This is a genomic window from Pseudomonas sp. A-1, from assembly GCF_004801855.1.
In the GTDB taxonomy this organism is placed as follows: domain Bacteria; phylum Pseudomonadota; class Gammaproteobacteria; order Pseudomonadales; family Pseudomonadaceae; genus Geopseudomonas.
Genome location: NZ_SSTC01000017.1, coordinates 1 through 57,671, shown reverse-complemented (window position 1 = coordinate 57,671; position 57,671 = coordinate 1). Strand labels below are relative to the sequence as shown.

Here is a 57,671-nt window from a genome sequence, read left to right as displayed (position 1 = left end):
CGGGCGGGACATGTCGAGATCGAGCAGCAGCAGATCCCAGGTGTTTTCCAGCAGCCAGGCCAGACCGTTCGCGGGATCGGCCAATACCCGCGTGTTCTTCAGGCCGGCCGCCTCGAGGGCATCCTGCAGCAGGCTCAAGCTGCCGGCGCTACTCTCCAGCAAAGCGATGCTGGCCTGGCGCAGGTGTTCGGGAATGTTCGGCATGAGCTTCCGTCCTTTGAAATCGACCGCCTGAGCCCCGAAGATCCCGGATCTGACGGGATGGGGTCAAGCTGCGAAGTCCCTGGCGCCGAGGCGCTCGAAAGGATGTCCGGACAGCGGCGCTGTTCCAGCCGCCGTCTGCAGCCAGTATGGCACATGGCTGTGCCCGCGAGGCGGCGGGGCCGGCGGCGCGCGTCACCCTCCCCGACCGCCAAGCTGACAAAAGCGTAATCTTCGTCTCAGCTTCCCGACAGCTTGCGCCGGCTATGGTGTGGCCATATCGAGGGAATTCCGCCGCGGGCGGATCAGCCCGGGAGCGCCGCTGCGCGCCCCCGGAAAGACGGGACAGGAACAGCATGCCATCTCTGACTTCACGACGAACCTTCCTCAAGGGCCTGGCTGCCGGCGGCGTGCTCGCCGGCCTCGGCCTGTGGCGCCAGCCGGTGTGGGCGCTGGACCGGCCCGGCCAGCCGGGCGTGCTGGCCGGCACCCAGTTCGACCTGACCATCGACGAGCTGCCGGTCGACCTCACCGGCAAGGCGCGCACCGCCGTGGCGGTCAACGGCAGCCTGCCGGCGCCGCTGCTGCGCTGGCGCGAGGGCGACACCGTGACCATCCGCGTGCGCAACCGCCTCAGGGAGGACACCTCAATCCACTGGCACGGCATCCTGCTGCCGGCCAACATGGACGGCGTGCCGGGCTTCAGCTTCGCCGGCATCGCCCCGGACGGCCTGTACGAATACAAGTTCAAGGTCAGGCAGAGCGGCACCTACTGGTACCACAGCCACTCCGGCTTCCAGGAGCAGCGCGGCCTCTACGGCCCGCTGGTGATCGACCCGCGCGAGCCCGAGCCGTTCCAGTACGAGCGCGACTACGTGGTGATGCTCTCCGACTGGACCGACGAGGATCCGGCGCGGGTGCTGGCCAAACTGAAGAAACAGTCCGACTACTACAACCAGCACCGCCGCACCGTCGGCGACTTCATCACAGATGTCGCCGACCACGGCTGGAGCGACACCCTGAGCGAGCGCTGGGCCTGGGCGCGGATGAACATGAGCCCCACGGATCTCGCCGACGTCAGCGGCGCCACCTACACCTACCTGCTCAACGGCCAGGCGCCGGACGGCAACTGGACCGGGCTGTTCCGCCCCGGCGAGCGCATCCGCCTGCGCCTGATCAACGCCGCGGCGATGACCTACTTCGACTTCCGCATCCCCGGCCTCAAGCTCACCGTGGTCGCCGCCGACGGCCAGAACATCGCGCCGGTGGAGGTGGACGAGATCCGCCTGGGCGTGGCGGAAACCTACGACGTGATCGTCACCCCCGACGCCAGCCGCGAGGCCTGGACCCTGTTCGCCCAGTCGATGGACCGCAGCGGCTACGCGCGCGGCACCCTGGCGGTGCGCGAGGGGCTGAGCGCGCCGGTGCCGGCGCCCGATCCGCGCCCCGAACTGAGCATGGCCGACATGGGCCACGGCGAGCATGGCGGCCATGGCGGCCATGGCGACGCGGCGGCGCCCATCGCCATGCAGGGCCACCCGGCCAGCGAGGACGACAACTCCCTGGGCGGCAATCCGCTGCTCGACATGCAGACTATGGCGCCCACCGCCAAGCTCGACGATCCGGGCATCGGCCTGCGCGACAACGGCCGCCGCGTGCTGACCTACGCCGACCTGCGCAGCCGCTTCGCCGACCCGGACGGCCGCGCACCGAGCCGCACGATCGAGCTGCACCTGACCGGCCACATGGAGCGCTTTTCCTGGTCGATCGACGGCGTGCCCTTCGCCCACGCCGAGCCGATCCGCCTTAAATACGGCGAGCGCATCCGCATCGTGCTGGTCAACGACACCATGATGCACCACCCCATCCACCTGCACGGCCTGTGGAGCGACCTGGAGGACGAGCAGGGCAACTTCAAGGTGCGCAAGCACACCATCGACATGCCGCCCGGCTCGATCCGCAGCTACCGCGTCACCGCCGACGCCCTCGGCCGCTGGGCCTACCACTGCCACATGCTGATGCACATGGACCTCGGCATGTTCCGCGAAGTCCGCGTCGAGGAATAAGGAGATCGCCGGAATGCCCCGCCCCCTCTACCCCCTGACCCTGGCGCTCGGCCTCGGCCTGGCCGCCACAGCCCAGGCCGCCGAGCCCGGGGCACACCTGCACGGGAGCCACGGCGACCATCACGCGCCGGCCGCGCCCCAGGCGGAGTCGGGACACGACCTGCCGGCGCCGTACCACGGCGGCATGGGCCATGCGCACATGCCGCCGATGCAGGACCAGCCGCAGGCGGCTCCCGGTGCCGGCGGGCACGCCGGCCACCACCCCGCCGGCTACCCGGGTGCTCCGGTCCCTGCCGTGACCGACGCGGACCGCGCCGCCGCCTTCCCCGACCTGCCGCCGCACGCCATGCACCAGGGCGGGATCAACTACCTGTTCGTCGCCGACCGACTGGAATGGCAGGACGCCGACGCGGGCAGCGCCCTGAGCTGGGATATCAACGGCTGGATCGGCAGCGACATCGACCGCCTGGCCTTCCGCTCCGAGGGCGAGCGGCTCAATGGCCACACCGAGGAAGCCGAACTGCAGCTGCTGTGGAGCCACGCCATCGGTCCCTGGTGGGAAACCGTGGCCGGCGTGCGCCAGGACTTCAAGCCGGGCTCGCCGCAGACCTGGGCCGCCTTCGGCGTGCAGGGCATGCCGCTGTACGGCCTGGAGACCGAGGCCACCGCCTTCCTCGGCGAGGCCGGCCAGAGCGCCCTGCGCCTCTCCACCGAGTACGACATCCTGCTGACCAACCGGCTGATCCTGCAGCCCGCCGCCGAAGCCAACCTGTACGGCCGCAACGACGCCGAGCGTGGCGTCGGCTCGGGCTTCAGAGATCTCGAACTGGGCCTGCGCCTGCGCTACGAGATCCGCCGCGAGTTCGCCCCCTACATCGGCGTGAACTGGACGCGCGCCTACGGCAACACCGCCGACCTGCTGCGCGAAGACAACGAGGATGTCAGCGAGGCGCGCCTGGTCGCCGGTGTGCGCTTCTGGTTCTGAGGCCGGCGCGGCGAAGAAGCCCGCGTGCCTGTCGACGGCAAGGCGCCTGTCCCTGACGCCCAGTGCCGGGCACCGGCCTAATGGTGCCGATCCGGCCGCTCCAGCCCCAGCTTCTCGATGCGATAGCGCAGCATGTCGCGGCTCAGGCCCAGCAGGCGAGCCGACTTGGTGACGTTCCAGTCGGTGCGCTCCAGCGTGCGCAGCACCAGCTGGCGCTCCACCTCCGGCAGGCTGGGCGGGTCATCATCGACCGGGGCGGCGAGCGGCGGCGGGCAATCCTCGACATGGACGGGACTGCCGTCGTGATACCCCGCCAGGCTCAGCTGGTCGGGGGTGATCCGCGTGCCGCGGGCGAGCAGCACGGTCTGCTCGAGCATGTTGCGCAGCTCGCGCACGTTGCCCGGCCAGTCGTAGCTTCTCAGCAGGGCCTCGGCCTCGACGGTGAACTGCAGGTCGGACTTGCCGTAGCGGCGGCCGTGCAGGGCGAGGAAATGGCGGGCCAGGGTGAGAACGTCGCCACCGCGCTCGCGCAGCGGCGGCACCTGGATGGCGATGATGCGCAGGCGGTAGAACAGGTCGCGGCGGAACCGCCCGTCCCTGACCATCTGCTCCAGGTCGCAGTTGGTGGCGCTGATGATGCGCAGGTCGACCTTGCGCTCCTTGACCGAGCCCAGGCGGCGGATGGTGCGGTCCTCCAGCAGCTTGAGCAGCTTGGCCTGCAGCGCCAGGTCGATCTCGCCCACCTCGTCGAGGAACAGGGTGCCGCCGTCGGCGGCCTCGACCAGGCCGGCACGGCGCTCCTTGGCGTCGGTGTAGGCGCCCTTCTCGTGACCGAACAGCTCGGCCTCCAGCAGGTGCGAGGGGATCGAGGCGCAGTTGACCTCGACGAACGGCCCGTCGCGACGCACGCCGTCGTAGTGCAGGGCGCGGGCGATCAGCTCCTTGCCGGTGCCGGTCTCGCCGTTGATCAGCACCACCGGCAGGTCGCTGTCGGTCATGTGGCTTTCCGCATCCAGCACCTGGTGCACCATCGCCTTGAGCGCCCGCATCGGCGCCGACTCGCCGATCAGCGCGTCCAGCCCGGCGCCGCGGGCGTCGCGATGCTGGTAGAAGGACAGACGATGCTCGAGCTGGCGGGTCTCGATGGCCCGCTCGATCAGCAGCTTGAGCTCGGCCAGCACCACCGGCTTGGTGAGGAAGTCGTAGGCGCCGGCCTTCATGGCCTCGACGGCGCACTCGATGTTGCCGTGGGCGGTCATCATCACCGTCTTCACCTGGGCGTCCAGGCTGCGCACCTGGCGGATCAGCTCGATGCCGGTCATCCCCGGCAGGCAGTGATCGGTGAGCAGCACGTCGGGATGCTGGCAGGCCAGGCAATCCAGCGCCTGTTCGGCACTGGAGCAGACCTGCGCCTCGTAGCCCTTGCGCTCGAGGTAGGTGCGGATGTTGTCCGCCAGGGTTTCGTCGTCCTCGACGATCAGTACGCTGTGCTCCACGACGTCAGCCTCCCTCGGCCACCCTGAAGCTCAGGCACACATGGGTGCCTACCTGCTCGCGGCTGGTCAGGCTGACCGCGCCGCCGAATCGCTCCATGATCCGCTTGACCAGCGACAGGCCGACCCCCAGCCCGCCGCGCTTGGTCGAATAGAACGGCTTGAACGCCAGCACCTGCTGCTGCTCGCTCATTCCGATACCGGTGTCGCTGACGCTCAGGATCAGCCGCTTGCGGCGCTGGTCGCGGGTCAGCTCCAGGCGCAGGCGTCCGCCCTTGGGCATCGCCTCGAGGGCGTTGGCCAGCACGCTGTTGAGCGCCTGGTTGAGCAGCACCGGATGGCTGAGCACCTTGGGCGCCGCCGCCGGCGACCACTCCAGCTGGATGCCGGCCTTGGCGATCTGCGGCTCGAAGGTGTTCAGCACCTCGTTGACCGCGCCGACCAGGTCCACCGCCTCGTGCTCGTCGTTGAGCTGACTGGAGCACAGCAGCAGCTCGCGCACCCATTTCGACAGGCGGTCGACCTGCAGGACGATGTCGTGGATGTTCTTGCGCGCCGGCGAGCAGTCCAGGTCCAGCGCCAGTTCGGCACTGGTGCGGATGGCCGCCAGCGGATTGCGCAGGCCGTGGGCTACTGCCGAGGACATCTCGCCGAGGGCCACCAGGGTCTCGTTCTCGATCAGTTGGTGCTGCTGCGCGGCCAGCAGCCGCGAGGCGCGCCGCACGATCCAGAACAGGCCGAGATAGATCAGCCCGCCGCCCAGCCCCGCCGCCAGCCACAGCAGCAGGTAGGCTCGCTCCATGCGCGCGATCAGGTCGGCCGGCTCCTTGTAGATCTCCACCACCGACACCACGTTGCCGGCATTGTCCGTCAGCGGGATGTAGTTCTCGAAATAGAGGCCCTGGGGACTGCGGATGAACTGCTGCTCGGTGCGGCCGCCTTCCACCCGCCAATGGGCGTGGGCGACATGGGTCTTGACCTCGAATGCCTGCTCGAGCTCCTCGCGGTCGAGCAGGCGACGGCCGACCAGCTCCGGATTGGTCGACCAGACGATGGTGCGATCGGGAGCGAAGATGTTGGTCTGCAGGGCATCGGGCAGGCTGGAGACATGGTCGAAGAACTCGCGGCGCACCCGCTCCAGATGCAGGCGGTCGATACCGTCCGCCGAGCCATCCTCGCGGGAATCGAGGAACTCGCCCATGGTCACGCCCGGCCCGAAGTTGGCATGGCGGATCTCGCCCTCGGTGAGGGCGCGGATGAACTGGGCGGTAAGCAGAGCGTCGCGCTCGATGCTCTCGACGACGGCGTAGCGCGTTGCGCTGATCGCCAGCGACACGGCGACCGCGGCGATCAGGCCGAAGCTGACCAGCGAGAACCATCTGAGCAGATTGAATGGTTGCGGACCCGACACCATCACCATCCCCTTGTTTTTTATTATGGCGGGAGGACAGCCCCCTCCACTTGCCCCCGGCTGTCTTCCCGCACGGTTCCCTGTGTGCTCTGTCACAAACATAGTCCAGCGCGGACGCTGCCAAGTGGCCATCAGTGCCCGGCCGGGGAAAAACACCCGTTTGCCGACGGGCGGCAGTGCGGGGAATGCCGCCGGCAAAGCTGGTAGACTGTCGCGGTTTTTTCCAGCCCGTGAGTGTCGCCGTGGAACTGTTCAAGGAATTCACCTTCGAAGCCGCCCATCTCCTGCCCCACGTTCCCGAGGGTCACAAGTGCGGGCGCCTGCACGGCCATTCGTTCCGCGTGGCGATCTACATCGAGGGCGAAGTCGATCCCTACACCGGCTGGATCCGTGATTTCTCCGAGATCAAGGCGATCTTCAAGCCGATCTACGACCGCCTCGACCACTACTATCTGAACGACATCCCCGGCCTCGAGAACCCCACCAGCGAGAACCTCTCGAAGTGGATCTGGCAGCAGCTCAAGCCGCTGCTGCCGGAACTGTCGCGGGTGCGCGTGCACGAGACCTGCACCAGCGGCTGCGAATACCGCGGCGACTGATCCGCAGGCTGCGCCGTGGCGGTCGCTGCCGATGCCCATGCGCCGAGTTCGCCGTCGCTGCCGCAGGCGCGCGAGCGCGGCCTCGACCTGGTCAAGTGGCTGGCGCTGGCCAGCATGGCCGTCGACCACCTGCGCTTCCTGATTCCCGGCCACGCCCTGCTCGGCTGGAGCTTCGTCCCCGGCCGGCTGGCCTTCCCGCTGTTCTGCCTGGCACTGGCCGCCAACCTGGCGCGCCGCCCGGCCGGCGCGTTCGGCGCCAGCGAGCGCCGGCATCTCGGCGCCCTGCTGCTGTTCGCCGTGCTCAGCGAGCCGGCCCACGACCTGATGCTGGGCAACACCCACAAGTTCAATATCCTGGTCAGCCTGGCCATCGGCTGGGGCATCGCCTGGGGCTGCAACGCCCTGCAGCGCGGACCGCTGCTGCTCGCCGGCCTGCTCGCCGCCGGCGCCGCCTGGCTGCACGCCAGCCTGACCTACGGGATGCTCGGCGTGCTGCTGCCGACCCTGTGCCTGCTCGCCCTGCAGCGCGGCGGCCCGTGGCCGGCGCTGGCGACCCTGACGGTGCTGCTGGCCAACCTGACCCCGCGGCTGTCCGCCGCCCTGCAGGCCGGAGAGCCGCGCGACTGGCTGATCGCCGGTGCCTGCCTCGCGGCCCTGCCGCTCGGCCTGTGGCTGCTGCGCACGGCGCTGCCGGTGACCCTGCGCGTCCCGGCGGTCGGCCGCTGGGCCTACTTCTTCTATCCGCTGCACATGCTGGCGATCGCCGCAGCCGCCTGGCTGCTGCGCATGCCTTGAGGGAGCGAACCATGCGCCTGATCCACACCTCCGACTGGCACCTGGGGCAGACCCTGCACGGCCAGGACCGCGACTGCGAACACGCCGCCTTCCTCGCCTGGCTGCTCGATACCCTGGTGGACCAGCGGGCCGACGCCCTGCTGATCGCCGGCGACCTCTTCGACACCGTCAACCCGCCGCTCAGGGCCCAGGAGCGCCTGTACGACTTCGTGGTCGAGGCGCACCGCCGCCTGCCGCGCCTGGACATCGTGATGATCGCCGGCAACCACGACTCGGGCGGGCGCATCGAGCTGCCGGCGCCGCTGATGCGCCGCCTCAACGCCCACGCCCTCGGCCGCGTCGAGTGGCTGGACGAGGACGCGCTGGACAGCGACCGCCTGCTGCTGCCGCTGCACCGCGAGGACGGCGAGATCGGTGCCTGGTGCCTGGCGCTGCCGTTCCTGCGCCCGGCCGAAGTGACCGGCGGTGCGGTGGGCGACGACTACCTGGCCGGCATCGAGCGGGTGCACCGCGAGCTGATCGCCGCCGCCGAGGCGCGCCGCACGTCGCAGCAGGCACTGGTGGCGGTCAGCCACGCGCACATGGCCGGGGCGGCGGTGTCCGAGGACTCCGAGCGCAACATCGTGATCGGCAACGCCGAGGCGCTGCCGGCCAGCCTGTTCCCCGAAGCCATCGCCTACGTCGCCCTCGGCCACCTGCACAAGCCGCAGCAGGTCTCAGGTCAACCACGCATCCGCTACAGCGGCGCGCCGCTGCCGCTGTCGTTCGCCGAGGTCAACTATCCGCATCAGGTGCTGCTGGTCGAGCTGGACGGCGCCGCGCTGCACGGCGTCGAGGCGATCCGCGTGCCGCGCGCGGTGGACATGCTGCGCATCGGCCCAGCGCCCCTTGCCGAGGTGCTGGAACAGCTCGCCGCCCTGCCCGCCAGCGCGCTTGAGCGCGAACGCCAGCCCTGGCTGGAGGTGCGCGTGCAGCTGGAGCAGCCGCAGCCCGACCTGCGCCAGCAGATCGAGGCGGCGCTGGACGGCAAGGGCTGCCGCCTGGTGCGCATCGCCAGCGAATACCGCGGACGCGGCGAGGAAGCCGCCCCGCTGGTCGGCCTCGACCAGCTCGACCCGCAGGAGCTGTTCCGCCGCAGCTGGCAGGCCGAATACGGCAGCGAGGCCGACGCCCAGGTGCTGGAGGACTTCCTGACCCTGCTGCAGACCGTGGAACTCGAAGGAGAGCCGGCATGAAGATCCTCGCCATCCGCCTGAAGAACCTCGCCTCGCTGGCCGGCGAGCAGGAAGTCGACTTCACCGCCGAGCCGCTGGCCAGCGCCGGGCTGTTCGCCATCACCGGGCCGACCGGCGCCGGCAAGAGCACCCTGCTCGACGCCCTGTGCCTGGCGCTGTTCGGCGAGACGCCGCGCCTGCAGCACGCCAGGGCTGCCCTCAAGGTGCCGGACGGCAGCGACAACGAGGCCCTCGGCAGCGACGACGGCCGCAACCTGCTGCGCCGCGGCGCCAGCGGCGGCTTTGCCGAGGTGGACTTCGTCGGCGTCGACGGCAAGCGTTACCGGGCCCGCTGGGAAGTGCGCCGCGCCCGCGACAAGGCCAGCGGCAAGCTGCAGAACAGCCAGCAGAGCCTGCGCGACCTGGACGGCGACCAGCTGCTGGCCACCGCCAAGCGCGAGTTCGCCGAGCAGATGGAGCAGCGCCTGGGCCTTAACCTGCAGCAGTTCACCCGCGCCGTGCTGCTGGCGCAGAGCGAGTTCAGCGCCTTCCTCAAGGCCGACGACAACCAGCGCGGCGAACTGCTGGAGAAGCTCACCGACACCGGCGTGTACAGCCGCATCGGCAAGGCCGCCTACGCCGCCGCCAAGCGCGCCCGCGAAGCGCTGGAGGAGCTGGAGCGCCAGGCCGGCGGCATCCGCCCGCTGGCCGACGAGGAGCGCCAGGCACTGGAGCAGCAGCACGCCGATGCCGCCGCCCGGCTCAAGGCCGAGCAGGCCGCCCTGCAGAATCTGCAGCAGCAGCGCCAGTGGCTGGCCGAGCGTGATCGCCTGCAGGCCGAGCAGCAGGCGGCGCAGGGCCAGCTGGACGCCGCCCTCGCCCATCAGGCGAGCCTGGCCGGCGAACGCCAGACCCTCGCGCTGCTCGAACAGCTCGCCCCCGAGCGCCACCGCTTTGCCCGCCAGGGCGAGCTGGGGCCGCTGCTGGCCGGACTGGAATCCGACCTGCAGCGCCATGGCGAGCAGCAGCAGGCGCTGCAGCAGCGCCTGGGCGAGCGGGAAGCGGCTGCCCGACAGACTGCAGCCGCACAGGAAACCGCCGAGCAGGCCCGCCAGCAGGCCGAGGCGCCGCTGCGCCAGGCCTACGGCGAGGAGCAGCGCCTGACCGAACTGCAGCAGGAGCTGACCCGGGCGCAGCAGACCGAGCAGCAGGCGCGCGACGCCTGGAGCGCCGGGGAAACCGCGCTGGCGCAACTGCAGGAACGGCAGACCCGCCTGAGCGGCCAGCAGGCCGCACTGGCCGAGGGCCTGCAGCGCAGCAGCGCCCTGCACGCGCTGGGCGCCGCCTGGGACGGCCACCGTCCGCGCCTGCAACAGGCCGTGCAACTGGCCAACCAGCTGAGCAAGGGCCGCGAGGAACTGCCGGCGCTGGAGTCTGCCGCCACGGCGGCAGAGCAGCAGCTGCGCCACGCCCGCCAGCAGCTCGACGCCCTGCAACAGCAACTGGGCGGCGACAGCCCCGCCGAGCAGCTCGACCGCCTGCAGCAACAGCTCGACGGCTGGCGCCCGCGACTGCACAGCCTCGACCAGACGCAACGCCACTGGCTGCGCCGCGAGGAGCTGGCCGTCAGCCTGGCCACCGTGCAGACGCGCAGCTCCGAACTCCAGGCCGAGCGCGAGCAGTGCGTGGCCAGCGGCAAGGCGGTCGGCGCCGAGCTGCAGAACGCGGAGCAGGCGCTCAAGGTCACCCTCGAGCTGCTGGAACGCCAGCGCCTGGCGCGCAGCGCCAGCGTCGAGGCGCTGCGCGCGCAATTGCAGGACGGCGAGCCCTGCCCGGTATGCGGCAGCGCCGAGCACCCGTATCACCACGGCGATGCGCTGCTCGCCGCCCTCGCCAGCCAGGACGAGGCCGAAGCCAGCCGCGCCCGGCAGCAGGTCGACCGGCTCCGCGAACAGCGCGCCGGGCTGGCCGCCGAATACAAGGGACTGGAGCGCCAACTGGCCGACGCCGCTCAGGAACAGCAACGCATCGGCAGCGAACTCGCGGCGCTGGACGCCACGCTCGCCAGTCACGACGCACTGCTCGCCCAGCCGGCCGCGCAGCGCAGCGCCTGGCTGGCCGGACAACTGGCCGAACTGCGCCAGTCCATCCAGCAGGCCGAGCAGCGCCAGGGCGAGCTGCTGGCCCAGCAGCGGCGCAGCGAACAGCTGCAGGACCAGCTGCGGGCGGCCGACAAGGCCAGCGAGACCGCCCGCCAGCAGCTGGAGCACCAGCGCCAGCGGCTTACCGCCGACCAGCAGCGCCTGACCGCCGAGCTGCAGACCTTCGCCGACCTGCTGCCCGGCGACTGGCTGCAACGCTGGCAGGCCGAGCCGGCGCGCAGCTTCATGGAACTGGACCGCCAGGTGGCGGAACGCCTGCAGCAGCTGGACGAGCAGCGCGAGCTGGACGCGGAATACCGCGAGCGGCAGACCGTTCTGGACAAGGAACGCAACGACCAGTCCCATCGCCAACGGGCGCTGCAGGCCTGCAGCGCCCGCTTGGGCGAACTGGAGCAACTGCGCCAAACGGCCGAATCCAGCCTGCGCCAGTGCCTGGGCGAACAGCCCAGCGCGGCCGCCTGGCAACGCCAGCTGGAGCAGGCGGAAAGCCAGGCCCGCGCTGCCGCCAACGCCGCCGGCGAGGCGCTGCAGCAGGCCCGCCAGCAGCAGATCAAACTCGCCGGCGAGGGACACAACCTGCGCCAGCGCCAACAGGCGCTGCACACCGAGCAGGCCGACCTGCAGCGTGAACTGAGCGCCTGGCGCGCCGGCCACCCGCAGCTGGACGACGCCACCCTCGCCGCCCTGCTGGCCCGCCCGGCCGGCGATCTCGCCTTGCTGCGCGAGCAGCTGAAGGCCGCCGAGGATGCCGTGACCCAGGGCCGGGTGCGCCTGGACGAGCGCAGCCAGCAACTGACCGCGCATCTGGCCAGGGTCGACGCAGCCCCCGAGCCGGCCGCCCTGGAGCTGGCGCTGGACGAGCAGCGCCTGCGCTGCGAGCAGGCCGAACAGCAGGCCACCGACCTGCGCGCCTCGCTGGTCGAGGACGACCGCCGCCGCCAGCAGAGCCGCGAGCTGCTCGAACGCATCGCCGCCGCACAGGCCGAACACCTGCGCTGGGGGCGGATCAGCGCGCTGATCGGCTCGGCCGACGGCGCCACCTTCCGCAAGATCGCCCAGGGCTACAACCTCGACCTGCTGGTGCAGCACGCCAACCTGCAGCTGCGCCAGCTGGCCCGGCGCTACCGCCTGCAGCGCGGCGGCAGCGCGCTGGGCCTGCTGGTGCTGGATACCGAGATGGGCGACGAGCTGCGCTCGGTGCATTCGCTGTCCGGCGGCGAGACCTTCCTGGTCTCGCTGGCCCTGGCGCTGGGCCTGGCGTCGATGGCGTCGAGCAAGCTGCGCATCGAGTCGCTGTTCATCGACGAGGGCTTCGGCAGCCTCGACCCCGAGTCGCTGCAACTGGCCATGGACGCGCTGGACAACCTGCAGGCCCAGGGCCGCAAGGTGGCGGTGATCTCCCACGTGCAGGAGATGCACGAGCGCATCCCGGTGCAGATCCGCGTGCAGCGCCAGGGCAACGGGGCGAGCGCGTTGCGCGTGGTCGGCTGAAAACGGTGCGCACGGCGCACCCTACGGCGTGTGCCGGGTAGGGTGCGCCGTGCGCACCAGAAGGCAGGGTGGGAAACAGCCACCGGCATTTCCTACCGGCGGAGCCGCTCAAGGTGGAAAATCGCTACGCGAGTTTTCCACCCTACGCAGGTGTCGAGCAGCGTAGGGTGGACAACGGAGCAGCCTTGTCCACCAGCGTGGCCAACGGTGGGCAATCGCTGCGCGAGTTGCCCACCCTACGCCGTTACACCGACGCCTTGACGCTCGCCCGCTGCCGCTCCAGCAGCCTGCGCAGCTGCTGGTCGAGCTTGTCGAGGCTACCGGCGGGGTCGAGCCAGTAGTCGGTGGACCACAGCCGCAGGATCTCCCAGCCGAGGCCGCGCAGCACGCTCTCGCGGATCTTGTCGCGGTCGCGGGCGGTGGCCGAGCGGTGGTAGGTGGCGCCGTCGCACTCGATGCCGGCGAGATAGCGCCCCGGCGCGTCAGGATCGACCACGCCAAGGTCGATGCGAAAGCGCGATACGCCGACCTGCGGGTGCAGCACCCAGCCCTTCTCGGCCAGGGCGCGCGCCACCGCCTCCTCGAACGGCGAGTCGAAGCCGCCGACCGAACCGTGCACCGCCTCGTCCAGCGCCCGTGCGCCGCGCTCGGCGAATTCGAGGAAGTGCCGCAGATCCTTCACTCCCTCGGCGGCGGTGCGCGACAGGTCGATCTGCTCCGGGCGCAGACTGGTGAACACCTTGAGTTCGCTGCGCGCACGGGTGATCGCCACGTTGAGGCGGCGCTCGCCGCCGCTCTTGTTCAGCGGGCCGAAGTTCATGCTGACCAGGCCGAGGCTGTCCGGGCCGAAGGTGGTGCTGAACAGGATCAGGTCGCGCTCGTCGCCCTGCACCGATTCGAGGTTTTTGACGAACACCGGCTCGATCAGCGCCTCGTCGAAGTGGCGATCCAGCGCCGGGTTGGCCCGCCGCGCGGCGTCCAGCAGGTCGAGGATCAGGGTCTGCTGCTTCTGGTTGAAGGTGACCACGCCGAGGGTCAGCTTGCCCGGCTCGACGTTCTCCAGCCGTTGCTCGATCTCGGCGACCACGGCGTCGGCCTCGGCGCGGTTGGTCTGGCTGCCGCCGCGGTCGTAGCTGCCGGCGACGTACTGCAGGTTGACCGCGCGGTCCTCGGTGGCCGGCGACGGGAAGGTGATCAGCCCGCCCTTGTAGTAGCGGTGGTTGGAGAAGGCGATCAGGCTCTCGTGGCGCGAGCGGTAGTGCCAGGACAGGCCCACGGTCGGCAGGTTGGCGCCGAGCAGTTCGTCGAGGATGCTCTCCAGATCCTCGTCGTCGCTGCCCTCCTCCTCGCCGGCCTGCGCCGCGGCGAAGAAGCTGGTCGGCGGCAGCTGCTTGGGATCGCCGACCACCACGGTCTGCCGACCGCGGGCGATGGCGCCGATGGCGTCCCACACGGTGATCTGCGAGGCCTCGTCGAAGATCACCAGGTCGAAGGCCTGGCCGGCCGGCAGGTACTGGGCGATCGACAGCGGCGACATCAGCAGGCAGGGCGTCAGCGCGCCGATGGCGCTGGGCGCCTCGGCGAGCAGCTGGCGCAGCGGCTTGTGGCGGGTCTTCTTCTCCAGTTCGCGGCGGACGATGCCGAATTCGCTGGATTTCTGCGCGTCCTCGCGGTCGACCAGGCCCTGGCGGATGCGCATGCGGATGCACTGCGCGGTGATCTCGCGCACGCGGTCGTCGAGGGCGCGGAAGCTGGCGATCTTGCGCTCGTGCTCGACCGAGACGAAGTTGCGCAGCGCCGGGGTGGCGTCGATCTTCTGCACCAGCCACCAGCGCGCGTAGTTGACCTCCAGGGCGCGCTGCGCCTGGCCGGCCGGCACGCGGCCCTGCTCGAGGGCCTCGACCAGCGGCAGCAGGCCGAGCGCCAGCGCCTCGCCGCGCACGCGCAGCCAGGCGCACCAGGCGTGCAGGCGGCCGTGGCCGGCCTGCAGGCGGGCGGTCAGTTCCAGCAGGCTTTCCAGGCCGGCGAGGCCGGGACTGTACAGCTCGTCGACGCTGCGCCCGGCCAGGCCGGCGAACTCCTCCAGCGCCTCGGCGAAATCGCCCTGCAGCTGCAGGTAGCGGCCGCACAGGCGGCCGACCGGGGCATCGGCGGCGAGCAGTTCGTTGGCGTCGACCACCAGCAGGCGCAGGCCGCTGCGCAGCGCGGCGAGCTGCTCGGGATCGGTGGCCAGCGCGGCGAGCAGCTGGCGCAGGCGCCAGGCGGTGTCGGCCAGCGCACGCAGCTGCTGCGCATCGGAGTCCAGGCCGCGCCAGCCGGGCAGGCCGTCGAGGCGGGCGAGCAGCGGCCGCAGCTCGCCGTTGACCACCTGCAACTCGCACAGCGCCGGCAGATCGGCGTCGATCCGCGCGGCCTCGCCGACGCCGGCCTGTTCGTGCAGCCAGGCGTGGAACTGGCGCAGCTTGAGGATCTTCAGCGGCCACCAGCACTCGCTGGCCTCGCGCCAGCGCCGCTCCATGGCAGCGAGATCGAGGGCCAGCAGGCGCTCGCGCGGCCAGGGCACCGACAATCCGGCCTCGGCGACGGCGAAGCGCTCGAGCAGGCCGACCGCCCGGTTGAGGGCGTCGAGGCGCTCCAGCACGTCGGCCTGGAAGGCGAAGCCCAGCTCCTTGCCGATGGTCTGCGGCAGCAGGTCGAGCAGCTGCTCCAGCGCGGCGAGCTGGCCGCGGCCGTTGAGCGGGCGGATCAGGCCGAGGCGCTGGCTCAGCTCGATGAGCGCACCCTGCAGGGTGCGCGCCCGTGCCGCCAGGGTCTCGGCCTGCTGCAGCAGCGCCTGCTGCCAGGCCAGGCTCCACTCCTCCATCTGCACGAAGGCCAGCGGATGGCCGGCGAGGTCGCCCAACTCGGCGGCGTTGAGATCGATGCGCTCGGCCACCGCCAGCAGCAGCTCGCGCGCCGCGGCATCGTGCTGGTCGGCGCTGGCCCAGCGCAGGCGCACCTCGGGCACCTGCGCGCCGGCCACCGCGCTGGCCAGCGCCTGGCGGATGCTCAGGCCGTTGCGGCGGGTTTCGTGCAGGGCCTTGACCAGCTGGTTGAGCTCGTCGCGCAGCAGGCGCAGGCGCTGGGTCTCGCGCTCCCACTCGCCGGGGCCCAGCTCGGCGCCGGCCTGCCAGGCCGCGCCGAGCTGGCGGATCACGTCCTGCTTGCGCGCCTTGTTGGAGTGCAGCTCCAGGCAGAATTCGCCGAGGCCGTGCTCGCGCAGGCGGCGATAGACCACCTCCAGCGCCGCGGCCTTCTCGGCGACGAACAGCACGCTGCGGCCGAGGGCCAGGTTGTGGGCGATCATGTTGGCGATGGTCTGCGACTTGCCGGTGCCCGGCGGGCCGATCATCACGAAGTTGCGCCCCTCGGCGGCGGCCACCACCGCGGCGAGCTGCGAGGAGTCGGCGGACAGCGGAGTGAACAGCTGCTCGGGGCTCAGCCGGCGGTCCAGCTCGCGCGGCTCGACGAACTCGCCGCTCTGCGCGAACGGCTCGCGCGGGGTGTCGAGCAGGTGGCGCACCACCGGGTTGTCCTTGAGCTGCTCGACGCGGTCGACCAGGTCCTTCCACATCAGGTACTTGGCGAAGGAGAAGGTGCTCAGCAGCACCTCGTCGACCACCTCGAAGCCGTCCAGCTCGAGCACCTCGCGGCGCAGGCGGGTGAGGATGCCGGCGATGTCCAGGCCGCGCTCGTCGGTCGGCAGCAGGGCATCGAAGCCCTGGATGTCGAGGGCGAAGTCCTGGCGCAGCATCTCCAGGAGGGTGGTGTTGAAGCGCGGCTCGTCGTCGCCGAGGCAGAGGCGGATGCCGGCGTTGATCGACTTGCGGGTCAGGCTCACCGGCACCAGGATCAGCGGCGCGCGGTAGCTGCGCTCCGGCTCGCCGGGACGCCGCCAGCGCAGCATGCCGATGGCGAGGAACAGGGTGTTGGCGCCGCCCTCCTCCAGGTCGGTGCGCGCCTTGCGGTACAGCTCGACCAGGGTGGCATCGAGCTTGTCGGCCTCCAGCGGTGCGAACAGGCGGCCCTTGGCCAGCGCGGCGAGCGCCGCCTGCGCCTGGCCGGCGGCCTCCTCGGGCGTGGCGGGGCTTTCAGCGCTGGCGGGACGCTTGGGCAGCGCATCGACGGCGAAGCTCCTGCCGTCGGCCAGCAGATCCTCCAGCGCGGCAGGATCGGGCGCCAGCAGCGGGATGGCGACCTTGCTGTCGCGCAGGTTGAGCAGCGGATTGCGCAGGGACAGGTCGAGCAGGCGGCGCTGCCACTGCGCCAGGCGCCCGCCCGGACCGGCGGGCAGCTCGTCGTCCGCCGCGGCCGGCACGGCCAGCTCCGGCGCCTCAAGCACGCGCGGGTCGGCGGCCGGCATCGCGGGCGCATCCAGCGGGCGGATCTGCGCGGCGCGCGCCTGGGCGAGATCGAGCACCAGCACGAAGCGCTCGTCGTCATTCAGCCGCTGCTGGGCGGCGCGGATCGCCTCCTTGAACGGCACGCCCTGGCCGAGCAGGCCCGTGTCGAACAGCAGCACCTCCTTCAGTTGCACGCGCTTGCGCAGGGCCAGCACGTCGCTGGTGCAGATGCGCGGAAAGCCGCCCTCGCCGTTCAGCCATAGGCCGGCGTAGGCGTGCTGCTCCTCCAGCACGATCAGCGGATGCAGGCCGAGGCGCTCGAGCAGCGCGGCGCACAGCAATGCCGTGTCGAGGACGCTGGCGCTGCGGCCCTGGATGACCTGCGCCGGGCTGCGTAGGCGCTGCGCCTCGGTCAGCGGCGCGGGCAGTGGCAGGCCGTCGAGACGCAGACCGAGCAGCACGTTCCACAGCGCCGCCGTCTGCAGGCCGAGGCGCGCGGCATCGGCGGCCGCGTAGCCGTGCAGGCTGGCGTCGTGGCCGTTGCGCCTGAGCAGTTCGCCGGCCAGCGCCAGCAGCTTGTCCAACACGCCCTGGCCGGGCAGGCAGAAGGCCGCCAGCCGTTCGGGGGCTTCGCGATAGCCGGGCCACGGGTGACGCTCGGAACCGGCGATGTCCGTCGCCCCGGGCGGGGCGTTCTCCGCGCTGCGGCTCTGCTCCGGGGCAAGGGCGTGTTCGGACATCCGGGGGTCTCCAGCGGCGGGCCGCGCTACGACGGCCCGGTGCCGACGCGCTGGCGTCGGCAGCAGTGTTCATGGGGGAAAAGGCGCCAGGCACCTGTACGGGCGAACAGTATCCGCGGCTGCCGTGCAGGTAAAGGTTTTTTCCAGCAAAGTCAGGCAGTTGGACCGCACAGTTGAGGAGAAATTGCAGGAAAGGCGATGGGCGGGCAGGTTCGCCCGGATTGCGGCACAATCGAGGGCACCGCCGCCGCCGAAACCGACCATGCAGATCGACGAAGAACTGACCTTCAAGAAGCTGGAAATCTTCCTGGCCTTCATGCGCAGCGGCAACCTGTCGCGCGCCGCCGCCGAGCTGGACACCAGCACGGTCAGCGTGCACCGCGCCATCCATTCGCTGGAGAGCGCCCTGCGCTGCCCGCTGTTCAAGCGCGAGGGACGCAAGCTCACCCCGCTGGAGAGCGCCCACGTGCTGGAGGACCGCGCGCAGAAGCTGGTCGCCGACATGCTCGACACCGTGCGCCTGACCCGCGAGGCGGCCGGCTTCTCCGCCGAGCGCTTCAAGCTCGGCGCGCTCTACTCGCTGACGGTGAAGACCGTGCCGCAGCTGATCATGGGCCTCAAGCTGCGGCGCAGCGAGCTGAACATCGACCTGATCCTCGGCTCCAACGTCGACCTGCTGTACAGGCTGAAGAACCTCGAACTGGACGCCATCCTGGTGTCGCTCAACGACAGCGTGGCCGACCCGGACTGCGAGTCGCTGCCGCTGTTCAGCGACGACATATTCCTCGCCGTGCCCACCGACTCGCCGTTCGCCAGACAGGCCGAGGTGGACCTGGCCGACCTCAGCGAGGCCACCTTCATCACCCTGACCCAGGGCTTCGCCACCCACCAGGACGCCCAGCGCGTGTTCCAGCAGGCCGGTTTCGCGCCCAGGGTGGCGATGCAGGTCAACGACATCTTCACCCTGCTCAGCATGGTCAGCTCCGGGGTCGGCTACGCCCTGCTGCCCGGGCGCATCGCTGCGGTGTACGAGAACCGCGTGCGGCTGATTCCCCTGCAGGCGCGCTACCGCCTGCAGCAGCAGATCGGCGTGGTGTTCCTCAAGAGCCGCGAGCGCGACCCCAACCTGCTGGCGCTGCTGGCCGAGTGCCGGATGTATGCCAAGCGGCACGCGGGCTGAATACGCCAGGCACCGATTGCAGGCGAAGCGGAAATTGACTACCGTCCGCGCCCGAAATCGAACCACCCTGCGGTGAAGCAAGCATGCGCGCACTCCGAGACGAAGACGACTACGACGACTATCCACGCCGTGCCCCGGCGCCGCGCCGCGAGCGGCGCCTGGCCTGGGAGATCGCCCTGGGCATCTGGCTGGGCGGCATGGCCCTCGCCGTCACCTCCGGACTCGGCTGGCTGCTGGTCGGAGCCCTCGCCATCACCACCCTCAGGTTCGGCATCTGAACCCGGTCCTGTCGCGGCGGGCGCCAGGTAGATCGTCGACTGGGAGCTGAAGTCCATGGCACCCCGCCGGTGAGCAGGTATTTGCCCCACAGCACCAGCGCCGTCAGCATGAAGAACAGGGTGATGCCATTCTTGCCGCCGGCAATCCGCGCGGTCACCGTGCAATAGGCCGCCCAGAGATGGCACCGGCAAAGGCCAACCCGTAGCTGAGCGGGTTGTCCCGGATGTTGGCGGCCATCCCGGAGAAATCCAGCCCCTGCTCGCCGCCCCGCCCCCAGCGCAGCAGCAGGCCATGCACGCTCATGCCCTACTCCTCCGCGTCTGCGCCACTGCGCCGGCGGAACAGCGGGCGCGGCTCGAGCACCGAGCGGCCGTACAGCACGCTGATGCCGCTCAGGCCCTTGAGCGCGTCGGCGGCCGACTTGTCCTCGCGCACGGCGAAGGCGTCGAAGCCGCACTGGCGCATGTGGCTGAGCTGGTCGCGCAGCACGTCGCCGACGGCGCGCAGCTCGCCCTGCCAGCCCAGCCGCGTACGCAGCAGGTAGGCCTGGCTGTAGGCGCGGCCGTCGCGGAAGCTGGGGAACTCCAGGGCGATCAGCGGCAGACCGGCCAGCCAGGGCGCCAGCTCCTCCGGCTCGTCGTCGGGTGCCAGCCAGATACCGTCGTGGGTATCGGCGCGCCCGGCCAGCACGTCCGCGCTCTGCCGCTCCCTCCACAGCGCCAGCGGCAGCAGCAGCGGGCCGTCCGGCAGCGGTTCTAGCGGTTCGCGCACCCAGCTCCAGGGGTCGTCGGCGACCAGGCGTGCGCCCTCCGCGCCCAGCTTGATCAGGTTGTTCATGCCGAAGCCTCCGTCTGGCGGTACACGCGCTCCTTGAACGGCTCCAGGCCGATGCGCTGCACGGTGTCGACGAAGGGCTCATCGCCCTCGCGGTAGGCGACGAAGGTGTCGACCAGCCGCTCGATCACCTCGGGAATCTGCTCGGCGCCGAACGCCGGGCCGATCACCTTGCCCAGTGCGCTGGCCTTGCCCTGGGCGCCGCCGATGGTGACCTGGTACCACTCGCTGCCGTTCTTGTCGACGCCGAGGATGCCGATGTTGCCGATGTGGTGGTGGGCGCAGGCGTTCATGCAGCCGGAGATGTTCAGGCTCAGCTCGCCCAGATCGTGCAGGTGGTCGAGGTCGGCGAAACGCTCCTGGATGGCCTGGGCGATGGGGATCGACTTGGCGTTGGCCAGCGAGCAGTAGTCGCCGCCGGGGCAGGCAATGATGTCGGTGAGCAGGCCGATGTTGGCCGTGGCCAGACCCAGCTCGCCGGCGCGCTGCCAAACGGCGTACAGGTCGGCCTTGCGCACGTCGGGCAGCACCAGGTTCTGCTCGTGGGCGATGCGGATCTCGCCGAAGCCGTAGCGCTCGGCCAGCTCGGCGACGCCCTCCATCTGCTCGGCAGTGACGTCGCCCGGCGGCATGGCCGGCCCGGGCTTGGTGGACAGCACCACCGCGGCGTAGCCCGCCACCTTGTGCGCCTGCAGGTTGTGTTCGGCCCAGCGGGCGAACGCGGCATCGCCGGCCAGCGCGCTGCCGTAGCCGAGGTCGGCATCATCCAATACGGCATAGGCCGGCGGCGCGAAGTGGGCGGCGACGCGGCGGTACTCGGCCTCGGTCAGCTCGGCCGGGCCGTCCTTGATGTGCTGCCACTCCTCCTCCACCTCACGGGCGAAGGCCTCGACGCCGAGCGCCTTGACCAGGATCTTGATCCGCGCCTTGTACTTGTTGTCGCGCCGGCCGTGGCGGTTGAACACCCGCAGGATGGCCTCGACGTAGGACAGCAGGTGGCGCCAGGGCAGCGCCTCGCGCACCTGCTGGGCGAGGATCGGCGTGCGCCCGAGGCCGCCGCCGACCATCACCCGCAGCAGCAGCTCGCCGGCCTGGTCGCGGTAAAGGTACAGGCCGATGTCGTGCATCATGATCGCCGCGCGGTCCTGCTCGGCCGAGCAGATGGCGATCTTGAACTTGCGCGGCAGGTAGAGGAACTCCGGGTTGACCGTCGACCACTGGCGGAGGATCTCGGCCAGCGGGCGCGGGTCGAGCAGTTCGTCGGCGGCGACCCCGGCGAAGGCCTCGGTGGTGATGTTACGCACGCAGTTGCCCGAGGTCTGGATGGCGTGCATCTCCACCTCGGCCAGACGTTCGAGGATGTCGCCGACCTGCTCCAGCTCGATCCAGTTGAACTGGATGTTCTGCCGGGTGGTGAAGTGGCCGTAGCCGCGATCATGGTGGCGGGCGATGTACGCCAGGGTGCGCAGCTGATCCGCCGACAGCGTGCCGTAGGGGATGGCCACGCGCAGCATGTAGGCGTGCTTCTGCAGGTACAGGCCGTTCTGCAGGCGCAGCGGCAGGAACTCCTCCTCGCTCAGCTCGCCGCTCAGGCGCCGGGCGATCTGGTCGCGGAACTGCGCGACGCGCTCGAGCACCAGGGCGCGGTCATATTCGTCGTATTGGTACATGGGCTACCTCGTCCGGCCGGCCCGCGCCGTCGCGGCAACGGGCACTCAGGGCGGCGACTATGCCCAGCGGGAGCGCGCAAAAACAGCGTCAGATCCCGCCAAAAAAACCGTATCAGACCATGTGTGCGGCAGCTGTTGCCGGTCGCCCAATCTCATCTGATCCGCTTTTTATCGATGGATCTGAGCCTGTTTCCCCGGCAGTCGATCTCCGATCATGGCCCCATCTTTTGCAGGCCCTTTGGAGCCATCCCATGAGCGAACGCATTCCCGCCCGGATCGTCGAGACAGTCGAGCCGCGCGCCACGCGCCTGACACCCGCCCAGGCCGGCGGTCCGATCCACACCCGCAGCTTCACCGGCCTGTACCGCAACCTGCGCCTGGCTGGCGCTGGCGCGCTGTTCCTGCTGTTCTTCGGCACCGCCTGGCTGAACTGGAACGGGCGCCAGGCGGTGCTCTGGGATCTGGCCGGGCGCAAGTTCTACATCTTCGGCGCCACCTTCTGGCCGCAGGATTTCATCCTGCTCTCGGCGCTACTGATCATCTGCGCCTTCGGCCTGTTCGCCATCACCGTGGCCGCCGGGCGGGTGTGGTGCGGCTACGCCTGCCCGCAGAGCGTGTGGACCTGGATCTTCATGTGGGCGGAGAAGGTCACCGAGGGCGACCGCCAGCAGCGCGTCAAGCTGGACGCCGCGCCCTGGTCGGCCGAGAAACTGCTGCGCCGCGGCGCCAAGCATGGCCTGTGGCTGGCGGTCAGCCTGGTCACCGCGCTGGCCTTCGTCGGCTACTTCACGCCGATCCGCGCGCTGGTGCACGACCTGTTCACCCTGCAGCTCGATGCCACCGCCGCCTTCTGGGTGTTCTGCTTCGCCGCCGCTACCTACCTCAACGCCGGCTGGCTGCGCGAGAAGGTGTGCCGCGACATGTGCCCCTACTCGCGCTTCCAGAGCGTGATGTTCGACGCCGACACCCTGGTGGTCTCCTACGACGCCGCACGCGGCGAAAGCCGTGGCGCACGCAAGAAGGAAGCCGATCCCAGGGCCCTCGGCCTCGGCGACTGCATCGACTGCACCCTGTGCGTGCAGGTCTGCCCGACCGGCATCGACATCCGCGACGGTCTGCAGCTGGAATGCATCGGCTGCGGCGCCTGCGTCGACGCCTGCGACAGCATCATGGACAAGATGGGCTACGCCCGCGGCCTGGTGCGCTACAGCTCCGAGCGCGAGCTGACCGGCGGCCGGACCCGCTGGCTGCGCCCGCGCCTGGTCGGCTACGCCGCGGCGCTGCTGCTGATGTTCGGCGCCTTCGGCTGGGCCCTCGACGCACGGCCGCTGGTGTCTCTGGACGTGACCAAGGACCGCGGCCTGTACCGCGAGAACAGCGCCGGGCAGATCGAGAACATCTACCGCCTCAAGGTGATCAACAAGACCCAGCAGGCGCACCGCTATGCGATCTCGCTGGTCGAGCCCGGGGCCTTCGTGCTGCAGGGCGCCGAGGAGCTGCAGCTGGCGCCCGGGGAGATAGTCGACGTGGCGCTGAGCGTGGCGCTGACCGAAGGGCGCGCCGAGGCGAGCACCACGCCACTGCGCTTCACGGTGGCGGATCTGGACGATCCCGCGGTGCGCGTCGTCGCCAACAGCACCTTCGTGTCGCCGCGCCATCGCTGATGCTCCTTGTAGGGGCGGATTCATTCGCCAACGACCGCAGCAAGGCGAAAGAATTCGCCCCTACAAGCCAGGTGCCAGCCCAACCCCCGGAGCCAAGCCATGAGCAGCGGCAAGCAGTTAGACTACCTCACGCCCATCCGCAGGCCGCTGAGCCCGGACAAGATGAAACGCTACGAGAAATTCGCCGACGAGATCGCCGAGCTGATCCGCTCCGGCATCCTCGCTCCCGGGCAACGGGTGCCCTCGGTGCGGCATGCCAGCAGCACCTACGGGGTCAGCCCGTCGACGGTGTTCCAGGCCTACTACCTGCTGGAGAGTCGCGGGCTGATCGTGGCCCGCGCACGCTCGGGCTACTTCGTCCGCGAGCTGGCCCAGCGCCCGCTGCCGGAGCCCGGCATCAGCGCCCGCGAGGCGCAGACCAGCGTGGTCGACGTCAGCGAACTGGTGTTCTCGGTGCTCGGTTCGCTGAAGGACCCGAACACCGTGCCGTTCGGCTCGGCCTTCCCCAGCCCCGACCTGTTCCCCCTCGCCCGCCTGGCACGCTCGATGAGCCACGCGGTGCGCGAGCTGTCGCCCCGCGGTGTGATCGCCGACATGACCGAGGGCAACGCCGACCTGCGCCGACAGATCGCCCTGCGCTACATGGTCAGCGGGGTGATGCTGCCGCTGGAGGAGCTGGTCATCAGCACCGGCGCCATGGAGGCGCTCAACCTGTGCCTGCAGTGCGTGACCCGCCCCGGCGACCTGGTGGCCATCGAGGCGCCGGCGTTCTACGCCACCCTGCAGGTGCTCGAGCGCCTGGAACTCAAGGCGGTGGAGATCCCCGTGCACCCGCGCGAGGGCATCGACCTGGCCAGCCTGGAGGCCAGTCTCCAGCAGTTGCCGATCAAGGCCTGCTGGTTCATGAGCAGCCTGCAGAACCCGCTCGGCGCGAGCATGGCCGAGGACCGCAAGCGTGCGCTGTACGAGCTGCTGCAGCGCCATCAGGTGCCGCTGATTGAGGACGACGTCTACGCCGAGCTGTACTTCGGCAGCCAGCCGCCCAAGCCGGTGAAGAGCTTCGACCGCGAGGGCCTGGTGATGCACTGCGGCTCGTTCTCCAAGTGCCTGGCGCCGGGCTACCGGGTCGGCTGGGTGGCCGGCGGGCGCTGGGCCGAGCAGATCCGCCGGCTCAAGCTGATGACCACCATCTCGCCGTCGGTGCCGGCGCAGGCGGCCATCGCCGACTACCTGCAGCACGGCGGCTTCGACCGCCACCTGCGCCGGCTGCGCCACGCGCTGGAGAGCCAGCAGGCGTCGATGCTGGCCTCGGCGGCGCGGCACTTCCCGGCCAGCACGCGGGTGACCCGGCCGGGCGGCGGCTATTTCCTGTGGTTCGAATTCCCCGAGCAGGTCGACTCGCTGCAGCTGTTCCAGCTGGCCCTGGCGCAGGGCATCAGCCTGGCGCCAGGGCCGATCTTCTCGGCCACCCGGCGCTTCGGCAACTGCGCGCGGCTCAACTACGGCCATCCGTGGGACGCGCAGAGCGAGCGCGCCATGGAAGTGCTCGGGCGCATCATCGCCTCGTTCTGATCCGGTCGAATCGCGTCGATCTGAGTCTGTTTTGCCGCGAACCTGCCTTCTACAGTGTGCAACGTGCCGCGCCCTGCGCTGCGGCCGCCTGGACACCGTCAGCAGAAAGGTTTCGACATGAGCACAACGATTTCCGAACAGGCCTACGACTACAAAGTCGTCCGCCAGTTTGCCGTGATGACCGTGGTCTGGGGCGTCGTCGGCATGGCCATGGGGGTGTTGATCGCCTCGCAGCTGGTCTGGCCCGCCCTCAACTTCGACCTCGAATGGACCAGCTTCGGCCGCCTGCGCCCGCTGCACACCAGCCTGGTGATCTTCGCCTTCGGCGGTTGCGGGCTGTTCGCCGCCTCCTACTACACGGTACAGCGCACCTGCCAGGCACGCCTGTTCGGCGGTCCGCTGATCGGCTTCACCTTCTGGGGCTGGCAGGCGGTGATCGCCATCATGCTGGTCAGCCTGCCGCTGGGCTACACCACCACCAAGGAGTATGCCGAGATCGAGTTCACCGGCGCGGTGGTGATGGCCATCGTCTGGGTCGCCTACGCCGTGGTGTTCTTCGGCACGGTGATGCGCCGCCAGACCAGGCACATCTACGTCGGCAACTGGTTCTTCGGCGCCTTCATCCTGGCCACCGCGATGCTGCACATCGTCAACCACCTGGCCATCCCGGTCGGCTGGTTCAAGTCCTATTCGCTGTACTCCGGCGCCACCGACGCCATGGTGCAGTGGTGGTACGGCCACAACGCGGTGGGCTTCTTCCTGACCACCGGCTTCCTCGGCATGATGTACTACTTCGTGCCCAAGCAGGCCGGCCGCCCGGTGTATTCCTACCGGCTGTCGATCGTGCACTTCTGGGCGCTGATCACCCTGTACATCTGGGCCGGCCCGCACCACCTGCACTACACCGCGCTGCCCGACTGGGCGCAGACCCTCGGCATGGTGATGTCGATCATCCTGCTCGCGCCGAGCTGGGGGGGCATGATCAACGGCATGATGACCCTGTCCGGCTCCTGGCATAAGTTGCGCACCGACCCGATCCTGCGCTTCCTGGTGGTGTCGCTGGCCTTCTACGGCATGTCCACCTTCGAGGGGCCGATGATGGCGATCAAGACCGTCAACGCCCTGTCCCACTACACCGACTGGACCATCGGCCATGTGCACGCCGGGGCGCTGGGCTGGGTGGCGATGATCACCTTCGGCTCGCTGTACCACCTGATCCCCAGGGTGTTCGGCCGCGCGCAGATGCACAGCGTCGCCCTGATCAACCTGCACTTCTGGCTGGCGACCATCGGCACTGTGCTGTACATCGCCTCGATGTGGGTCAACGGCATCATGCAGGGCCTGATGTGGCGCGCCACCAACGAGGACGGCACCCTGACCTACTCGTTCGTCGAAGCGCTGGAGGCCAGCCACGCCGGCTTCCTGGTACGCCTGATCGGCGGCCTGTTCTTCCTCACCGGCATGCTGCTGATGGCCTGGAACACCTGGCGCACCGTGCGCCTGGCCGACCCTGTCGTCTCTCAGGCTCATGCGCAGTGCGCATGACCTTTCGCCCGGCGCTTGCGCCGGGCTTTTTTATTTGAGGAGCAACACCATGACCAACGAGTTCTGGTTGCTGACCTGCGCGACCCTGTTCATCGCCGCCGTGCAGTTCTGTCTCTCGGGCAAGAGCCAGCGCGGTCTGGACGAGGCGACCATGCTGCCCTTTGCGGACGACCCGGAGGTGGCGCGGCGCATGGAGCAGGCCACCGGGCGCAGCCGCACGGGATGTGCCTGTCCGGGTTCTTGCCGTGGTCGCTGTGATGACTGGCAGAGCTTTGCCGCCTGATGGATCGCCATGCTCGGAATCCACCCAGGCGAAGCAAACAGATATCCCCCAACGCCAACGGCCCGCGCAAGGCGGGGCCGTTGGCCTGCGGGCATCGATCAGAACATCGCGCGCATGATGAGCCTGGCCAGACTCGAGCAGCACCTCCAGATCACCTGTGCCGGCGCAGCCCACCTGAGCACTCTGGCGCGCCGGCATGTTGCCTTCCAGCACCACGCGATCGCCGGGGGCGAGCAGCGCTTCCAGGGCGGCGACGATCCTGTCGGTCGGCAGGACCACGCCGTCGGCCAGCTGGCGCACCTGGGCGAGGCGGCGCTGCTTCTCGCTGCGCCGGCGCGACCACTGCGGCGGGGGGGAAATTGTTGTTGTCATGGCTACTCCACGAGGTTCCGCTGTCGTGGAGTCACGGTAGGGTTTCGGGGCAGGGGCGTTCAATCAAGCCCGGCGGTCGATCGTTACGCTCAGGTTAACGATTACTTTGGCGACCGGCTGCGCAGAACCCCATACCGCCCAGCCGCACTCCGTTCGCCGCTGGGCGGGCAAGGCCCTAGATCAGTGGATCCCAGCGCTGCGACCAGTCCCGTTCCTGCCGGGATACTTCGCGCAACAGCGCGAAGGCCTGCTGCAGCTCCGCGGTGTCGCGCTCGCGGACGTAGACCAGATACACGGGGTAGCTGAACTCGGGAGCCCGGGGCACCCGCTCCAGCAGGCCGCGCTCCAGGTAGGCCTGCACCACCCGGGTGCGGAAATAGCCGGTGCCGCCCTGCTCCAGCAGGTACTGCAGGGCCAGCGGACCGAGGTTGAAACTGAGCCCGGCCCGCGCATGTTCGGGCAGGGCGGCGTCGTGCCCACGGCGGAAATCCTCGCCCCAGTCGATGTACAGGTAGGGTTCGGGGTTCTTCACCGAGCGCACCAGGACGAGGCGCTCCTCCAGCAGCGGCTCGACCTGCAGGCCGGCCCAGTAGACGGGGCTGTGGACCAGCGCCGCATCCAGGCGGCCATCCTCGAGCTGCTCCAGCAGTTGCGCGGGAGCGCCGGTCTCGGCGCGTATGGCGTGCTGCGGGAAGCGCTCGCGCAGGCGCCGCACCCACTGCAGCAGCAGCGGACTGCTCAGGCTGACCTCGCCTCCCACATGGAGCAGCTTGCGATACCCCTCGGGCAGGGGCAGATCGCGCTGGGCGGCCTCCCAGGTCTGGATCAGCTGGTTCGCGTAGGCGACGAACGCCGTGCCGTTGGCGGTGAGTGTGGCGCCGGAGCGGTTGCGCACGAAGAGCTTGCAGTCGAGCTGCCCCTCCAGGTTCTGCACCCGTGCGGTGATCGCCGTCTGGGTGACGTGCAGCCGCTCGGCGGCAGCGATGAAGCTGCCGCAGCGGACGATTTCGAGGAAGGTGCGGGCAAGTTCGATGTCCATTTTTGCGCGTTCCGGTGGAGGCTGCCAGGCGTGGGCGGGGGCCTTGCGGCGGCGCATGGCACCCGGCCAACCATCAAAAATAATGCATTTATAGCTCACAATTATTAGTTTGTTGAATCATTCCGTGCGCGCCAGACTATCGCGGCCTTGCCAAGGCCCGATTACAGGGCAAAAACCCAAAAACCTGCGTGCATCCGGAACAGCCATGACAACTGAATTCGTTCCCGACTCCGAAGCCACCTACAACTACAGGGTGGTCCGCCAGTTCGCGCTGACGACCCTGTTCTGGGGGGTGTTCGGCATGGCCATGGGCGTCGTCATCGCCGCCCAGCTGGTCTGGCCCGAACTGAACCTCGGCCTGCCCTGGACCAGCTTCGGTCGCATACGGCCGATCCACACCAACCTGGTGATCTTCGCCTTCGGCGGCGGCGCCCTGTTCGCCACGTCCTTCTACGTGGTGCAGCGCACCAGCCGGGTACGGCTGATCTCCGATCGCGTGGCCAGCTTCGTGTTCTGGGGCTGGCAGGCCGCGGTGGTGGCCATCCTGTTCAGCTATCCGCTGGGCTTCACCACCTCCAAGGAATACGCCGAGATGGAGTGGCCCATCGCCCTGTGGGTGACCATCGTCTGGATCGCCTACGCCTGGCTGTTCTTCGGCACCATCGCGCGGCGCACGGTGCGCCACATCTACGTCGGCAACTGGTTCTACGGCGCGTTCATCATCGTCACGGCGATGGTCCACATCGTGAACCACGCGGTCATCCCGGTGGGCCTGCTCAAGTCCTACCCGCTGTACTCGGGCGCCACCGACGCGATGATCCAGTGGTGGTACGGCCACAGCGTGGTGGGCTTCATCCTCTCGGTGGGCTTCCTCGGCATGATGTACTACTTCGTGCCCAAGCAGGCCGAGCGGCCGATCTACTCCTACCGCCTGTCCATCGTGCACTTCTGGGCGATCATCTCCCTGTACATCTGGGCCGGTCCGCACCACCTGCACTACACCGCGCTGCCCGACTGGGCGCAGACCCTCGGCATGGTGATGTCGGTGATCCTGCTGGCACCGTCCTGGGGCGGCATGATCAACGGCATGATGACCCTCTCCGGCGCCTGGCATAAGCTGCGCACCGATCCGATCCTGCGCTTCCTAGTGGTGTCGCTGGCCTTCTACGGCATGTCCACCTTCGAGGGCCCGATGATGGCGATCAAGACCGTCAACGCCCTGTCCCACTACACCGACTGGACCGTCGGCCACGTGCACGCCGGCGCGCTGGGCTGGGTGGCGATGATCAGCATCGGCACGCTCTACCACATGATCCCGCGCCTGTACGGCCGCGAGCGGATGCACAGCATCGCGCTGATCAACGCGCACTTCTGGATGGCGACCATCGGCACCGTGCTGTACATCGCCGCCATGTGGGTCAACGGCATCTCCCAGGGCCTGATGTGGCGCGCGGTCAACGCCGACGGCACCCTCACCTACTCCTTCGTCGAGGCGCTGGAAGCCAGCCATGCCGGCTACGTGGTGCGCCTGATCGGCGGCGGCATCTTCGCCAGCGGCATGCTGCTGATGGCCTGGAACGCCTGGTGCACCGTGCGCAGCGGCGAGCGGGTGGCGCCGCGTATCCCTGCCGCCGTCGCGCACTGAGGAGAACCGCCATGCTGATCCTGTCCTGCCTCACCCTGCTGAGCCTGTTCGGCCTGTACCGCAGCCTGAAGGGCCATTCCGCCGAGGAGCTGGACGCTGCCGCGCACCTGCCCTTCGCCGACGATCCCCAGGCCATGTGGCGCCTGGCCGCTGCCGAGTCGCGCCGGCTGGTCGCCTGAGGGCCAGCCGCCAACCGGGTGTTCCATGCCATGGATGGCGCCCCGTCCCACGAGGACGCCTTGGAGCCCGCCGCTACCCGCGCGCGGGCTCGTCTTTTCCCCGACATCTTCGGCAACCTGGCCGGCGGCAAGGGGGGATGACGAGCGGGCGGCCGGGAGTTCAGCGCAGAGACGTTGACTCCGTCACATTTCCCGCTCCCCTGCGCATGCGCTAAAGTCGCGCCCTGCTTGGATTTTTCACAGGGACGAGGCGATTCATGGCGGTGCCTGCGCAACCGAAGTGTCTGGTATTCGATCTGGAGGTGGTGCCGGCAACTGCCGACCAGCCGGCGCGGATCATCAAGCTCGGCGCCCTGCGTCCGGACACCGGCGCGGAGCTGGAGTTCGACACCCCGTCACCCCAGCGCCTCGACGCCGCGCTCAGGCAGCTGGACCAACTGGCCGAAGGCGCCAGCTTCCTGCTCGGCCACAACCTGCTGGGCCATGACCTGCCGCTGCTCGAGGCGGCCGCTCCCGGCCTCGCCCTGCTGCGCCTGCCGGCCATCGACACCCTGCGCCTGTCGCCGCTGGCCTTCCCGCAGAATCCGTACCACCGGCTGATCAAGGACTACAAGCTGATCCGCGCCAGCCTCAACTCGCCGCTGGCCGACTGCCGGGCGACCCTGGCGCTGTTCCTCGACCAGCAGCAGGCGTTCCGCCAGCTGCACGCGAGCCGCAACGAGGAGCTGCTCTGCTACCAGGCGCTGGTCGCGCCGCAGGTCGGCGCCGGTCTCGGCAATTTCTTCATGCACATGAGCGGCCAGCGGCCGCTGCCGGTCGAGCGCCTCGGCGAACTGCTGCCGACGCTGCTGCGGGAAAGCGATCCCACCCTGTCCCGCGATCTCAAGGTCTGCCGCACCCGTCTGGCCAGCCTGATTGCCCATGACCTGCACCAGGCAGAGTGGCTCTGGCCGCTGGCCTACGCCCTCGCCTGGCTGCGGGTGGCCGGCGGCAACTCGGTGCTGGCACCCTGGGTGCGCCACCAGTTCCCGGCGGTGGCCCAACTGATCGGCGAGCTGCGTGACCAGCCGTGCAGCGATCCCGCCTGCCAGTACTGCCGCAGCGCCCACGACCCGCGCCACGAGCTCAGGCGCTACTTCGGCTTCGACGACTTCCGCCGCGAGGCGGGCGGCGCCAGCGCGCAGGAGGACATCGTGCTGGCCGGCATGCAGGGCCGCTCGGTGCTCGCGGTGCTCGCCACCGGCGGCGGCAAGTCGCTGTGCTACCAGCTGCCGGCGCTCAACCGCTACCACCGCAACGGCAGCCTGACGGTGATCGTCTCGCCGCTGCAGTCGCTGATGAAGGACCAGGTCGACGGCCTGCTGGCGCGCAACGTGCAGTGCGCCGCCGCGCTCAACGGCCTGCTGACCCTGCCCGAGCGCGCCGACGTGCTGGAGAAGCTCCAGCTCGGCGACGTCGGCCTGCTGCTGGTGTCGCCCGAGCAGTTCCGCAACAAGGCGCTGCGCAGCGCCCTCGCCCAGCGCCAGATCGGCGCGTGGATCTTCGACGAGGCGCACTGCCTGTCGAAGTGGGGCAACGACTTCCGCCCCGACTACCTGTACGTCGCGCGCTTCATCCGCGAATTCAGCGGCGACGCGCCGCTGGCGCCGGTCGGCTGCTTCACCGCCACCGCCAAGCTCGACGTGCTGGAGGACATCCGCAGTCACTTCCGCGACGCGCTGGGCATCGAGTTCCGCGAGTTCATCGGCACGCCCGAGCGCAGCAACCTGAGCTTCGAGGTGCAGCCGGTCGGTCCCGGCGAGAAGTGGCCGCGCACCCACCAGTTGCTCGAGGACGAGCTGGCCGGCCGCGACGGCGGCGCCGTGGTGTTCGTCGCCAGCCGCAAGAACGCCGAGGGACTGGCCGAATTCCTGCAGCGCCAGGACTGGGCCTGCCGCCACTTCCATGCCGGGCTGCAGCCCCACGAGAAGAAGGACATTCAGGACGCCTTCAAGGACGGCCGGCTGCGGGTGATCGTCGCCACCAACGCCTTCGGCATGGGCGTGGACAAGCAGGACGTACGCCTGGTGGTGCACGCCGACATCCCCGGCTCGCTGGAGAACTACCTGCAGGAGGCCGGCCGCGCCGGGCGCGACCAGCAGCAGGCGCGCTGCGTGCTGCTCTACGACCCGCAGGACATCGAGACCCAGTTCGGCCTCAGCGAGCGCTCGCAGCTCAGCCAGCGCGACATCCAGCAGATCCTCAGGAAGCTGCGCGAGGAGAGCAAGCGCCGCAAGGGCGGCCAACTGGTGATCAGCGCCGGCGAGATCCTCCAGGGCGTGCAGACCAGCTTCGACGCCGACGACCGCGACGCGGAGACCAAGGTGGTCACCGCCATCGCCTGGCTGGAGCGCGGCCGCTTCCTGCGCCGCGAGGAGAACCACACGCGGGTGTTCCCGGCGCGTCTGAAAGAGTCCGAGGAACAGGCCGAGGCGCGCCTGAAGCAGGCCCGCCTGCCGGCCCGCCGTCTGGAGGAGTTCCGCGCCATCCTGCAGTACCTCTACGCCGCCGAGGCCGACGAGCGCGTCAACACCGACCGCCTGATGACGCTCACCGGGCAGACCGCCGAGGAATTCGCCGGCAGCCTGCGCCAGCTGGAGGAGCTGGGTCTCTTGGAGAACGACACCCAGCTGACCCTCTACCTGCGCCACGCCATGGCCGACGCCTCGGCCGAGCGCCTGCGCCAGTCGCTGCAGTTGGAAGAGGCTCTGCTGGAAACCCTGGCCGAACTGGCCCCGGATGCGGACCAAGGTGGCTGGCAGGACCTGCACCTACCCGCGCTGACCGCCCAGCTGCGCGAGACCGCCACCCTGCCCGGACTGCTGCCGCTGCACCTCCTGCGCCTGCTGCACAGCCTGGCCCAGGACCGCGACGGCGACCGCCAGCAGGGCAGTTGCCTGGAGCTGCGCCAGCTCAACCGCGACTACCTGAAGCTGCGCCTGCGCAATGGCTACGGCTGGCGCCAGGTGGCCGAACTGGGCGAGAAGCGCCGCGCCATCGCCGCGGTGCTGCTGCCCTTCCTGCTCGGCAAGCTGCCGGCCGGTGCGCGCGGCAAGGACCTGCTGGTGACCACCACCTTCGGCGAACTGCGCGGGTTGCTCGAGACCGACCTGGAGCTCGGCCCGCGCATCCGGCCGGAGCAGCGCCAGGCCGCCCTCGAGCACGTGCTGCTGTACCTGCACCAGCAGGAGGTGCTCACCCTCAACCACGGCATGAGCGTGATGCGCCGGGCGATGACCATCGCCATCGACCCCGAGCGCGACAGGCAGAACTACCTCAAGGAGGACTTCCAGCGCCTCGACGAGCACTACCGCGAGCGGCGCATCCAGGTGCACGTGATGCGCGAGTACGCGGAGATCGCCCTGCGCGAGATGGCCGCGGCGCTCAATCTGGTGCTGCACTACTTCAGCGACAGCAAGCAGGCGTTCCTGCGCCGCTACTTCGCCGGCAGGGACAAGGTGCTGGCGCTGGCCACCAGCGAGGCCTCCTGGCGGGCGATCACCGGACCGCTCGACGCCACCCAGCGCGACATCGTCACCGACGGCGAGCGCAACCGGCTGATCCTCGCCGGCCCCGGCTCGGGCAAGACGCGGGTGATCGTGCATCGCATCGCCTACCTGCTGCGCGTACGCCGGGTGCCGGCCAGCGCCATCATCGCGCTGACCTTCAACCGCCACGCCGCCAACGAGATCCGCCGGCGCATGCTCGAACTGGTCGGCCAGGAGGCCTTCGGCCTCACCGTGCTGACCTACCACGCCATGGCCATGCGTCTGACCGGCACCAGCTTCACCCGCCGCGACAAGGTCGACGAGCGCGAACTGGAAGCCCTGCTGGAGCGCGCCGCCGAACTGCTCGAGGGCCGCCAGTTGGTGGAGGGCGAGGAGGACGACCTGCGCGAGCGCCTGCTGCGCGGCTACCGCTACATCCTGGTCGATGAATACCAGGACATCGACGAGCGCCAGTACCGCCTGGTCAGCGCCCTGGCCCAGGCCAGGCGGCGCAGCGAGGATGGTGACGCCGACCTGTGCATCCTCGCCGTCGGCGACGACGACCAGAACATCTACCAGTGGCGCGGCGGCAGCAACCGCTACATCGAGCGCTACCGCGAACAGTACGCCGCCGAGATCAGCTACCTGGTGGAGAACTACCGCTCCAGCCAGGCGATCATCGCCGCCGCCAACCGGCTGATCGAAGGCAATCCGGGGCGGCTCAAGGCCGCGCAGCCGATCCGCATCGACCGACAGCGCCAGGCCGAGGCGCACGGCGGCCGCTGGCAGACGCTGGATGCGCAGCGCCAGGGCCGCGTGCTGCTCCTGCAACTGCCGGCGAGCGACCGCGAGCACGGCAACCTGCAGGCCCAGGCGCTGCTCGGCGAGCTGCAGCGCCTGCTCGATCTGGAGCAGTGCAGCGACTGGCAGGGCTGCGCCGTGCTCGCCCGTACCCGCCGCTACCTGCAGCCGCTGCAGGCCTGGTGCGAGCAGCGGGGCGTCGCCTACCACCTCGCCGACGACCAGGACGGCCTGCCGCTGCCCCGCCAGCGCGGCTTCGTCCACGCCATCGAGCGGCTGCGCGCGGGCGATGCGCAGCCGGACGTCGCCGGGCTGCGCGCAGGGCTGGCCGAGTGGGCGGCCGAGGCCGACTGGCAGGCGTTCTTCGCCACCGCCCTGGAGCAGCTGCAGGGCGAACTGGGCGACTGCCGGTTGTCGCGCGCGGCGCTGATCGACTGGCTGTACGACTACGCCCGCGAACTGCGCCAGCAGGCGCGCCCCGGCCTGTATCTGGGCACCGTGCATTCGGCCAAGGGCCTGGAGTTCCGCCACGTGGCGCTGCTCGACGGCGGCTGGCAGCAGCGCCCGGAGCAGCTGGAGGAGGAGCGCCGGCTGTACTACGTGGGCATGACCCGGGCGCGGGAAACCCTGACCCTGGCCGCCTTCCAGCCCGGCAACCCGTTGTCCCGCGCCCTCGCCGGCGAGGTGCAGGAACGGGGCTTCGCCGGCCGCCACGACCCGCAGCTGGCGACCCGCTACCGTATGCTCGGCCTGCAGGAGATCGACCTCGGCTTCGCCGGCCGCCACCCCGCGCAGGCGCCCATCCACCAAGCCATCGCCGAGTTGCAGCCCGGCGACCCGCTGCAGCTGCGCGCGGACGGCGAGCGCCATCTGCTGCTCGACGGCCAGGGCCGCTGCGTCGGCCGCACCTCGCGCGCCTTCCATCTCGATCTGGAGATCGAGCACTGCGAGGTGGCCGGCATTCTCACCCGCTACGCCGAGGACGGCGAGGAACAGTTCCGCGACGGCCTCCGGTGCGTGCAGTGGGAGATCGTGGTGCCGCGCCTGCGCGGGCGGGAGCGCGGCGCCTGATGACGATGGGCGAAGATGCTGACAAGCTTACGCCCCCACATTTTCCAGGCATGACGACGGCCCGACCACTGTCCCCGAGACGCAGGCTGTCGCCGAGGCCGGAGGATTACACTTGTCATCGGACAACGCTGCCAGCGACGAAGAGTGAAGCCATGACCGCATCCCCCACCGGCCAGCCCGCACCCGGCTGGCTGCCCTCCCCCGCCCTGCTGGCCCTGCTCGACGGTCTCGGCGAGGACGACTTCCTCGAGCGTTTCCTCGACTGGGTCCACGCCGTGCTGGGCGCCGACCAGTGCATGCTGTTCTTCTGCGCCGCGGACAAGCGCGTCTCCACCCTGCTGTACAAGGACTTCGCCCAAGACGAGTCGGCCCGTGCCCTCGCCCACTCCTACATCAGCGAGCGCCGCTACATGCAGGACCCCAACTTCGCCCTGCTCAAGGAATGCCCGCCGGGCGAGCTGCACGTGCTGCACCTGGAACACCTGGGCAACGAGATGGGCCCCAACTACCGGCGGCGCTTCTTCGACGAGCCGGGCTTCAAGGACAAGCTGTCGATCATCCGCGGCCACGAGGCAGGCAACTACTACCTCAACCTGTACCGCCGCGCGGGCAGCTTCGGCGAGGTGTTCCGCCATCCCGAGGACGAAGCCGCCGCCGCGCGGCTGCTCAGCAGCCTGCTGGTCAAGCACTACCTGATCAACCAGAAGATGCTCGCCCAGGGCCCGCTGGCCTTCCTCTCGCACCGCGAGCAGCAGGTCTGCCAGGCGGTGCTGCAGGGCAAGAAGAGCGAGCTGATCGCCGACGAACTGGGCGTCTCGCTCAACAGCGTGGCCACCTACCGCAAGCGCGCCTACGAGAAGCTGGGCATCTCCAGCCGCGCCCAGCTGTTCGCTCTCTGCCAGTGAGCTGTCACCATTTTCAGGTGACAACCCTCGCCGGCAGGCTCCATTAACCTGATCTCTTCGTAGTAGTCACCCACTACAAGAATCGAGAGAGAGCGTGCCCATGAAACCCGAGAGCCACATCAAGCAAGCCGGTCGTCCGTTCAATGGCGAGGAATTCCTCGCCAGCCTGCGCGACGGTCGCGAGGTCTACTACGCCGGCGAGCGCGTCGAGGACGTCACCACCCACCCGGCGTTTCGCAACTCGGCACAGACCGTGGCCTCTCTCTACGATGCCCTGCACGCCCCGGAAACCAAGGACAAGCTGTGCTGGGCGACCGACACCGGCAACGGCGGCTACACCCACAAGTTCTTCCGCTACGCCCGCTCCCGCGAGGAGATGCTCGAGCAGCGCGACGCCATCGCCGAATGGGCGCGCATGAGCTACGGCTGGATGGGCCGCACCGCCGACTACAAGGCCGCCTTCGGCGACACCCTGGGCGCCAACCCCGAGTTCTACGGCCGCTTCGAAGGCAACGCGCGGACCTGGTACAAGCGCATCCAGGAAAACTGCCTGTACCTGAACCACGCCATCGTCAACCCGCCGATCGACCGCAACAAGCCGAGCGACACGGTCAAGGACATCTACGTCCACGTCACCCGCGAAACCGACGAGGGCATCTACGTCAACGGCGCCAAGGTGGTGGCCACCAACTCCGCGCTGACCCACTACAACTTCATCGGCCAGACCGCGGCCCAGGAGATCGGCGACGATCCCGACTTCGCCCTGCTGTTCATCACCCCGATGAACGCCAAGGGGGTCAAGCTGATCTCCCGCGTGTCCTACGAGAAGAACGCCACCGACACCTCCTCACCGTTCGATTACCCGCTGTCCTCGCGCTTCGACGAGAACGACGCGATCCTGATCCTCGAGAATGTGTTCATCCCGTGGGAAGACGTGCTGATCTACAAGGACAAGCAGAAGCTGGTGCAGTGGGGCTTCGCCGCCGGCTTCGGTCGCCTGTACCCGCTGCAGGCCTGCACCCGCTTCGCGGTCAAGCTGGACTTCCTCGCCGGCCTGCTCGAGCAGGTGCTGGAGTGCACCGGTGCCATCGACTTCCGCAGCGTGAGCGCCGATCTGGGTGAAGTGGTGGCCTGGCGCAACCTGTTCTGGTCGATCACCGACCACATGTGCCTGGCCGCCGAGAAGTGGCAGAACGGTGCCTACCTGCCGCCGACCGAATCGGCGTTCAACTACCGCACCTTCGCGCCGATGGCCTACGACAAGATCTTCCACATCATCAAGACCACCGCGGCCAGCGGCCTGATCTACCTGCCGGGCAGCAACGTCGACCTGCAGAATCCGGAACTCGACGCCGCCCTGGCCCGCTACTGCCGCGGCTCCGGCGACATCAAGCACACCGACCGGATCAAGATCATGAAGCTGATGTGGGACGCCATCGGCACCGAGTTCGGCGGCCGCCACCACCTGTACGAGCTGAACTACGCCGGCACCGCCGACGCCATCCGCATCCAGTGCCTGGGCAGCGCCCGCGCCACCGGCGAGATGAGGAAGATGCGCGAGCTGTCGCAGAAGTGCATGAGCGAGTACGACGTCAACGGCTGGAAGATCCCCGGCCTGAAGTAACCGCCCGCCCCACGAAAAAAGCCGGACCCTGTGTCCGGCTTTTCTTTTGTGTGCCCCGCAATCGCCGCCGCCCACCGCTCCCAGCATCGATCATGCCACCCCAGGCAGTTCTCGCCTAAAGTCGTAGAAGAGTTTCAAGTAAAACAACAGACTGTGTGATATTTTCGCCACCCGTTTGAAACCGGCGGCCTGACGTCCTGCACTCCTGCAGCCAGTCCGGTGTCGCCGCGGTGTCAGGACGATTGCCAGGAGGCGCCTTACCCACCTGTTGTCCCGCAGTGTCCTCGCTCGTTCGCAGACATGCAGACCATGCAGTCCAAGGTCAGGGCTCTCCTGTTTGTTGAACGTAGATGCGAGGCACTTCTTTATGAGCAATACCCGGGTCCAGTCCCATCAGGATCAGGTCGCAGCGGAGTCCGTCGATTCGTCGGGACTGGAGGTCACGCGCCTGAGCTTCCTCGAGGCCGTGGCGATGATCGTCGGCACCAACATCGGTGCCGGCGTGCTGTCCATGGCCTACGCCAGCCGCAAGGCCGGCTTCATGCCGCTGCTGATCTGGCTGGCGGTTGCCGGCGTGTTCACCACCATTTCCATGCTGTACGTGTCGGAAACCGCGCTGCGCACCCGCACCCACAGCCAGCTCAGCGGCCTGGCCCAGCGCTACGTGGGCTCGTTCGGCGCCTGGGCGATCTTCGTCTCGGTGGCGGTCAACAGCATCGGCGCGCTGATCGCCTACATGAGCGGCAGCGGCAAGATCCTCAGCGCTTTCCTCGGCATCGACCCGGCGCTGGGCAGCCTGCTGTTCTTCGCGCCCGCAGCGCTGGTGCTCTACCTCGGCCTCGGCGCCATCGGCAAGGGCGAGAAGTTCATCAGCATCGGCATGGTCAGCATGATCGTCATGCTGGTCATCGCCACCCTGGTCCACGACAACACCGACGTCGCCCGCCTGTTCGAGGGCGACTGGGTGTACATGGTGCCGGTGTTCAACATCGCCGTGTTCTGCTTCTCCGCCCAGTACATCGTGCCGGAGATGGCCCGCGGCTTCAGCCACGCGCCGGCGCGCCTGCCCAGGGCGGTGATCACCGGCATGGCGCTGACCTTCGTGCTGCTGGCCATCGTGCCGATGTCGGTGATTTCCCTGACCGGCCTGGAGAACCAGACCGAGGTGGCCACCCTGGCCTGGGGCCAGGCGCTCGGCCAGTGGGCGTTCTACACCGCCAACACCTTCGCCCTGTGCGCCATGCTGACCTCCTACTGGGGCCTGGGCGGCAGCTTCCTGACCAACATCTTCGACAAGTTCCACTCCCTGGGTGCGGAAACCCAGCCCAAGACCCGCCTGGTGGTGCTCGGCCTGGTGTGCGTGCCGCCCTTCGTGCTGGCCTACAGCGGCATGGTCGGCTTCGTCAACGCGCTGTACTTCGCCGGCGCCTTCAGCGGCGTGATCCTGTCGATCATGCCGATCCTGATGCTGCGTGCCGCGCGTCGCCACGGCGACCTGCAGCCGGCCTGGCAGTGCGGCTGGATCGCCCATCCGGCGGTGCAGGCGACCATCGTGGCGATCTACCTGGCCAGCGCCGCCTACGCGGTCTGCAGCGCCCTGGACCTGCTGCCGGCCGGCTGGTGATCCCGCCCCGCAGGAGCCCGCAGAGCGGGCTCCTGCGTCTATCCGCCACTCGCCAGGACAATCCCTGATCCGCACCATGCGCTACCCGCACACAGCGCGGCACACGACGAGCCAGCGACTCCCGCCGCATGGACTTCCATGCGTTGCGGATACTGGCCATGCAACCCCAGGAGACGACTCATGAAGCATGGTGTCATTTACGGCGGCCTGGCCGGCGCCGCCTGGGGGCTGGTGTTCCTCTCGCCGGCCCTGCTCCCCGACTTCTCGCCCCTGCTGCTCAGCTGCGGGCGCTTCCTCATGTACGGCCTCATCGCCCTGCTGATCGGCCTGCCGCTGGCACGCAGCCTGTGGCGCCGGCTGACCCTGGCCGACCTGCTGGCGCTGGTGCGCCTGTCGCTGACCGGCAACGTCGTCTACTTCATCCTGCTGGCCGCCGCCGTGCAGCGGGTCGGCATCGCACCCACCTCGCTGGTGATCGGCGTGCTGCCGCTGACCATCACCCTGCTCGGCCGCAACGAGGCCGACGCCCCGTCCCTGCGCCGGCTGCTCTGGCCGCTGCTGGCGGTGCTGGCCGGCATCGCCTGCATCAACCTGGAGGCGCTGCTGCTCGGCGGCGCTCCGGAACAGCCGCTGGGCGAGCGCGTACTGGGCATGCTCTGCGCGCTGCTGGCGCTGGCCTGCTGGAGCTGGTTCGCCGCCGACAACGCACGCTGCCTGAAGCGCCAGACGCACTTCAACAGCAACGAGTGGTCGCTGCTCACCGGTGTGGTCACCGGCCTGCTGGCCGGCGGCCTGTGGCTGGCAGCCGACCTGCTCGGCCTCGCCGCCGCCCGGGTCGAACTGCCCACCGAGCGCTGGCAAGCCTTCTGGCTGGTCAACCTGACCCTCGCCGTGGTCGCCTCCTGGCTCGGCTACACCTTCTGGAACGCCAGCACCCGCCGCCTGCCGCTGACCCTGTCGGGACAGATGGTGGTCTTCGAAACCCTGTTCGCACTGGTCTACGGCTTCGTCTACCTGCAGCGCCTGCCCAGCCTGCTGGAGGCCTTCGCCATCGTCCTGCTGCTGGGCGGAGTCTGCGTTGCGGTGACACGGCACAGCCGGCCGTCCGCTGCGGGCGCCCGCACCTGACGCCACACCTCGATGCAAACAGGGAGAGGCTGAAAAAAACTTCCACATTTCAGAAGCTTAGTGTATAGTCACCCTCGTTTTCCGGCATACGGAAACACTTCGGGGCGTAGCGCAGCCTGGTAGCGCACTTGCATGGGGTGCAAGGGGTCGAGTGTTCGAATCACTCCGTCCCGACCAAAAACTCCAAAAAACCCAAGCACCCATAGGTGCTTGGGTTTTTTTATGCCTGCACTGTTTACAGTGCCCCAGCACCTCTGAACCGACGGAGATATCTGCCAAGCTCCCAGATACCGCCGAACTCAGACTCGACTGAGTTTGATGGCTGCCTTCGACTACAATCGCCCCAGCTGCCAAAAGGTTGCCTGCCATGTCACGTAAGAAGCTGCCCATCGGCGTCCAGACCTTCGCCCGCATCCGCGAGGATGACTGCTATTACGTCGACAAGACTGGCATCGCCCTGCAGCTGATCGAGGAAGGCAACTACTACTTCCTCTCCCGCCCGCGGCGCTTCGGCAAGAGCCTGTTCCTCGACACCTTGGCCGAGCTGTTCGAGGGCAACGAGCCGCTGTTTCGTGGGCTTGTAGCACACGAAACATGGGACTGGAACCGGCGTCATCCGGTGATCCGTCTCAGCTTCGGCGGTGGGGTGATCCGTGATGCGGCAGACCTGGGCACCAAGATCGACGAGCTGCTGGGCATCAACGAGCGCCGACTGCAGGTCAGCTGTACACAGCACGATAACCGTGGCCGCTTTGCCGAGCTGATCCGCGAAGCCGAACGCCTGCATGGCCAGCGGGTGGTGATCCTGGTCGACGAGTACGACAAGCCGATCCTCGACAACCTGACTCGCCCCGAAATCGCCCGCGAGATCCGCGACGGGCTGCGTGATCTGTATTCGGTGATCAAGGATAACGACGCACACATCCGCTTCGCCATGCTCACCGGGGTGTCCAAGTTCAGCAAGGTCAGTCTGTTCTCTGGACTGAACAACCTGCGCGATATCACCCTGTCACCCGGCTATTCCGCCATCTGTGGGTATACCGACGAGGACGTGGGTACGGTATTCGCCCCGGAGCTGGTCGGCCTGGATCGGGATGACGTCCGCCAGTGGTACAACGGCTACAACTGGATCGGCACCTCTGTTTACAACCCCTTCGATCTGCTGCTCTTGTTCCGTGAACGCGAGTTCCGCCCGTTCTGGTTCGAAACGGGGACGCCGACCTTCCTTGTCGACTTACTGACGACACGGCGGACCTTCACGCCGGATCTGGAACGGATCATGGCGCTGGAAACCCTGCTGTCTAGCTTCGATGTCGACCACATCCCCGTCGAAGCGCTGATGTTCCAGGCCGGCTACCTGACCATCGACAGTGTGCGGCGCTTGCCGGGACAGTTGCACATGACCCTGCGCTATCCAAATCTCGAGGTTCGCAGTTGCCTGAACAGCGCCCTCCTACAGGCTTGGAGCGACGATCCGGCACGATGCGGGGTACATCTGCCACAGCTCTACGACCGGCTGCTGGCCAACGATTTCCAGGGCCTTTCGGCACTGTTCACATCTTTCTTCGCCAGCATTCCCAACGACTGGTATCGCAACAAGCCGATTGCCCAGTACGAGGGCTACTGGGCGAGCGTTTTCTACAGCCACTTTGCTGCGCTGGGACTGGATATCCGCCTTGAGGATGCGACCAACCGTGGACGCATCGACATGGCCGTGCTGTTCAATAGCCAGGTCTACCTGTTTGAGTTCAAGGTGGTGGAGCTGGTGCCCGAGGGCAAGGCGCTACAACAGATTCGTGATCGCGGCTACGCAGAGAAGTATCGCTCTCGGGGAGAACCAATCCATCTGATCGGCGTGGAGTTCAGCCGCGAGAGCCGCAGCGTGGTGGGGTTCGAGGTCGAGCGAGACTCAACGCACTGAGCAGCGCGAGCTCTCTGGCAGAGACGGGCTCATAACGGCTTGCGGAGGATCTGCAGAACCCCCTCCAGTTCGACGATCATCTGCCGGATCAACTGGTGGTACTGACTGCTGTCGTCGCGCGCTTCGGCGCCGGAGAGACGCTGGCGGGCGCCACCGATAGTGAAGCCCTGCTCGTAGAGCAGTGCACGGATCTGACGGATGGTCAGGACATCCTGGCGCTGGTAGTAGCGGCGGTTGCCGGCACGCTTGACGGGACTGAGCTGAGGAAATTCCTGCTCCCAGTAGCGCAGCACGTGCGGTTTGACCGCACACAGCTCGCTCACTTCGCCGATGGTGAAGTAGCGCTTGCCGGGAATCGGCGGCAGTTCGTGGTTATGGCTTGTCTCCAGCATGGGCCTCGACCCTCGCCTTGAGTTTCTGCCCAGGACGGAAGGTGACCACGCGACGGGCGGTGATGGGAATCTCCTCGCCCGTCTTGGGGTTGCGGCCCGGCCGCTGGCGCTTGTCGCGCAGGTCGAAGTTGCCGAAGCCGGACAACTTGACCTGCTCGTTGTGCTCCAGCGCCTGACGAATTTCCTCGAAAAACAGCTCGACCAGCTCCTTGGCTTCCCGCTTGTTCAGGCCCAACTCCTCATGGAGGCGTTCGGCGATCTCGGCTTTCGTCAGGGCCTTCATACGCTTACTTCCTTAACGTGGCTTGGAACCTTTCTCCCAGGGAAGCAATGATACTTTGCAGGTTTTCATTGACTTCTTCGTCGTTAAGAGTGCGCGATGGATGCTGCCAGGTCAAGCCGACTGCCACACTTTTGCTATGTGGATCAATACCTTTGCCCTGGTAGACGTCGAACAGCCGCAGGTCGGTGAGGCACTCGCCGGCCTGGGCGCGGATGTCGTCCAGCAGGCTCTGTGCCGGCACCTCGCGCCCGACCAGCAGCGCCAGGTCGCGACGCACTTCGGGGAAGCGCGACAGCTCGCGGAACTGCGGCAGGCGACCGGCGGCCACCTCGGCCAGCACCAGCTCGAACAGGTACACCGGCTGATCCAGGTCCAGCGCCTTGGCCAGTTCTGGATGCAGGGCACCGAGGAAGCCGACCAGCTGGCCGTCGCGCTCGATACGTGCGGTCTGTCCCGGATGCAGGGCCGGATGCTCGCCGATCGTGAAGGAGAAGGCGGAGCCGGCGCCGGCGTAGCCGAGCAGCGCCTCGACGTCGGCCTTGAGGTCGTAGAAGTCCACACCCTCCTTGCCGTTGGCCCAGCCTTCCGGCAGGCGGCTGCCGCAGATCACCCCGGCGAGCATGGCCTCCTGCTTGAGGCCGTCGAGCTGGCCGACGAAGCGCAGGCCCGACTCGAACAGGCGCACGCGGCTCTGCTGGCGGTTGAGGTTGTGCTGCAGCGCCTTGACCAGCCCCGGCCACAGCGAGGCGCGCATGGCGGCCAGGTCGGCGGAGATCGGGTTGGCCAGGGTCAGCGGTGCGACGCCCGGGTGGAACAGCTCGAACCACTTGGGATCGATGAAGCTGAAGGTGACCGCCTCCTGGTAGCCGCGGGCGACCAGCAGGCGGCGCAGTTGGCCGAGTTCGGCGCGCGCCTCGCTCTGCGGCTGCGGCGCCAGGCGCGCCTCGGGGTAGCGCACCGGCAGCCGGTTATAGCCGTACAGGCGGGCCAGCTCCTCGATCAGGTCCACCTCGATGGACAGGTCGAAGCGGTGGCTGGGAATCTCCACCTGCCACTGCCCTGCCCCGTTGGCGGCAACCTTGAGGCCCAGCGCGGTCAGCAGGCGCTCGACCTCGACGGCCGGAAGCGAAAGGCCGAGCATCTGCTCGATGCGCTCGGCACGCAGGGTGACCGGGGCGACCTGCGGCAGGTGCTCTGCGCTGACCACCTCGACGATCGGGCCCGGCTCGCCGCCGACGATCTCCAGCAGCAGCGCAGTGGCGCGCTCCATGGCCTCGCGGGCCAGCCGGGAGTCGACGCCACGCTCGTAGCGGTGCGAGGCGTCGGTGTGCAGACCGTAGGAGCGGGCCTTGCCGGCGATGGCGATGGTGTCGAAGAAGGCGCTCTCGAGGAACAGGTCGCGGGTGCCGGCGGCCACGCCGCTGTGCTCGCCGCCCATCACGCCGGCGATGGCCAGGGCGCGCTGGTGGTCGGCGATCACCAGGGTGTCGGGACGCAGCTCGACTTCCTGGCCGTCCAGCAACACCAGCTTCTCGCCGGCCTCGGCGAGACGCACGCGCACGCCGCCCTTGATCTCGGCGAGATCGAAGGCGTGCATCGGCTGGCCCAGTTCGAGCATCACGTAGTTGGTGACGTCGACCGCCGGGTCGATGGCGCGCACGTCGGAGCGGCGCAGGCGCTCGACCATCCACAGCGGGGTCGGCCGCGACAGGTCGACGTTGCGGATCACCCGGCCGAGGTAGCGCGGGCAGGCGTTGGGCGCCAGCAGCTCGACGCTGCGCACCTCGTCGTGCGCAGCCGGCACCACGGCGATGGCCGGACGGCTGACCAGAACGTCGTACAGGGCACCGACCTCGCGGGCCAGACCGGCCAGCGACAGGCAGTCGCCGCGGTTCGGGGTCAGGTCGACCTCGATGCTGGCGTCGTCGAGGTTGAGGTAGCTGCGGATGTCCTGACCGACCGGCGCATCGCCAGCCAGCTCGAACAGGCCGGAGTCGTCGTCGCTGATCTGCAGTTCGGAGGCCGAGCAGAGCATGCCGAAGGACTCGACGCCGCGCAGCTTGGCCTTCTTGATCTTGAAGTCCTCGCCCAGCACCGCGCCGATCATGGCGAAGGGGATCCTGATCCCCGGACGGGCGTTGGGTGCACCGCAGACCACCTGGAAGGTCTCGCTGCCGTTGCTCACCTGGCAGACGCGCAGCTTGTCGGCGTCCGGGTGCTGTTCGGTGGCGAGGATCTCGCCGACCACCACGCCGGTGAAGGCGCCGGCAGCCGGGGTGACGCTGTCCACCTCGAGGCCGGCCATCGACAGGCGGGCCACCAGTTCATCGCGCGACACCTGCGGGTTGACCCAGGTGCGCAGCCATTGTTCGCTGAATTTCATCCTGTTCTCCTGAAAGCGGGTTGACCGGTCGACCTAGCGGAATTGCGCGAGGAAGCGCAGGTCGTTGTCGAAGAACAGGCGCAAGTCGTTGACGCCATAGCGCAGCATGGCCATCCGCTCGACGCCCATGCCGAAGGCGAAGCCCTGGTACTTCTCCGGATCGATGCCGGACATGCGCAGCACATTCGGGTGCACCATGCCGCAGCCCATCACTTCCAGCCAGCCGGTCTGCTTGCATACGCGACAGCCCTTGCCGGAGCACATCACGCACTCCATGTCGACCTCGGCCGACGGCTCGGTGAAGGGGAAGAACGACGGACGGAAGCGTACGCCCAGCGGCTTCTCGAAGAACACGCGGAGGAACTCCTCGATGGTGCCCTTGAGGTCGGCGAAGCTGACGTTCTCGTCGACCAGCAGGCCTTCGACCTGGTGGAACATCGGCGAGTGGGTGATATCGGAGTCGCAGCGATAGACGCGGCCGGGGCAGACGATGCGGATCGGCGGCTGGGTCGACTCCATGGTGCGAACCTGTACCGGCGAGGTATGGGTGCGCAGCAGCATGTTGGCGTTGAAGTAGAAGGTGTCGTGCATCGCCCGCGCCGGGTGGTGGCCGGGGATGTTGAGCGCCTCGAAGTTGTGGTAGTCGTCCTCGACTTCCGGGCCCTCGGCAACGTTGTAGCCGATGCGGGTGAAGAACTGCTCGATGCGCTCGAAGGTGCGGGTCACCGGGTGCAGGCCGCCACTGGCCTGGCCACGGCCCGGCAGGGTCACGTCGATGCGCTCGGCGGCCAGCCTGGCTGCCAGCGCGGCGGACTCGAGGTCGGCCTTGCGCGCATTGAGGGCATCCTGAACGCTGGTCTTGGCGGCGTTGATCAGGGCGCCAGCCTTGGGGCGCTCCTCGGCCGAGAGCTTGCCCAGGGTCTGCATGAGCTGGGTCAGCTCGCCCTTCTTGCCGAGGTAATGAACCCGGAGCTGCTCCAGGGCATTCACATCTTCGGTGTGTCGCACGGCCTCCAGGGCTTGGGAGACCAGCGCATCCAGGTTTTCCATGTACGGACTCCAGATACAAAATAGGGGAAGGGCACAAAGGCCCTTCCCCTATCGGTGACGTTGCCCGGGCCCGAGGACCCGATGATTGTCGTGGGGCTTAGGCCAGAACGGCTTTGGCTTTCTCGACAATCGCAGCAAACGCCGCTTTTTCGTTCACTGCCAGATCGGCCAGAACCTTGCGGTCGATCTCGATGGAAGCCTTCTTAAGGCCAGCGATCAGACGGCTGTAGGACAGGCCGTTGACGCGTGCGCCGGCGTTGATACGGGCGATCCACAGAGCGCGGAACTGACGCTTCTTCTGACGGCGGTCACGGTAGGCGTACTGGCCGGCCTTGATCACCGCCTGCTTGGCAACGCGGAATACGCGCGAACGCGCACCGTAGTAGCCTTTGGCGAGTTTCAGAATCTTCTTGTGACGACGACGAGCGATGACGCCACGCTTAACACGAGCCATGTTGTAACCTCTTGATTATCTTGACCGGATTAACGAACGCGCAGCATGCGCTCGACTTTGGCAACGTCCGATGCATGCATCAGCGAGGTGCCGCGCAGCTGACGCTTACGCTTGGTAGTCATCTTGGTCAGGATGTGGCTCTTGAAAGCGTGCTTGTGCTTGAAGCCGTTTGCAGTCGGCTTGAAGCGCTTCTTGGCACCGCTCTTGGTTTTCATCTTTGGCATGTTTAGTACTCCGCATTCAGTGATTACGCATAACCGCAAGGCCTGCCAGTGCCCTGGAGGTTACTTTCTCTTTTTGGGGGCGATGACCATGATAAGTTGGCGTCCTTCCATCTTCGGATGCTGCTCAACGGCGCCGTATTCGGCGAGGTCGTTTTCAACCCGCTTCAACAGCTCCATGCCCAGCTCCTGGTGGGCCATCTCACGACCGCGGAATCGCAGGGATACCTTGGCCTTGTCCCCCTCGCTAAGGAAACGTACCAGGTTGCGTAGTTTTACCTGGTAATCCCCTTCTTCCGTACCGGGACGGAATTTCACTTCCTTGACTTGTGCCTGCTTCTGGTTCTTCTTCGCCTCGGCAGCCTGCTTCTTCTTCTCGAACAGGTGCTTGCCGTAATCCATGATCCGGCATACAGGCGGAACCGCGTCAGCAACGATCTCAACCAGGTCGAGCTTGGCGTCTTCGGCAGCCTGCAGGGCTTCGTTGAGAGAAACCACGCCGACCTGTTGACCATCCACACCGATCAGGCGAACTTCGCGGGCGGTGATGTTTTCGTTGATCGGGGGCCGGGACTGTGCTCGCCTGTCTTGTCTCATGTCGCGCTGCTTAATAGTGATTACTCCAATGGGTTACCGACCGCGCCGCGATACGGCTTCGGCCAGCAGATTCTGGAACTCGCCTACGGTCATGGAGCCCAGATCCTGTCCGTCGCGCGTACGCACGGCGACGGTCTTCGATTCGACTTCGCGATCCCCGATCACCAGCAGGTAGGGAACCTTGAGCAAAGTATGCTCACGGATTTTAAAGCCGATCTTCTCATTTCTCAAGTCGGCCTTGGCACGATAGCCATTGGCCTCGAGCTCTTTTGCCACCTGAGCGGCAAATTCACCCTGCTTGTCGGTGATGTTCAGCACCACCGCCTGGGTCGGCGCCAGCCAGGCCGGGAACGCGCCCTCGTAGTGCTCGATGAGGATGCCGATGAAGCGCTCGAAAGAGCCGAGCACCGCGCGATGCAGCATCACCGGGTGCTTGCGGCTGTTGTCCTCGCTGACGTACTCGGCACCGAGGCGGATCGGCAGGTTGAAGTCGAGCTGCAGGGTACCGCACTGCCAGACACGGCCGAGGCAGTCCTTGAGGGAGAATTCGATCTTCGGACCATAGAAGGCGCCCTCGCCCGGCTGCAGCTCCCACGGCAGACCGGCGTTGTCCAGTGCCGACTGCAGGGCGGCCTCGGCGCGATCCCACAGCTCGTCGGAGCCGACGCGCTTCTCCGGACGGGTCGACAGCTTGAGCTGGATGTCCTTGAAGCCGAAGTCGGAGTAGACGTCGAGGGTGAGCTTGATGAAGGCCGCCGCCTCGTCCTGCATCTGGCCCTCGGTGCAGAAGATGTGCGCATCGTCCTGTACGAAGCCGCGCACACGCATGATGCCGTGCAACGAGCCGGACGGCTCATTGCGGTGGCAGGCACCGAACTCGGCCAGACGGATCGGCAGCTCGCGGTAGCTCTTCAGGCCCTGGTTGAACACCTGCACGTGGCACGGGCAGTTCATCGGCTTGACCGCGTAGTCGCGGCTTTCCGACTCGGTGGTGAACATCAGGTCGCCATAGTTGGCCCAGTGACCGGACTTCTCCCACAGCACGCGGTCGACCACCTGCGGCGTCTTGATCTCCAGATAGCCGTTCTGGCGCTGCACGCGGCGCATGTACTGCTCGAGCACCTGGTACAGGGTCCAGCCGTTGGGATGCCAGAACACCATGCCGGGGGCCTCTTCCTGAGTGTGGAACAGGTCCAGGCGCTTGCCGATCTTGCGGTGATCGCGCTTCTCGGCCTCCTCCAGGCGATGCAGGTAGTCCTTGAGGTCCTGCTTGCTACCCCAGCAGGTGCCGTAGATGCGCTGCAGCATCTTGTTCTTCGAGTCGCCACGCCAGTAGGCGCCGGCCACTTTCATCAGCTTGAACGCCTGCAGCTTGCCGGTGGACGGCACGTGCGGACCGCGACACAGGTCGATGAAATCGCCCTGGCTGTAGAACGACAGCTGCTCGTTGCCAGGAATCGACTCGATGATCTCGACCTTGTACTTCTCGCCGAGCCTGTCGAAGAAGGCCACCGCCTCGTCGCGCGACATCAGCGAGCGACTGACCGGGAAGTCGGCCTTGGCCAGCTCGTACATCTTCGCCTCGATCTTCTCGAGATCCTCGCTGGTGAAGGGACGCTCGCAATCGAAGTCGTAGTAAAAACCGTCGTTGATCACCGGACCGATGGTGACCTGGGTGCCGGGAAACAGCTCCTGCACAGCCATGGCCATCAGGTGAGCACAGGAGTGACGCAGCACGTCGACGCCCTCGGCATCCCGGGCGGTGATGATCGACAGCGCGACGTCAGCCTCGATGACATGCGAGGTGTCGACCATCTGGCCGTCGACCTTGCCGGCCAGGGCGGCCTTGGCCAGGCCGGCACCGATGGACTGGGCCACCTCGGCCACGCTGACCGGCTGCTCGAACGAGCGCTGACTACCGTCGGGAAGAGTAATGATGGGCATGGCGCCTCCTCTCTCAGTGGTGACCCCTACCAAAGGCCACATGGGGTGGGATGAGCCAGTAAGCGGCGCCCGACGGGAAAACTGCCTCACGATGGCAGGACCGGAAAAACGGCCTTCCCGCACACAGGCGGAGATCACTGGAAAAATTAGCCCGACATCGTTTCAGAAAAGCCGCTCAGGCGCAAGCAAAGCGCCATCCAGCCGGTCAGAGCGACTCGAGGAACTCGCCCACCAGGCGATTGAACAGCGCCGGACGCTGCACATTCATGCCATGCGACACCCCCGGCAAGAGCACACAGCGCGCCCCCACCAACTGATGCTCGAGCATTCGCAATATTGCCGGGAACGGCTGCGGGCTGCGCTCACCGCCCAGCAGCAGGACAGGACAACGAACCCCGGCCAGCAGCTTCGCCGATATCGGCTCCGGCCCATCCTCGACCTGCCCCACCAGGGTGAAGGCATTGTCCAGCGCCATGTGCCGGAAACGCGCCGAGGAGCGCTGCCAGATACCCGCACCGCTGACGGTGTCGACGAACAGCTGCAGGCCAGCCTCGGCCTGCCCCTCGCGAATCAGGCGCAGAGCTTCGAGGCGGAACTGATTGCGCTCGCCTCCGGCAACCGGCGCCGGCACCCCGGCCGCCGCGAACAGCCCGGACGCATAGTCACCACCCGGATCGGCAAGGGCGAGCGAGCGCACCAGATCCGGACGCTGCGCGGCAAGGCGCAGGGCAATGTTGCCGCCACGGGAATGGCCGAGCACATGCATGGGCTCGCCGTGGCGCTCGATCAGCTCGACCAGGTCGGCCACATGCTGCACGGTGGAGAAACCGCCGCCCCGGCCATCCCAGCGCTCCGGAAAGCAGCGCCGCAGGCTCGGCGCCAGCACCCGCCAGCGCTCCGCCAGCACCGGAAGCTGCGCCGACCAGAAGCGGTGGTCGCACAACGAGCCATGCACCAGCAACAGCGGCACTCCATCGCCCAGCTGGACACCCTTCAGCGCGTAATCCGCCAGATGCCATACCGCCGTTTCCACCCACACACCTCACGCAGCAATTCCAAGACGCAGAAAACAGAAAAGCCGGTCAAAATGACCGGCTTTTCTGTAATTTGGTAGGCACAATTGGACTCGAACCAACGACCCCCACCATGTCAAGGTGGTGCTCTAACCAACTGAGCTATGTGCCTGCAATTTGGTAGGCGCAATTGGACTCGAACCAACGACCCCCACCATGTCAAGGTGGTGCTCTAACCAACTGAGCTATGCGCCTGCAGTGGCGCGAATACTACGGAGCATCCCCAACCCCGTCAACACTTTTTTCGCTAAGCCACTGAAAAAACTCCATCTTTTGGTTCTCCGGGCAATTTCAGGCCGTGCTGCCCCCCGGTGGTCGCCACGGCCAATCCGGCGTAGGATCGAAACGCTCGTAAAGGATATTCGACAGAGGCTCAAGATGACGCACACCTCCTACCCACAGTCCTATTACGCCTTTTCCGCCCACCCGGCTCCGGAACGTCCGGCGCTGCAGGGCGAGCAGGAGACCGACGTGTGCATCATCGGTGCCGGCTACACGGGGCTGTCCACCGCGCTGTCCCTGCTCGAGCATGGCTTTCGCGTCATCGTGCTGGAGGCAGCCAGGGTCGGCTTCGGCGCCTCCGGACGCAATGGCGGCCAGATCGTCAACAGCTACAGCCGCGACATCGATGTCATCGAGCACAGCACCAATGCCCCTGCCGCACGCTTGCTCGGCGAGATGGCCTTCGAGGGCGGACGGATCATCCGCGAGCGCATCCAGCGCTATGGCATCCAGTGCGACCTCAAGGACGGCGGTGTGTTCGCCGCCTTCACCGCCAGGCAGATGCACCACCTGGAAACCCAGAAGAAGCTGTGGGAGCGCTACGGCCATACCCAGCTCGAGCTGCTGGGCCGCCAGGAGATCCGCCAGGCGGTGGCCACCGACAGCTATGTCGGCGGCCTGCTCGACCGCAGCGGCGGCCATATCCATCCGCTCAATCTGGCCCTCGGCGAGGCCGCGGCCGTGGAGTCGCTGGGCGGCGTCATCCACGAACAGTCGCCGGTGCTGCGCATCGAGCGCGGCAGCAGCCCGGTCGCCCATACGGCAGAGGGACGCGTGCGGGCGAAGTTCCTGGTGGTCGCCGGCAACGCCTATCTGGGCAACCTGCTGCCGGAGCTGGCGGCCAAGTCGATGCCCTGCGGCAGCCAGGTGATCGCCACCGAACCGCTGGGCGAGGAGCGCGCACGCGCCCTGCTGCCGCAGGACTACTGCGTCGAGGACTGCAACTACCTGCTCGACTACTACCGCCTTTCCGCCGATCATCGGCTGATCTACGGCGGCGGCGTGGTCTACGGCGCCCGCGATCCGGCCGACATCCAGTCCATCATCCGCCCGAAGATGCTCAGGACCTTCCCGCAATTGAAGGACGTCAGGATCGACTTCGCCTGGACCGGCAATTTCCTGCTGACCCTGTCGCGCCTGCCGCAGGTAGGACGCCTGGGAGACAACATCTACTATTCGCAGGGCTGCAGCGGCCACGGCGTGACCTACACCCACCTGGCCGGCAAGGTGCTCGCCGAGGCCCTGCACGGCCAGGCCGCGCGCTTCGACGCCTTTGCCGGCCTGCGCCACTACCCGTTCCCCGGTGGGCGGCTGTTTCGCGTGCCCTTCACCGCCATGGGCGCCTGGTACTACCAGCTGCGCGATCGGTTCGGCGTATGACCGGAAAGCGACAACGGCCCCGGGAGGGCCGTTGTCGTTCATGACTACCGCCTAGCGGGGACAGCCCTCCAGAGTCGGGCAGACACCCGCCCCCTTGGCCGCAGGCAACGCCTCGGCAAAACGCTTGTCCTGCGGAGCCAGTTGCCGGGCGCACTGCCGCGCCCGCTGCGCCTGCTGCGCACAACCCTGTTCGGCCAGCACGTGGGCAAGGTTGCCCCACGCCGGCGCCCAACGGGGAGCTGCAGTGGTCGCCTTGTGCAAGGCAGCCTGCGCCCCCTTGAGATCGCCTGCTGCGTATCGGGAATTGCCCAGGGCAAACCAGCTCACTCCCTCATCGGGCCATTGTCGTGCCGCCACCTGGTAGGCACGCTGCGCCGCCTGGGCATGCCCCGTCTGCTCCAGATCGGCCGCAGCCTGCAGCCAGGGCGTCAGTTCGGCCTGCGCCGGCAGCCGGTCGGGTGGTAGCGTCAGCACCGCCCAGCGCCCGCCACGCGCCCAGGTGGCGTCGAAGCTGGCGAAGTCAGTCACCCAGCGCCGCGTGGTGCCGGAACGCAGAATCAGCTGCTGCGCCTTGCGATCGAAGCCGACCAGTACGGCAAAATGCCAGCGCGGGTACCAGTCGAAGGCCAGGTTCTGCAATACCAGGACCGGATTGCCAGCCGCGACCTCGGCCAGCAGGGCGTCCAGGCGAGGCGCCAGGGGATAGACCAGCAGGTCGTGGTCGCGCGCCGCCGCCACCAGCTCGACCTGCAGGCTGCCCTGGCGACCAGGCAGGAACACGCGGTCCTTGAGCAGCCCTGGGGTGGTGGTCACTCCACGCTGGTTGAGCATGGTGGCCAGAGCCGCCGGGCCGCACTGGTACTGCGCCTGAGGGAAGAACGGCACCTCGCTCAGTTCGACTCGCTCCGGCAACCGCTCGACCTGCGGCGACAGCCTCGGCGCCGTCGCGCAGCCGGCGAGCAACAGCAGCAGTCCCGCCCCCAGCAATCTCAGCGATTGATGCATTTGACGAAGGTGAAGAGGTCGGTGGCGCAGAGCAGGTCAGTGATGATGAAGATCACCAGAAACAGCACGATGATGCCGATGATGCCGCCGGCCGGTGCCTCGCTGAGCTGCTGGTTGAACTGCGCCAGCTCGGCATTGGTCAGGCTCTGGATGCGCTGCTCGACCTGCTCCCGCTCGACGCCGAGGGAGGCCAGCTTGTCTCGCACCCCCCTGTCATCCAGCATGGCCAGCAGCTGCTGGCGATCGACCTGCTGTTGCTGAGCCTGCAGGACCTCGCCGGTACCGACCATTGCCGCCTGCGCCAGCGGTACCTGAGCCACCACCAGCAACTGGGATGCCACCAGCACGCTAGCCAGCCGGCGAGAGAATGCTCGCTTGTACATGAAACGCTCCTTCTTCTAGATCCGCAGTAGGACTATCGCCAAGCGACAGGGTTCCTCCGCAGAATAGGTTAAGAGACCCCAGCGCGTGCTCCGTCACGCCCGGAACCCTCGCAGATACGCACATGATCATCATCCGGGACGAGAACCCCGTCCACCGTGCGCCGGCAGTTCGCCCATTGCACGGAAGCCACGAGCGGCCCAGCATGGTCGCCCTATCAATCGGCCGACTGCGCCACCCTCGCGCGGCGCGCGCCCCGCCCAAGGATCCGGTGACGATGACACCCAGCAATCCCCCAGAACACGCCAGCATCTCTCCGCTGAGTCGCTCCCCGCGGGTACGCGGCGAGTTCGCCGTGATCGCCGACCTGCTGCCCTACCTGCGTCCCTACCTGGGGCGCATCTCGTTGGCACTGGGCCTGGTGGTGGCCGCCAAACTGCTCAACCTGCTGGTTCCCATTCTTCTCAAGCAGATTGTCGACGACCTCAATGTCGAACCCAGTCTGCTGCTGTTGCCGGTCGGACTCCTGCTGGCCTACGGCGCGGCACGCATCGGAGTCACCCTGTTCACCGAACTGCGCCAGGTGGTGTTCGCCCGGGTCATGGCGCGCACCTCGCGCCAGGTCACGCTCCGGGTGTTCCGCCACCTGCACGGGCTCAGTCTGAAATTCCACCTCGGGCGGCGCACCGGCGGCGTGGCGCGGGATGTCGAACGGGGCGGCAGTGCCATAGCCGATCTGCTCGACTGGACGCTGTACTCGATCATCCCGATCCTGCTGGAAGTGTTGCTGGTCACTGCCGTGCTGGTCTGGGCCTACGACTGGCGCTTTGCGGCCGTAACCCTCGCCACCCTGCTGACCTACGGGGCATGGACCTTCGCCGTCACCGAATGGCGCACCCGTTACTACCGCGCCTCGGTGGAGGCCGACACCCGTTCCAACGAGCGGGCGGTGGACTCCCTGCTCAACTACGAGACCGTCAAGTACTTCAACAACGAGGAGCACGAGGCGATTCGCTACGACGAGAACCTGCGGCATCTGGAGGATGCCAAGGTCAAGGCGACGGTCAGCCTGGCCGTGCTCAACCTCGGCCAGGCGGTGGTGGTGTCGGCCGGAGTCACCGCGATGATGTGGCTGGCTGCCGCCGGGGTCGTCGACGGCAGCATGACGGTCGGTGACCTGGTGCTGGTCAACGCCTATCTACTGCAGCTCTCCGCCCCCCTGTTCCTGCTCGGCATGATGTATCGCGAGGTCAAGCAGGCGCTGACCAACATGGAGCGCCTGTTCGGCCTGCTCGATGAGCGCCAGGACGTGCAGGATGCGCCCGATGCCAGAGCGCTAGTCACCCGCCAGCCCCAGGTGCGCTTCGAGGATGTGCGCTTCGGCTACGACCCGCGCCGGCAGATCCTCCAGGACATCGCCTTCGAGATCCCCGCCGGCGGCACTGTGGCGGTGGTCGGCCACTCCGGTTGCGGCAAGTCGACCCTGGCACGTCTGCTGTACCGCTTCTATGACGTCGACGGCGGTCGGATAACCATTGACGACCAAGATCTGCGCCAACTGACCCAGGCCTCCCTGCGCGCAGCCATCGCCATCGTTCCGCAGGACACCGTGCTGTTCAACGACAGCATCTACTACAACATCCTCTACGGCCGCCCGGAAGCCAGTCGCGAGGAAGTGGAGGCCGCCGCTCGTGCCGCACACATCCACGAGTTCGTGGAGAACCTTCCGGACGGCTACGCAACCCAGGTCGGCGAACGCGGCCTGAAACTCTCCGGCGGCGAAAAGCAGCGGGTGGCGATCGCCCGAGCAATCCTGAAGAATCCGGCCATCCTGATCTTCGACGAAGCCACCTCCGCGCTGGACTCGCAGTCCGAGCGGGCCATCCAGGCGGAACTTGAGCACATCCAGATCGGGCGCACTACCCTGGTCATCGCCCACCGCCTTTCCACCGTGATGAATGCCGACCAGATCCTGGTGATGGACAGCGGCCGCATCATCGAGCGCGGCACCCACACGCAGTTGCTCGCCATGAACGGCCAGTACGCGCAGATGTGGCACCTGCAGCAACAGCGCAGCGAGCAGTCGACGCCCTGACGATGCAGCTGGCAGAAACGGCGGCTACCCTCAGGAGCAGGCCACCCTTGTGAAGTGCGAGGTTGCTGCAGCATGCCTGCCCGACTGCTGGCCCTTCAGGCCGATATCACCAGCCTGGCGATAGATGCCATCGTCAATGCCGCCAATCCATCGCTCCTCGGCGGCGGTGGCGTTTCCGGAGCCATTCTGCGCGCGGCAGGCCCCGAACTGGTCGAGGCGTGTCGCCAGCTCGGCAGCTGTGCCAGCGGCGAGGCGAAGCTGACTGCCGGCTATCGGCTGCCAGCCCGCTTCGTCGTGCACACCGTCGGCCCGATCTGGCAGGGTGGCCAGCAGGGCGAAGCACAGGTACTGGCCTCCTGCTATCGACGCTCCCTCGAAGTCGCCGCAGCGGCCGGCGCCCGCAGCCTGGCCTTCCCGAGCATCAGCACCGGCATCTTCAGCTATCCCAGCGCCGCCGCCGCAGCCATCGCCGTGGCCACCGTGCGGGCCAGGGTCGCGACATTGCCGACCATCGAGTCGGTGGTGTTCTGCTGCTTTTCCGCAGCGGATCTGCAGATCTATACCCAGCTGCTCGAAGCCGGAACCTGAAAGTCCGCCCAGACGCTACCCTACCAGACCTGGCTTGCCCCGCAGCTTGCTGCACAGCGTCACCAGCACGACCACCAGGGCGCCAACCAGCACGCCGAAGGTGGCATCGAGCAGTGTGGGAAGCAGGGCCTCGGCGACAGCGCCGACTGCGGCGAGGCTACCGCTCGCCTGAGCGAGTTGCTCGATGGCATGATGAACCGGGGATATGCCGTGAGTCAGGATGGCGCCGCCAACCATGAACATCGCGGCCGTCCCCACCACGGACAGCCCTTTCATCAGGTAGGGGGCAGCGCCGAGGATGGCGCCACCGAAGCGCTGTGCCAGACGCGACTCCCGCTGTCGCAGATGCAGGCCGAGGTCATCCAGCTTGACGATCCCCGCTACCAGGCCATAGACCCCTACCGTCATGACGACGGCAATCAGCGACAGCACCAGCACCTGCTTCAGAAAGCTGGCCGCAGCGACAGCCCCGAGCGTGATGGCAATGATCTCGGCCGAAAGGATGAAGTCCGTACGGACTGCTCCTTTGATCTTGTCCCGCTCGAACGCCACCATGTCGATGGCCGGGTCATTGAGCGCGTCAAGCTGACGGGCATGATTGGCTTCCTCCTCCGCCTTGCTGTGCAGGAACTTGTGAGCCAGTTTCTCGAAGCCCTCGAAACACAGGAAGGCGCCGCCCAGCATCAGCAGAGGCGTGATCGCCCAGGGCGCAAGCGCGCTGATCAGCAAGGCCGCGGGAACCAGGATCAGCTTGTTGAGCAGTGAACCCTTGGCGACCGCCCATACCACCGGCAACTCTCGCTCTGCCGCAACGCCGGTGACCTGCTGGGCGTTCAAGGCCAGGTCATCGCCAAGCACCCCGGCGGTCTTCTTCGCCGCCACCTTGGTCATCACCGAAACATCGTCGAGGATGGTGGCAATGTCATCGATCAATGCCAGCAGACTGCTTCCGGCCAAGTTCGTACTCCCTGTATGCAGGTTGAGGTATTTGACTACGCGCCAAGCATACGGCCGATACAAGTCATTTTGCCGTGTCATGGCGCACTTACGCGCAGTTTCCGGAGCGAAAGGACGAAACCCCGACCAGCGTGGCTGGTCGGGGTTTCTGTGTAGGTGCTTGACGATGACCTACTCTCACATG

General features: G+C 67.8%; 43 protein-coding genes, 3 tRNA genes and 2 pseudogenes (1 of these 48 running past the window's edge). 24 read left to right on the top strand and 24 right to left on the bottom strand.

Features of this window, described 5'->3' with window-relative positions:
- Positions 1-204: the 5' end (the start) of an HD-GYP domain-containing protein gene (locus E5198_RS05785; RefSeq protein WP_136489056.1), read on the bottom strand. The gene continues 861 nt to the left of window position 1, outside the view; the window shows 204 of its 1,065 coding nt (coding positions 1-204); it begins with the start codon at positions 202-204; its stop codon lies beyond the left edge, outside the window.
- Between the two features lie 353 nt (positions 205-557).
- Here E5198_RS05785 and E5198_RS05780 point away from each other — a divergent pair, with 353 nt between their 5' ends.
- Both E5198_RS05780 and E5198_RS05775 read left to right on the top strand, forming a co-directional pair.
- A complete protein-coding gene (locus E5198_RS05780; RefSeq protein WP_136489055.1) occupies positions 558-2,267 on the top strand; it encodes a copper resistance system multicopper oxidase in 1,710 nt (569 codons plus the stop codon).
- A 13-nt stretch (positions 2,268-2,280) separates the two neighbouring features.
- Positions 2,281-3,252, top strand: coding sequence for a copper resistance protein B (locus E5198_RS05775; RefSeq protein WP_136489054.1), 972 nt, complete (start codon positions 2,281-2,283; stop codon positions 3,250-3,252).
- A gap of 77 nt (positions 3,253-3,329) precedes the next feature.
- Here the strand turns inward: E5198_RS05775 and E5198_RS05770 are convergent, their stop codons facing one another.
- Both E5198_RS05770 and E5198_RS05765 read right to left on the bottom strand, forming a co-directional pair.
- The gene (locus E5198_RS05770) at positions 3,330-4,748 is read right to left on the bottom strand and encodes a sigma-54 dependent transcriptional regulator (protein WP_136489053.1); all 1,419 of its coding nucleotides are present in this window, start codon (positions 4,746-4,748) and stop codon (positions 3,330-3,332) included.
- A 4-nt stretch (positions 4,749-4,752) separates the two neighbouring features.
- Positions 4,753-6,159, bottom strand: a complete 1,407-nt coding sequence (locus E5198_RS05765; protein ID WP_305956030.1) for a sensor histidine kinase — start codon at positions 6,157-6,159, stop codon at positions 4,753-4,755.
- Positions 6,160-6,398: 239 nt separating this feature from the next.
- Between E5198_RS05765 and queD the strand changes: the two genes are divergently transcribed.
- The 4 genes from queD to E5198_RS05745 are packed head-to-tail and all read left to right on the top strand — an operon-like array spanning position 6,399 to position 12,417.
- Positions 6,399-6,755 (top strand): 6-carboxytetrahydropterin synthase QueD, encoded by a 357-nt coding sequence (gene queD, locus E5198_RS05760; RefSeq protein ID WP_136489051.1) that lies wholly within the window; start codon positions 6,399-6,401, stop codon positions 6,753-6,755.
- A 15-nt stretch (positions 6,756-6,770) separates the two neighbouring features.
- Positions 6,771-7,550, top strand: coding sequence for a TraX family protein (locus tag E5198_RS05755; RefSeq protein ID WP_136489050.1), 780 nt, complete (start codon positions 6,771-6,773; stop codon positions 7,548-7,550).
- A gap of 11 nt (positions 7,551-7,561) precedes the next feature.
- Entirely contained in the window at positions 7,562-8,785 is a 1,224-nt protein-coding gene (locus E5198_RS05750) for an exonuclease SbcCD subunit D C-terminal domain-containing protein (protein ID WP_136489049.1), read from the top strand.
- Entirely contained in the window at positions 8,782-12,417 is a 3,636-nt protein-coding gene (locus tag E5198_RS05745) for an AAA family ATPase (protein ID WP_136489048.1), read from the top strand. The genes E5198_RS05750 and E5198_RS05745 overlap by 4 nt, the downstream gene beginning before the upstream one ends.
- Positions 12,418-12,661: 244 nt before the next feature.
- Here the strand turns inward: E5198_RS05745 and E5198_RS05740 are convergent, their stop codons facing one another.
- On the bottom strand, positions 12,662-17,539 hold the full coding sequence (locus E5198_RS05740; RefSeq protein WP_136489047.1) for a DUF4011 domain-containing protein: 4,878 nt from the start codon (positions 17,537-17,539) through the stop codon (positions 12,662-12,664).
- 262 nt (positions 17,540-17,801) lie between these two features.
- Between E5198_RS05740 and E5198_RS05735 the strand changes: the two genes are divergently transcribed.
- A complete protein-coding gene (locus E5198_RS05735) occupies positions 17,802-18,719 on the top strand; it encodes a LysR substrate-binding domain-containing protein (protein ID WP_136489046.1) in 918 nt (305 codons plus the stop codon).
- A gap of 83 nt (positions 18,720-18,802) precedes the next feature.
- Positions 18,803-18,997, top strand: a complete 195-nt coding sequence (locus E5198_RS21465) for a hypothetical protein (protein WP_168772479.1) — start codon at positions 18,803-18,805, stop codon at positions 18,995-18,997.
- 154 nt (positions 18,998-19,151) lie between these two features.
- Here E5198_RS21465 and E5198_RS21930 read toward each other — a convergent pair whose 3' ends face one another.
- The 3 genes from E5198_RS21930 to E5198_RS05720 are packed head-to-tail and all read right to left on the bottom strand — an operon-like array spanning position 19,152 to position 21,502.
- Positions 19,152-19,301, bottom strand: coding sequence for a hypothetical protein (locus E5198_RS21930; RefSeq protein WP_236574811.1), 150 nt, complete (start codon positions 19,299-19,301; stop codon positions 19,152-19,154).
- Positions 19,302-19,304: 3 nt separating this feature from the next.
- Positions 19,305-19,835, bottom strand: coding sequence for a DUF934 domain-containing protein (locus tag E5198_RS05725; RefSeq protein WP_136489045.1), 531 nt, complete (start codon positions 19,833-19,835; stop codon positions 19,305-19,307).
- On the bottom strand, positions 19,832-21,502 hold the full coding sequence (locus tag E5198_RS05720; protein WP_136489044.1) for a nitrite/sulfite reductase: 1,671 nt from the start codon (positions 21,500-21,502) through the stop codon (positions 19,832-19,834). The genes E5198_RS05725 and E5198_RS05720 overlap by 4 nt, the downstream gene beginning before the upstream one ends.
- Positions 21,503-21,753: 251 nt before the next feature.
- On the opposite strand from E5198_RS05720, the gene ccoG reads away from it, so the two are divergent.
- The 4 genes from ccoG to E5198_RS05700 all read left to right on the top strand — a co-directional run bounded on the left by ccoG (position 21,754) and on the right by E5198_RS05700 (position 26,566).
- A complete protein-coding gene (gene ccoG, locus E5198_RS05715; RefSeq protein ID WP_136489043.1) occupies positions 21,754-23,166 on the top strand; it encodes a cytochrome c oxidase accessory protein CcoG in 1,413 nt (470 codons plus the stop codon).
- Between the two features lie 162 nt (positions 23,167-23,328).
- A complete protein-coding gene (gene mapR, locus E5198_RS05710) occupies positions 23,329-24,738 on the top strand; it encodes a GntR family transcriptional regulator MpaR (protein ID WP_136489064.1) in 1,410 nt (469 codons plus the stop codon).
- A 117-nt stretch (positions 24,739-24,855) separates the two neighbouring features.
- Positions 24,856-26,283 carry a cytochrome-c oxidase, cbb3-type subunit I gene (ccoN, locus tag E5198_RS05705; protein WP_136489042.1) on the top strand — a complete coding sequence of 476 codons (1,428 nt, stop codon included), beginning with the start codon at positions 24,856-24,858 and terminating at the stop codon, positions 26,281-26,283.
- A 49-nt stretch (positions 26,284-26,332) separates the two neighbouring features.
- Positions 26,333-26,566, top strand: a complete 234-nt coding sequence (locus tag E5198_RS05700; protein ID WP_136489041.1) for a cbb3-type cytochrome c oxidase subunit 3 — start codon at positions 26,333-26,335, stop codon at positions 26,564-26,566.
- Positions 26,567-26,685: 119 nt separating this feature from the next.
- Here the strand turns inward: E5198_RS05700 and E5198_RS21815 are convergent.
- From E5198_RS21815 to E5198_RS05690, 3 genes and pseudogenes are all read right to left on the bottom strand, one after another.
- Positions 26,686-26,764 (bottom strand): annotated as a pseudogene (locus E5198_RS21815) (malonate decarboxylase acyl carrier protein); the annotation flags it as partial.
- Positions 26,765-26,938 (bottom strand): annotated as a pseudogene (locus E5198_RS05695) (malonate decarboxylase subunit alpha); the annotation flags it as partial.
- 175 nt (positions 26,939-27,113) lie between these two features.
- Positions 27,114-27,977 carry a LysR family transcriptional regulator gene (locus E5198_RS05690; protein ID WP_136489040.1) on the bottom strand — a complete coding sequence of 288 codons (864 nt, stop codon included), beginning with the start codon at positions 27,975-27,977 and terminating at the stop codon, positions 27,114-27,116.
- Positions 27,978-28,182: 205 nt separating this feature from the next.
- On the opposite strand from E5198_RS05690, the gene ccoN (E5198_RS05685) reads away from it, so the two are divergent.
- From ccoN (E5198_RS05685) to E5198_RS05650, 9 genes are all read left to right on the top strand, one after another.
- Positions 28,183-29,622 (top strand): cytochrome-c oxidase, cbb3-type subunit I, encoded by a 1,440-nt coding sequence (ccoN, locus tag E5198_RS05685; protein WP_136489039.1) that lies wholly within the window; start codon positions 28,183-28,185, stop codon positions 29,620-29,622.
- A gap of 11 nt (positions 29,623-29,633) precedes the next feature.
- Complete coding sequence (locus E5198_RS21455) at positions 29,634-29,801, top strand: hypothetical protein (protein ID WP_168772482.1); 168 nt, start codon at positions 29,634-29,636, stop codon at positions 29,799-29,801.
- Positions 29,802-30,058: 257 nt separating this feature from the next.
- Positions 30,059-35,200 carry a RecQ family ATP-dependent DNA helicase gene (locus E5198_RS05680; protein WP_136489038.1) on the top strand — a complete coding sequence of 1,714 codons (5,142 nt, stop codon included), beginning with the start codon at positions 30,059-30,061 and terminating at the stop codon, positions 35,198-35,200.
- 152 nt (positions 35,201-35,352) lie between these two features.
- On the top strand, positions 35,353-36,105 hold the full coding sequence (locus E5198_RS05675; protein ID WP_136489037.1) for a LuxR C-terminal-related transcriptional regulator: 753 nt from the start codon (positions 35,353-35,355) through the stop codon (positions 36,103-36,105).
- A 100-nt stretch (positions 36,106-36,205) separates the two neighbouring features.
- On the top strand, positions 36,206-37,729 hold the full coding sequence (locus tag E5198_RS05670; RefSeq protein ID WP_136489036.1) for a 4-hydroxyphenylacetate 3-hydroxylase N-terminal domain-containing protein: 1,524 nt from the start codon (positions 36,206-36,208) through the stop codon (positions 37,727-37,729).
- A gap of 367 nt (positions 37,730-38,096) precedes the next feature.
- Positions 38,097-39,353 (top strand): amino acid permease, encoded by a 1,257-nt coding sequence (locus tag E5198_RS05665; RefSeq protein WP_136489035.1) that lies wholly within the window; start codon positions 38,097-38,099, stop codon positions 39,351-39,353.
- A gap of 180 nt (positions 39,354-39,533) precedes the next feature.
- Positions 39,534-40,481 (top strand): DMT family transporter, encoded by a 948-nt coding sequence (locus E5198_RS05660; RefSeq protein WP_136489034.1) that lies wholly within the window; start codon positions 39,534-39,536, stop codon positions 40,479-40,481.
- A gap of 100 nt (positions 40,482-40,581) precedes the next feature.
- Positions 40,582-40,658, top strand: a tRNA-Pro gene (locus tag E5198_RS05655).
- 190 nt (positions 40,659-40,848) lie between these two features.
- Positions 40,849-42,402 carry an ATP-binding protein gene (locus E5198_RS05650; protein WP_136489033.1) on the top strand — a complete coding sequence of 518 codons (1,554 nt, stop codon included), beginning with the start codon at positions 40,849-40,851 and terminating at the stop codon, positions 42,400-42,402.
- A gap of 29 nt (positions 42,403-42,431) precedes the next feature.
- Here E5198_RS05650 and E5198_RS05645 read toward each other — a convergent pair whose 3' ends face one another.
- The 11 genes from E5198_RS05645 to E5198_RS05595 all read right to left on the bottom strand — a co-directional run bounded on the left by E5198_RS05645 (position 42,432) and on the right by E5198_RS05595 (position 50,994).
- The gene (locus tag E5198_RS05645) at positions 42,432-42,794 is read right to left on the bottom strand and encodes a MerR family transcriptional regulator (RefSeq protein ID WP_136489032.1); all 363 of its coding nucleotides are present in this window, start codon (positions 42,792-42,794) and stop codon (positions 42,432-42,434) included.
- The gene (gene ihfA / locus E5198_RS05640; protein WP_136489031.1) at positions 42,775-43,077 is read right to left on the bottom strand and encodes an integration host factor subunit alpha; all 303 of its coding nucleotides are present in this window, start codon (positions 43,075-43,077) and stop codon (positions 42,775-42,777) included. The genes E5198_RS05645 and ihfA overlap by 20 nt, the downstream gene beginning before the upstream one ends.
- Positions 43,078-43,081: 4 nt before the next feature.
- Positions 43,082-45,460, bottom strand: a complete 2,379-nt coding sequence (gene pheT / locus E5198_RS05635; RefSeq protein ID WP_136489030.1) for a phenylalanine--tRNA ligase subunit beta — start codon at positions 45,458-45,460, stop codon at positions 43,082-43,084.
- A gap of 33 nt (positions 45,461-45,493) precedes the next feature.
- Positions 45,494-46,510: a phenylalanine--tRNA ligase subunit alpha gene (gene pheS, locus E5198_RS05630; protein WP_136489029.1), complete on the bottom strand. Its 1,017-nt coding sequence runs from the start codon at positions 46,508-46,510 to the stop codon at positions 45,494-45,496.
- 97 nt (positions 46,511-46,607) lie between these two features.
- The gene (gene rplT, locus E5198_RS05625; RefSeq protein WP_090313179.1) at positions 46,608-46,964 is read right to left on the bottom strand and encodes a 50S ribosomal protein L20; all 357 of its coding nucleotides are present in this window, start codon (positions 46,962-46,964) and stop codon (positions 46,608-46,610) included.
- A gap of 29 nt (positions 46,965-46,993) precedes the next feature.
- Complete coding sequence (gene rpmI / locus E5198_RS05620; RefSeq protein WP_090215844.1) at positions 46,994-47,188, bottom strand: 50S ribosomal protein L35; 195 nt, start codon at positions 47,186-47,188, stop codon at positions 46,994-46,996.
- A gap of 60 nt (positions 47,189-47,248) precedes the next feature.
- The gene (gene infC / locus E5198_RS05615) at positions 47,249-47,782 is read right to left on the bottom strand and encodes a translation initiation factor IF-3 (protein ID WP_136489028.1); all 534 of its coding nucleotides are present in this window, start codon (positions 47,780-47,782) and stop codon (positions 47,249-47,251) included.
- Between the two features lie 33 nt (positions 47,783-47,815).
- A complete protein-coding gene (gene thrS, locus E5198_RS05610) occupies positions 47,816-49,726 on the bottom strand; it encodes a threonine--tRNA ligase (RefSeq protein ID WP_136489027.1) in 1,911 nt (636 codons plus the stop codon).
- 205 nt (positions 49,727-49,931) lie between these two features.
- Positions 49,932-50,759, bottom strand: a complete 828-nt coding sequence (locus E5198_RS05605) for an alpha/beta fold hydrolase (protein WP_256658998.1) — start codon at positions 50,757-50,759, stop codon at positions 49,932-49,934.
- A 75-nt stretch (positions 50,760-50,834) separates the two neighbouring features.
- A tRNA-Val gene (locus E5198_RS05600) sits at positions 50,835-50,911 on the bottom strand.
- Positions 50,912-50,917: 6 nt separating this feature from the next.
- Positions 50,918-50,994 (bottom strand) — tRNA-Val (locus tag E5198_RS05595).
- A gap of 183 nt (positions 50,995-51,177) precedes the next feature.
- On the opposite strand from E5198_RS05595, the gene E5198_RS05590 reads away from it, so the two are divergent.
- The gene (locus E5198_RS05590; RefSeq protein ID WP_168772481.1) at positions 51,178-52,461 is read left to right on the top strand and encodes an FAD-binding oxidoreductase; all 1,284 of its coding nucleotides are present in this window, start codon (positions 51,178-51,180) and stop codon (positions 52,459-52,461) included.
- A gap of 51 nt (positions 52,462-52,512) precedes the next feature.
- Here the strand turns inward: E5198_RS05590 and E5198_RS05585 are convergent, their stop codons facing one another.
- Together E5198_RS05585 and E5198_RS05580 are read right to left on the bottom strand one after the other, a co-directional pair.
- Complete coding sequence (locus tag E5198_RS05585; RefSeq protein ID WP_136489025.1) at positions 52,513-53,466, bottom strand: PA2778 family cysteine peptidase; 954 nt, start codon at positions 53,464-53,466, stop codon at positions 52,513-52,515.
- Entirely contained in the window at positions 53,451-53,849 is a 399-nt protein-coding gene (locus tag E5198_RS05580; RefSeq protein WP_136489024.1) for a PA2779 family protein, read from the bottom strand. The genes E5198_RS05585 and E5198_RS05580 overlap by 16 nt, the downstream gene beginning before the upstream one ends.
- 275 nt (positions 53,850-54,124) lie before the next feature.
- Here E5198_RS05580 and E5198_RS05575 point away from each other — a divergent pair, with 275 nt between their 5' ends.
- Complete coding sequence (locus E5198_RS05575; protein ID WP_136489023.1) at positions 54,125-55,942, top strand: ABC transporter ATP-binding protein/permease; 1,818 nt, start codon at positions 54,125-54,127, stop codon at positions 55,940-55,942.
- 72 nt (positions 55,943-56,014) lie between these two features.
- Positions 56,015-56,530 carry an O-acetyl-ADP-ribose deacetylase gene (locus tag E5198_RS05570; protein WP_136489022.1) on the top strand — a complete coding sequence of 172 codons (516 nt, stop codon included), beginning with the start codon at positions 56,015-56,017 and terminating at the stop codon, positions 56,528-56,530.
- A 15-nt stretch (positions 56,531-56,545) separates the two neighbouring features.
- Here E5198_RS05570 and E5198_RS05565 read toward each other — a convergent pair whose 3' ends face one another.
- Entirely contained in the window at positions 56,546-57,487 is a 942-nt protein-coding gene (locus tag E5198_RS05565; RefSeq protein WP_136489021.1) for a DUF808 domain-containing protein, read from the bottom strand.
- Positions 57,488-57,671: the final 184 nt, after the last annotated feature.

Coding starts and splice junctions, on each gene's coding strand:
- thrS (WP_136489027.1), bottom strand. CDS start 49,726: ATGCCCATCATTACTCTTCCCGACGGTAGTCAGCGCTCGTTCGAGCAG.
- pheT (WP_136489030.1), bottom strand. CDS start 45,460: ATGAAATTCAGCGAACAATGGCTGCGCACCTGGGTCAACCCGCAGGTG.
- E5198_RS05775 (WP_136489054.1), top strand. CDS start 2,281: ATGCCCCGCCCCCTCTACCCCCTGACCCTGGCGCTCGGCCTCGGCCTG.
- ccoN (WP_136489042.1), top strand. CDS start 24,856: ATGAGCACAACGATTTCCGAACAGGCCTACGACTACAAAGTCGTCCGC.
- ccoN (WP_136489039.1), top strand. CDS start 28,183: ATGACAACTGAATTCGTTCCCGACTCCGAAGCCACCTACAACTACAGG.
- E5198_RS05780 (WP_136489055.1), top strand. CDS start 558: ATGCCATCTCTGACTTCACGACGAACCTTCCTCAAGGGCCTGGCTGCC.
- ccoG (WP_136489043.1), top strand. CDS start 21,754: ATGAGCGAACGCATTCCCGCCCGGATCGTCGAGACAGTCGAGCCGCGC.
- E5198_RS05680 (WP_136489038.1), top strand. CDS start 30,059: ATGGCGGTGCCTGCGCAACCGAAGTGTCTGGTATTCGATCTGGAGGTG.
- E5198_RS05660 (WP_136489034.1), top strand. CDS start 39,534: ATGAAGCATGGTGTCATTTACGGCGGCCTGGCCGGCGCCGCCTGGGGG.
- E5198_RS05575 (WP_136489023.1), top strand. CDS start 54,125: ATGACACCCAGCAATCCCCCAGAACACGCCAGCATCTCTCCGCTGAGT.
- pheS (WP_136489029.1), bottom strand. CDS start 46,510: ATGGAAAACCTGGATGCGCTGGTCTCCCAAGCCCTGGAGGCCGTGCGA.
- infC (WP_136489028.1), bottom strand. CDS start 47,782: ATGAGACAAGACAGGCGAGCACAGTCCCGGCCCCCGATCAACGAAAAC.
- E5198_RS05645 (WP_136489032.1), bottom strand. CDS start 42,794: ATGCTGGAGACAAGCCATAACCACGAACTGCCGCCGATTCCCGGCAAG.
- E5198_RS05580 (WP_136489024.1), bottom strand. CDS start 53,849: ATGTACAAGCGAGCATTCTCTCGCCGGCTGGCTAGCGTGCTGGTGGCA.
- E5198_RS05740 (WP_136489047.1), bottom strand. CDS start 17,539: ATGTCCGAACACGCCCTTGCCCCGGAGCAGAGCCGCAGCGCGGAGAAC.
- E5198_RS05690 (WP_136489040.1), bottom strand. CDS start 27,977: ATGGACATCGAACTTGCCCGCACCTTCCTCGAAATCGTCCGCTGCGGC.
- E5198_RS05700 (WP_136489041.1), top strand. CDS start 26,333: ATGACCAACGAGTTCTGGTTGCTGACCTGCGCGACCCTGTTCATCGCC.
- ihfA (WP_136489031.1), bottom strand. CDS start 43,077: ATGAAGGCCCTGACGAAAGCCGAGATCGCCGAACGCCTCCATGAGGAG.
- E5198_RS05765 (WP_305956030.1), bottom strand. CDS start 6,159: ATGGTGTCGGGTCCGCAACCATTCAATCTGCTCAGATGGTTCTCGCTG.
- E5198_RS21930 (WP_236574811.1), bottom strand. CDS start 19,301: ATGAGCGTGCATGGCCTGCTGCTGCGCTGGGGGCGGGGCGGCGAGCAG.
- E5198_RS05670 (WP_136489036.1), top strand. CDS start 36,206: ATGAAACCCGAGAGCCACATCAAGCAAGCCGGTCGTCCGTTCAATGGC.
- rpmI (WP_090215844.1), bottom strand. CDS start 47,188: ATGCCAAAGATGAAAACCAAGAGCGGTGCCAAGAAGCGCTTCAAGCCG.
- E5198_RS05585 (WP_136489025.1), bottom strand. CDS start 53,466: ATGCATCAATCGCTGAGATTGCTGGGGGCGGGACTGCTGCTGTTGCTC.
- E5198_RS21455 (WP_168772482.1), top strand. CDS start 29,634: ATGCTGATCCTGTCCTGCCTCACCCTGCTGAGCCTGTTCGGCCTGTAC.
- E5198_RS05665 (WP_136489035.1), top strand. CDS start 38,097: ATGAGCAATACCCGGGTCCAGTCCCATCAGGATCAGGTCGCAGCGGAG.
- E5198_RS05590 (WP_168772481.1), top strand. CDS start 51,178: ATGACGCACACCTCCTACCCACAGTCCTATTACGCCTTTTCCGCCCAC.
- E5198_RS05570 (WP_136489022.1), top strand. CDS start 56,015: ATGCCTGCCCGACTGCTGGCCCTTCAGGCCGATATCACCAGCCTGGCG.
- E5198_RS05720 (WP_136489044.1), bottom strand. CDS start 21,502: ATGTACCAATACGACGAATATGACCGCGCCCTGGTGCTCGAGCGCGTC.
- E5198_RS05735 (WP_136489046.1), top strand. CDS start 17,802: ATGCAGATCGACGAAGAACTGACCTTCAAGAAGCTGGAAATCTTCCTG.
- E5198_RS21465 (WP_168772479.1), top strand. CDS start 18,803: ATGCGCGCACTCCGAGACGAAGACGACTACGACGACTATCCACGCCGT.
- E5198_RS05745 (WP_136489048.1), top strand. CDS start 8,782: ATGAAGATCCTCGCCATCCGCCTGAAGAACCTCGCCTCGCTGGCCGGC.
- mapR (WP_136489064.1), top strand. CDS start 23,329: ATGAAACGCTACGAGAAATTCGCCGACGAGATCGCCGAGCTGATCCGC.
- E5198_RS05650 (WP_136489033.1), top strand. CDS start 40,849: ATGTCACGTAAGAAGCTGCCCATCGGCGTCCAGACCTTCGCCCGCATC.
- E5198_RS05725 (WP_136489045.1), bottom strand. CDS start 19,835: ATGAACAACCTGATCAAGCTGGGCGCGGAGGGCGCACGCCTGGTCGCC.
- rplT (WP_090313179.1), bottom strand. CDS start 46,964: ATGGCTCGTGTTAAGCGTGGCGTCATCGCTCGTCGTCGTCACAAGAAG.
- E5198_RS05675 (WP_136489037.1), top strand. CDS start 35,353: ATGACCGCATCCCCCACCGGCCAGCCCGCACCCGGCTGGCTGCCCTCC.
- E5198_RS05750 (WP_136489049.1), top strand. CDS start 7,562: ATGCGCCTGATCCACACCTCCGACTGGCACCTGGGGCAGACCCTGCAC.